Raw genomic sequence first — 54,828 nt, 5'->3', positions numbered from 1 at the left:
CGGCTCGAAGATGGCGCGCTGGCGGTACAGCGTGCCGCCGTCCGGATCGGGGTCGGCGGACAACTCCAGCCACGCGCCGCCGGGTACCCGCATCTCCGCGCGCAGGCGCAGCAGGCGGGGGCGTTCGATGTATTCCACGCGCCACCAGTCCAGGGCCTCGCCGGTGCGCAGGCGGTGCGGGTCGCGGCGGCCGCGGCGCAGGCCGACCCCGCCCGCGAGCTTGTCGATCCAGCCGCGGACCGACCAGGCGAGCGGGAACGAGTACCAGCCGTGTTCGCCGCCGATGGACTCGATGACCTGCCAGACCGCTTCGGGTGAGGCGTCGGTGTGGCGTTCGCGGTAGTCGAGGTAGACCGAGCCGCCGGACCATTCGGGGTCGGTGGGCAGGGGATCGGACGGGGCGTCGGGGTATTCGGCGTCGGACCAGCGGGTGGTGACGTCGAAACTGCGGATGCGGGTCAGGGCGAGTTCCACCGCGCGTTCGAAGACGATGAGGCCCCCGGGCGGGTCGGGGATGTACTCGGCGATGTCGTGCTCGTGGCAGACGACCTCGTGGATCAGCGATTCCACCAGCGGCACCGCGATCGCGCGCGGCACCGGGGTGACCAGGTTGACCCACTGCGCCGAGAGCCAGGGGGTCAGGATCGGCACGGGGACGATGCGGCGGTGGGGCAGGTCGGCGATCTCGGCGTAGCGGTGCAGCATGTCGAGGTAGGTCAGGACGTCGGGGCCGCCGATGTCGAAGGAGCGGTTCACCTCCGGCGGCAGGGTCGCGGCGTGGGTCAGGTAGTACAGGACGTCGCGGATGGCGATCGGCTGAATGCGATTGCGCACCCAGCGCGGGGTGATCATCGCGGGCAGGCGTTCGGACAGGTAGCGCAGCATTTCGAAACTGGCGGAACCGGATCCGATGATGACCGCGGCCCGGAACTCGACCGTGGGGACGCCGGAGGCGAGCAGGATCTCGCCGACTTCCACCCGTGAGGACAGGTGGGGTGAGAGATGGTCGCTGTCGGGTTTGATGCCGCCCAAATACACCAGTCGGGTCACGCCGGTCGCGGCGGCGGCCGTGGCGACGGTGGTCGCGGCCTGCCGGTCTATCTCGACGAAGTCGCGCCGGACCAGCGAGTGCACCAGGTAGTAGACGACGTCGGTGTCTTCGAGGGCCCGGGTCACCGCGGCCGCGTCGGTGACGTCGCCGGTCATGATCTCCACGCGGTCCTGCCACGGGGCCTCGGCTAGTTTGCCCGGGTTACGGGCCAGGACGCGCACCGTATGGCCCTGATCGAGGAGTTCGGGGACCAATCGGCCGCCGATGTATCCGGTCGCACCGAGCACCACACACCGCACAGGTAGCCTCCTAGCCGCGTTCAATATCGACGATTCGGTCTCGAACAGCGATTTCCCTGGCCCGCAGGACCCAAACTACGCCTACCTGTGGCTAGGGTCGGTGTGCAGATGTGGCGTGAACGGGTAGGTCTCGGAGAGTTCCGTAAAACACTCACCCTGGAGGACGTTGATGCGATCCCGAACCCATCGTGCGGTCACCGGCGCGGCGCTGGCGGGCCTGCTGGCGACAGCGCTGCTCACCACCGGCTGTGACAAGGCCGAGGAAGTGGTGAACAAGGGCGGCGACACCCCGTGTAGCGAGTTCCTGTCCCAGGACAGCGAGAAGCAGCGGGTGACCGTCAAGAAGTATCTGGACAAGGACACCGAGGTCGCCACGTCCTCGCCCAACGGCGATGTGGTCGGCCCGGCGATCACCGCGATCGACCTGATGTGCCGGGCGCAGGCCAATCCCGACACCCCGATTCGCAACGCGGATCTGAGCGGGATCGTCATCCCCAAGAAGTAGCGGCAAAATATCTGGGGCATAGACCGTTTGACTTCCACCGCCTCGGCTATTGCGTGGTCAGGCACCCGGATCTACGGGGTGCGGAGAACACGGAGGTAGTGGTTATGGTCATTCTCGGTTTGATCCTGCTCCTGGCCGGCATTCTGCTGGGGATCCCGATTCTGACGACGATCGGCATCGTGCTGGTGGTTGTCGGGGCGGTACTGGTGCTGTTGGGTTCGACGGGCCGTCGGGTCGGTGGACGCAGCCACTACTTCTAACCCGTAGCAGCTCTGAATCGGGGCCGCTCAGCTTTGGCTGAGCGGCCCCGATTCGTGTCCGGCGGAGGTGTTTTCGGTGCGTTCGGGGCGGTCGCGCCCGAGTAGGCTGCGTGCGGGCGCGGGCTGCGGCGCCGGGGTCTCACGGTGGTGCTTCGACGGACGAGGAGCGGTATGGCTGTGCGCGAATCGACATTTCGCCGGCGACTGCTGTGGGCGGTGGCCGTGGTGGTGCTGGTGTTCGCGGCGCTGGGTATCTACGTGAAGGTCGTGGCGGCGGTGGAGCGGGCGCGCCCGGCCGCGGCGGCGCCACCCGACCTGTGTGCGGCGGTGGGGACTTCGCTGTTCGAAAAGCTTGTGCCCGAAGCTGTTCCGCTGGCGGACGCGAACTATTCGTCAGGGCCCGGGGCGGCCTGCGATTACGTCTCGGCACGTGGCGGCAGCGGTTCGGAGATGTACGGTTCGCTACACGTGCGGCTGCTACGGCACGGCCAGGTGAACTGGGATACGGGGTCCGAACGCGCCGCAGCCTATTTGGCGGATCTGTGCCGTGCGACCGCGATGGGCGGGAAGTTCAGCGCCACTACGGCGTTCGGCGACGAAGCATGCGCGGTGTCCACCGTCGACGGCGGCGGGACCGCGTACGCGTCGGCGGTGGTGCGCCTCGGCGCGGACCTGTTATCGGTGAACTACTACGTGCATCCGGGCGGCGCGGCGCAGGCGCAACGGGCGGTGGAGGAAACGGTGGCCGCGGCACTGGAGGGTGTTCGGTAGCGGAATTCGCCCGCAGTCCAAGATGATGCGGGCCGGTCTTGCTAGCTTGGGCCGGTGCGTGCGCTCGATGTGTTCAACGATTACGTGGCCTGGCTGCGAGATAACGTTCCCCTGGCGTACGAGAATCTCGCGGGCCCCGCGCGCCCCCGCCAATTGGCGATGCTGGAGCGGGCGATCGGCCGCCCGCTTCCCGCAGAGGTCGCGGCGGTGCTGAGTGTGCACAACGGTCAGATCGATTCTGCGGTAGGTGATTACGATCACGGCGTCCCGTGCATTCCGACGCTGGTGTTCATGTCCACCCGTGAGATTCGCCGCACCTGGCAGCTCTGGGACAGCGTCAAGGACGACCCGGCCACCCAATCTCTCCAGTCGTCCGGCATGGTCTATCCCGCTGCCCAAGGCAAGATCAAACCCCTGTACTCCTCCCCGGGCTGGATCCCCCTCTGGTCGGACCCCACCCGCCCCGACTACATCGGCTTGGACTTCGACCCCGGCCCGGCCGGAACCCCGGGTCAGATAATCAATTTCGGCCGCAACGAGGAGTGCCACCACCTCTGCGCTCCGACCTACACGGACCTCCTGGAGTTCCTCCTCGCCGAGGTGGCCAGCGGCGCCTGGCCGGCGACCGAGATCGTCGAGGACGACGACGACCGGGATCCGCTCCCGTGGTTCGGCGAGCCGAGAAGCTCGTTTTTCAACGCCCTGCACGACAGGTTCGAGCCGCAGCGCCGTGATTGACGACTTCGTCTGCTCGCGATGTGCGCTTCGCCTAGTCGCAGTCGCTGAAGTCCTCGACGCGGACGGGCGTGGTGTCAGCGAAGGTGACCCCCACGCCGTAGGGGTCGCAGATCGGGAACGTGCCTTCGGCGAAGCGGATCAGCCACTCGGAGTCGGCGTAGAAGGTCAGTTGGGGGTGGTCCACCGGGAACGAGGTGGGATCGAAGCGGTGGTAGCGGGTTGCCTCGTTGTCCGTGAGGCCGAATGTCGAGGGGTTCGACAGCAGGGCGCGGTGCAGGAACCGTAAGGCGGCCGAGAGGTGATCGTCGATGTCGGCGAGGATCTCGGTGATGAGGGGCGTGTTCGGGGATTCGCCGGGGGAGAGGATGACGTTCACCTCGATCGGCGCGCGGAACAGGGTGCTGGTCACCTCGCTCCGGGGCGACCACATGGCCTGGCCGTCCGGGGCGGGGACGGGCACGAACGCGCCGATGCCGGGGATGAACACATCAGAATGCTAGGTCACGGATGCGGGTGGCGGATCGTGCATTCAATCGGTGCCCGTTGCGTTCGGCGGGATCTGGGAGTATTAATAAATGAACGATCATTTATAAACGAGGATTGGTTCGTTCGAAGGGAGGGTGCTGTGCCACGACCACGATCTACCAGCGACGTCGATATTCTCGCCGCCGCCGGGCGGGCGATCGGGATGCACGGTCCCGGGAAGTTGACGCTCGCGCAGGTGGGGGCGGAGGCGGGGGTGTCGCCGGCCACCCTGGTGCAGCGGTTCGGGTCCAAGCGGGGGTTGTTGCTGGCGTTCGCCGCGGATGCGGCGTCGGGCGCGGGGGAGCCGTATCGGCGGGCGCGGGCGGAGTTCGCGTCGCCGCTGGCGGCGTTGTACGCGGTGGCCGAGGGGGTGGCTCGGATGATGGCCACCCCGGACGTGCTGGCCAACCACCTCGGGATGTTGCAGCTCGATCTGTCCGATCCGGAGTTCCGGGTGCACGCGGTCGCGCATACCCGTGCCGTCGATGCGGAGCTTCGGGAGTTGCTCGCCGAAGCGATTGCGCAAGAAGAGCTTCCGGCCGATGTGGACGTCGCCCAGCTCGCCCGGGCCGTGAAGATCACCACCGACGGATCCCTGCTGCGATGGGCGTTGACCGGCGACGGCGACCCGGCCGAACTGCTTCGTTCTGATCTGGATCATCTGTTCAGGAGAGTTGAATGAGTTTCACCGCAACCGTTTTCATCGGCACCAGCCTCGACGGGTACATCGCCCGGATGGACGACGACATCGAGTGGCTGACCTCGCGGGGCGAGAAAGCCGGCGATCTGGGCTATCAGGAGTTCTTCGCGACGGTCGATGCCGTGGCGATGGGCCGCAAGACCTACGAAACAATGCTCGGCTTCGGCACGGAGAACTGGCATTTCGGCGATCGCTACGTCGCGGTGCTGAGCACGACCCTGCCCCTGGACGCCGATCCCCGCATCACCGTCCACCGCGATCTGGACACCCTCGTGGCGGACCTCGACGCCCGCGGAATCGACCACGTCTACCCCGACGGCGGCCGCCTGATCCAGAGCTTCCTCCGCGCGGGCCGCGTGGATCGCCTGGTGATCAGCCTCGCCCCGGTCCTGATCGGCGGCGGCCACCGCCTGTTCGGTGACCTGCCCGAAGATGTTGCGCTGCACCTGGAGTCGACCACCGACCTCGGCCACGGGTTCGCTCAGTTGAAGTACACGGTGGAGAAGTAGAGCAACCACGGTGACCGGCCCGGATCAGCGAAGGGCCGCGTTAGTGCGGCATGGCGGGGACATCGAGACGCAATGCCGCCGCGAGGGCGATCGTTCTGCGCGGGGTGGTGCATTGGCGGCCGAGGCTCGCGAGATCGAGTTTGCCGCCGCGGGTTTGGAACAGGAACATGGCGGCGGGGTGATGTCGTATGTGGGCGGGGTCGAGTTCGGCGGCGGTCGCGTAGGCGGACTCGACCAGTGCGGGCATGCACGACCGGAGGTCCGCGGCCCAGTGCTCGATCGACGTCAGCCAGACGCGAGCGGCCGGGTCGGGGGTTCTGGAGTACCGGGTGATCGCTTCGTCGAGTTCCTGCCAGGAGTAGTCGGTCCAAGGCTTGGTCCTCAGGACCGGTAGCTGCCAGTGTCCTTTCACGTGCGACCAGTGATCCGTGTGGGCCCGCACCGCGTGGAAGGTGAAGTCCGGCAGGGAAAGCGCGGTCAGGTAGCCGCCGTGGCAGGCTCCGGTGTCCAGGCTCACGACCCGGCCGTCGCGGACCAGGGGCGCGTCGCCGGTGACGTGGTGACCGAACACGACCGGTTTGGAATCGGTGTAGTGCTCGTGCCAATAGCTCCCGGGGAAATGGTCCCTGAGTTCGCGCTCGCCCCGCGTCGACCCGCACAGGATCTCTTCCCTCTGCTCGCCCAGCGGTATGCCCGGAACCATGGCCGCGTGCACGACCCGAACGTGCTCGTTCTCGAAGAAATACGGCAGCCCGGTCATCCACGCGACCATCTCGTCGTAACCCGCACCGGCCTGCAACCGCGTGATCTCCTGCGCATACGAGAAGATCCCACGCACATGCTTGCGCTCGTGATTACCCATCAGCGCAACAGAATTCGGCCGCCCCCGAAAGAAGTCCACGACCTCTAGCGGCTGCGGCCCACGATCGACCAGATCCCCCACACCGACAAGCAGGTCGTCCACGCCCAACTCGACTTTCGCGACCAGCTCGCCCAACTCGTCGAAACAGCCGTGAATGTCGCCGATGATGACGGTCCGCATCGGGCAGACGCTAGAGCGGCGCACGCCGCCGGGCAATCGAGTTTCGCGCCGCCGAGGAGGCTGATCGCCTTGATGATCCGGGTATTGGTTCGTGCCTTTTCTGCGAATTGGTTAGGGTCGACATCGTTCTCGGGGGAGAGGACGTCGTTGAGGGGGAGCGTATGAACCAGCCGATGTTTTCGCATGTGCCGCAGCCGGACGATCCGCGGCGGCTCGTGTACGCCATCGGCGCTGTCTCCGCGGTGGGAACGCTCAACGCCGTCCACAACCTGGTGGAGGGGTACGACGCGCTTCGGACCGGAGTTCATCTTCGGTCCCATGGCATCGACTGGGTTGCCATCGGGGCCAAGGTGGCGATTCCGTTGTCGCTGGCGCTGATCGTGCTGCTCTGCTGGGCGATGACGGCGCTGTGCCGGCATCGCAGCACCGTGCGGGTGCTCGTGTTGATCGCGGCACCGATCGCCGTGGTGGCCAACATTTGCGAAGAGCTGTTCGAGTGGCTGGACTACAACCAGGTGATCAATCCCGGTGTGGAGAGCAGGGTCATCGGGGCGGCGGTCGGATCGATCCTGCCGGTGGCCGTCGTGGTAATGGTCACCAGGCCGCTGCTGCGCGAATGGTTCGTCCCACCGGGCGTGACGTGGTTTCCACCTCGCGTCTATTCCAATAGTTCTGTCCCGCAAGCGGATCCGGTGGCACCCGCGATCCTGGCCGGCGTCGCCGCCTTCTTCGGTGTGTTCTGGGCCGGCGTGGGCATCCTCGGCGGGATCGCCTCGCGCTCCAACTCATACCCGGTCGATCTGGCCCAATCGATATTGGGCGTCGTACAGGTCGCACTGCTCAGCGGCGGAGCGCTCGCGGTGCTCGCACACCATCGTGTTGCCCGGCCCCTCCTGGCCGCGGCAGCCGTGGCGGCCGTGAGCTGCGTACTGACGGTCGAAATCGCGGAATTGGATGGGTGGAGCGACTATCGAACACCCCCCAAGCAGGTCCTCGATTTCTTCTTCGAGGTCGCGATCCAGGTCGGCCCGGCCGTGGCGGCCGCCGTCCTGATCCTGCTCCCGCAGACGCTGCGGTGGTTCACACCGCGCGGCGCTCAATCGCCGGAATCCATCCCGCGATAGATCCCGTCCGCATCCGCCGCCTCGGAGATCTCGTCCCAGCCCATGTTTCCGAGGTTGATGTTGTTCTCCACGCTCCAGAGCGCGCCGGGGACGACGCGGAACGGGCGGGTGTCCGTTCCCTCTTCCTCGTCGTATTCGTCCGCGCCCACGTAGACGGCGAGGATGGGGAATTCGGGATGGGTCAGGGTGACTTCGTCGGCCAGGAACGAGACCAGCGGCTCGTCGGGCTGCAGGGCCGTGAGAGCCTCCGGGGACAGGTCCTGAAAAGCCTTGTCATCGACGCACATCACCGTCGCTACGAAATCTTCGACGCTCGGAGTTCTGACCTGTTCGACCAGCCGCTTCCAGGCGTTGTCGTCGCCGAACCAGGTGCGGACCAGAACCGATTCGTTCGGTAGGACTGTCATGCCTGAAATCTAGCGGCATCGGCCGGCAATCCGGCCGCCCAGCGGGCGGCGCGGATGCCGTCGATTTCATTGCCACCACTATTGGTGGCGGGGGTCAGGCGATCGTGTCGGCCAGGCGATCGATCTGGGTGGGATCGGTTCCGTAGCAGTAGAAGACGACCTCGTCCGCGCCGAGAGCGTCGAACTGCGTTATCGCGGTGCGGATTTCGGCGGGGGTGGTGAGCATCCCGTTCACCATGAAGTCGGCTCGGTCGGTGAAGCTGTAGTAGGCGCGCATCGTGGTGCGGGCCTCCTCGATCACCGACGGAGCGCCGAGGGCGACATTGACCTGGGCCACGATGCGCGGGGAACCGCTGCGGCCGTGTGCTTTCCAGGAGGCGCGGGCCGTATCGAACAAGCCGCCCGCCCAGGACGGCGGGGCGGCGGCGAGGAGGCCGCCGCCCCAGCGGCCGACGCGATCGATCGCGGCGGGCTGGAAGCCGCCGAACAGGAGCTGAGGACCTTCGGGCTGGAGCGGGGCGGGGCCGACGGGACCGCAGTCGTCGCCGTACGGCTTGCCCGACCAGAGGCGGCGCATGACTTCCAGGTTCTGATCCAGGCGCTTGCCGCGGGTGCGCAGGTCGGTGCCGGAGGCGATGTGGTCGTCCGCGCGGCCGCCGACGCCGAGCCCGAGGGTCAGGCGACCGCCCGACATGACATCGAGGGTGGCGATCTGTTTCGCCAGTAGCACCGGATCCCGCAGTGGGGCCAGCAGCACCTCGGTTTGGACGCGGATGCGGTCGGTTGCGCCCGCGATCACGGCGAGTGCGGTGAGCGGCTCGGGGTTGTCGTAGACCAGCCGGTCGAGCAGGCCGAGCGTGGCGAAGGGACCGGCTTCGGCGCGTCGAGCCCAGTCGAGCAGGGCGTGGGGAGCGGAAATGGGCAGACCGATACCGAACTGCATGTGAGATACCTCCAGGAGGGGTCAGCAAATACACTGCCGCCCCTTCATCACCGCGAAGACCCGAGGTGCGTGGCTCCCATCTGCGACGTACTTCCGGGGAGCTCCGAACTGAAGTGATTGCGACTAAACCACGCCACCCCGCGCCGGCGCAAGCCGGTATCGCGCGGAAGCCGGCGATTCACTTGCCGTTCGCCGGGTATCCGATCCCCGAGAAAGGAGGCTCTCCAATGCCTTTCACGTTCCGCAAGAGCTTCAAGATCTTCCCCGGCGTCCGCCTCAACATCAACAAGGGATCCCTGTCCCTCACCACCGGCGGCCGCAGCGGCCCCCGCTACACCACCAGCACCACCGGCCGCGAAACCACCTCCATGGACCTGCCCGGCCCCTTCGGCTGGCGCCGCACCCGCCGCCGCAAGGGCTGACCGCTCGGCAATTCGTTGTACGGCAACCCGGCGCCGTCCGGGTGATCCACGCCGGAGCGGTGGCGCAAATGCGCCGTTCACACCGAATTGTGCAGCGGTGGAATGATTCTCGGACCCGGTAGAACCTGGCGACCCGGTGCGCCCGTCTTCGAGTGGCCTCGATGTGGGTACGTTCGGTGGGCAGATTTGCCGAGCGCTCGAAGAGGATCATGTCGAGAACGTCCAGAATTGCCGGGTTGTTCACCGCCGTCGCCGTCGCGTTGCTGTCGCCGGGGGTGGTGCCGCCGGCCGGGTTCGCGAACCCCGGCGGGGCGGGGTACGCGCCGACCATGATCGTGCTGGACGCGTCGGGGTCGATGCAGCGGCCCGACCGTGGCGGGACGATGATGGACTCGGCCAAGCGGGCCGTGCGGGGGTTCGTCGAATCCGCTCCGGCCGAATCCACGGTGGGCCTGGCTGTTTACGGGGCCGGGACCGGCAACGACGAGGCCGAGCGCGCGGCCGGGTGCCGGGACGTGCGGGTGTTGCAGCAGCCGGGGAAGCTGGACCGGGGTGCCCTGACCGGAGCCGTGGACGGGGTGCAGGCGCGCGGGTGGACGCCGATGGGCGTGTCGTTGCGGGAGGCGGCCGCGGCCCTGCCGGATTCGGGACCGCGGTCGATCGTGCTCGTGTCGGACGGCGACGACACCTGTGCCCCGCCCGAACCCTGTGACGTGGCACGGGAATTGAAGCAGCAGGGCGTGGACCTGGTCGTGCATTCGATCGGGTTCGCGGTGGACGAGAAGGCCCGGGCGCAGCTGAGCTGCATGGCCCAGGTGACCGGCGGAACCTACGCCGACGCCGCGGACGGGGCCGCGCTGGAGCGGATCCTGCCCCGGGTCACCGGTGCGGCGCTGCGCAATTACGCGGCCTCGGGCACCCCGATCGTCGGCACCGACGCCTACCGCACCGCACCCGTCGCGGCGGCCGGTCACTACCTGGACACCATCGGCCAGCGCGAGAAGCGGTATTACGGCGTGGACGCGCCGGCCGGTGGGACGGTCTATTTCACGGGGCTGATGTCGTTCCCGCGGTTGCCGGACATCAACGTTCTCGACGATTTCAACACCGTGCAGATCCGGGTCTACGACGCGAACGGCAAGGACTGCAACGTCTTCGAGACCGATCAGGCCTCCCGCTCGAGCGACGGCGTCACGCTGTCGGTGAGCTCGACCTTCCGGGGCGCGCAGGAGAAGGGCAGCGGCGGCTGCCGGGGCGCGGGACGCTACTACTTCGAAATCACCTGGGACAGAACCTCCGACGGCCTGCCGCAGCGGCTGCCCCTGGAATTGCTGATCGGCGTCGAGCACGGCGTGACCGATCCCGGCCCGGCCCCGAGTTCGGAGCCGACCGCGCTCACCGATTCCGGCGGCCCGGATCAGCCGGTCACCGGCGGCGCATCCCTGGCAGCGGCCGCCACCCTGGACGGGAGCGGGCACTACACCGACACTCTGCAACCCGGCGAGTTCGTGTTCTACCGGGTGCGCGCCGACTGGGGACAGGGCCTGGCGTACCGGGTCGATTTCACCGGCAACGGCGGTTCGGGCACCGAAGCCACTTCCAATATCGCGACCGCGCTGTACTCCCCGGTCGGCGCGGAGGTCGACTTCGACACCCACGTCTACACGGGAAAGGATGTGTCGCTACCGCTTTCGGGCAAGGTGATGGCCACGGTGCCGATCCGATATGCCAATCGCACCGCCTCGACCGCGCGACTGCGGCAGGAAGCCCTCGCCGGCTGGTACTACATCGCGATCAAGGTGGGCCCGCCCGCGACGGCGGGGGATGAGCGGCCGGTCCCGGTCCGCTTGACGCTGACCCTGGCCGGGAATCCCGAGCCGGGCCCGGTCTACGAGGCGGGAGCCGCCGACGCCATGCCGGCCGACAGGACCGGCGCGCCTGCGGCAGCGGACGCCGCCGGTCCGAGCGACACCGCCGCGCCCGGAAGCTCGAACACGGTGATCCTGCTCGGCGTTGGCGCGGCGATTCTCGTGTCGGTCGCGGCGATCGGCGTGGCAATCCTCCGGCGGCGCGGCTGATCGAGCGTCACACCGTGATCGGCTGTCTCGCAGCGGTTCGCGGGACGGCCGGTCGCGCGCCGACACCCGACCATCGAGCGCCGAAACCGAGCGCCTACGCCGGACCGCCGAGCCTATGCGCGCTCGACGTGACCATCCCGCGCGACGAAGTCGTAGTGGCCCTCGAGCTCCTCGCCGAACGGCAGATCGCCCTCGGCCGCGGAGCCCGCGTCCCCGGCTCCCGCCGTCAATCCGATACGGAACGCGCGACCTTCGGCGCTGTGGTGCAACCGCGTGGCCTTGAGCGCGGCGGGGATGACGATCCGATTGTCGCCGGCCCGGGCGGCGGACTGCGCCAGTTCGAGCACGACCCCGTCGAACCCGAAGTCATCGGTCAGCTCGATGAGCCGTTCGAACAGCGCCTCTTCCTGACCGTCGCGCAGGTCGACGCGGGCGTCCGGTCCGCCGATCGCGAGCAGGACGGTGCGGCCCTGCTCGTGGAGGGCGTCGACCTGTGCGCGAAACTCCTGGCGGGAGAACCGCGCCGGGCGGAAATCGGGAATGGCGTCGTGCCCGCGCTCGCCGGAGACGATCACGACGTTGTACTGCTCGGGTACCTCGGTCAGCAGTGCCGGATCGCCGGAACCCGGCTCGGCGGTCTCCCGCCAGCGCCCGATGTGCAACGTCTCGTTCTCGAATCGCGAGTCCGTGTCGGTCTCACTCACTGCCACCACCACTTCCATGCCGTGTCTCCGATGCGCGACGGGCCGGATAAATCTGCCGCACACCACGTTCGGCGCTGCGATACCCGAGGCTTCCCCGCGGCAAACGTGTCGATCGGCGGCGACCGGCCGGTCCGGGCCCCGCCGTGCCGAGCACCCCGATTCGGCGCGAATCACGAATCGCGGTGGTCACCATGCGAGAAATCCGGGGCGGCAGGCGCTTCGGAGCTTCACGATCGGCGCGCCCTTCGCTACCCTCCCTGTGATGCGACACATAGTGGCCGTCCTGTGCGGTGTTCTCGTCGGCTTCGCGGCCCCGCACGCGGCGTGGGCGCAGGGCCCGGTGGCAACCCCCGCCAACTCGGTCCCCGCCGCCGGAGCCCTGTTCTACCCCAGCGCTTTCGGCGTGGTCCCGCGCCTGGGCGGCCCGCACTTCTGCTCGGGGGCCGTGGTGGCCTCGCCGTCGCGCGATCTGGTCGTGACCGCCGCGCACTGTGTGTTCGGCCCCGGCGCACTCATCGAGTTCGCGCCGCTGCTGCGCGACGCCGAACTCCCGGCGGGCGTGTGGACGGTGACCGACATGTACATCGACCCCGCCTGGTCGCGCTCGTTCGATCCCGCCCGCGACATCGCGGTCCTGCGGGTCGCCCCGCGTGCGGGCAAGAAGATCGAGGACGTGGTGCCCGGCCTGCCGGTCGCCGCGCCGCGCGCCGGTGTGCCCGTCACCGTCAGCGGGTACCCGCTGGGTCCGGGCAGCCGCCCGATCACCTGCACCGCGCCCCTGGCCGCCGGGGCGGACGGAATAGCCCTGGACTGCGCCGGTTTCGGCGACGGCACCAGCGGCGGCCCCTGGGTTCAGGACGGTCACCTGGTCGGCGTGACCGGCGGGCACGAGCAGGGCGGCTGCGCCGAGGTGGAGTACGGGACCCCGTACGGTCCCGCGATCCAGGCGCTGCTCGATCGGGCGGCGGCCGGCGGGCGCGGCGATGTACTGCCCATAGGTTTCACCGCGAACGGCTGCTGAACGGTTCAGCTGTCGCCGGTGGTCTTGCCCCACACCAGGCAGAACGTGTGGCCCGCCGGATCCCGGAACACGCGAAAGCGGTCCTCGCCCACCGCGTCCGATACGCGGGTCGCGCCGAGTCGCAACACGTCCGGCTGCGCGATGTCGATGTCGCCCACTTCGATGTCGAGATGGAATTGCTGGGAGCCCTGCGGATCGGGGAACAGCGGCGGCTTGTGGTCGGGCGCGAGCTGGAATGCGAACCGCCTGCCAGCGGGGTCGGTCAGCACCGACCACGTCTCATCGGCGTCCTCCACCGTGCCGCCGAGCAGTTTGCGGTAGAAGCGTGCGAGCTCTGCGGGATGTTTGCAGTCCAGGACAATCGAACGAAGCGTTCCGATCATGATCAGAGGGTTGCCGATCTGAAGTCGGCTAAACCGGACGCTGATCGATGCTGTCCTCCGATCGGGCTTCGGGGGAGCGCTACTCGGTTGCGGACGGCTCGGCCGCCGCGTCGTTGACGGCGTTGGCGTGGTCGATGGCGGCCATATGATTCTCGGCCCAGGTGCGCAGGGCGGCCAGCGGAATCTCCAGGGACAGGCCCAGTTCGGTGAGTCGATAGTGCACGCGGGGCGGCACGGTCGGCTCGACCCGGCGCACGACCAGACCGTCCCGGACCATACTCTGCAGGGTCACCGACAGCATCTTCTGCGATACCCCGGGCATCCGCCGCCGCAGTTCGGCGAACCGAATCTCATCCGGCGCGGCCTGCGCGAGGACCTTGACCGCCATCGAGGTCCATTTCGTGCCGATCCGGTCCAGCAACTGCCGGGTCGGACACTGCGCGTCGAACAGATCACCGCGCGCGGGCGTGTGGGCGTGCGCCGATCGAGTGGTCACCTGGACCTCACCACCTGTCGTGAAAGTGCCTTCTTCACGGCCCGGCAGACGTTACCTACCGTTTCCTGGTAACCGATGGTAACCGACAGGGAGGTCCCATGCCGCACACGTCAGCACCCACCGTCACCCCGATCGAGCTGCGCGGGATCGAGACGAACGGCATCACCGCCAATGTCGCTCTCGCCGGCTCCGGCCCCGCGATCGTTCTGCTGCACGGCTTTCCGCACACGTGGCGACTGTGGACCGAGATCATCGGCCCGCTGGCCGAGCACTACCGGGTCATCGCCCCCGACCTGCGCGGCTTCGGCGCGAGCACCCGCGCCCCGGACGGCTACGACGCCGGCGCACTGGCCGAGGACATCGCCGGAATCCTCGATGCGCTCGGCGAACCCACCGCGGCCGTGGTCGCGATCGACGCCGGCACGCCGGTCGCGGTCCTGCTCGCCCTGCGCCGTCCCGGCCGGGTCCGACGGCTGGTGGTCATGGAGGCACTGCTGGGCAGGCTTCCCGGCGCCGAAGATTTCCTGGCCGCGGGCCCGCCGTGGTGGTTCGGATTCCACGCCGTCCCCGGACTCGCCGAAACGGTCCTGCGCGGCAACGAAGCCCGGTACATCGACTGGTTCCTCGCCACCGGCACCCGCGGCCGTGGCGTCCGGCCGGACATCCACGCCGCGTTCGTCGCGGCCTACACCGAAGACGACGCCCTGCGCTGCGCCTTCTCCTACTACCGGGACCTGCCGGCCAGCGCCCGCCAGCTCGAGCTCGCCGCGGCCGGCCGGCTCACCGTGCCCACCCTCGCGATCGGTGCGCACCCGGTCGGTGACGCCCTGGAGCGACAGCTGCGCCCGATCACCGATGACCTTGCGGGACATGTCATTCCGGACTGCGGTCACATCATCCCGCTGGACCGGCCGCGCGAACTGCTCGGCCTCCTGCTGCCCTTCCTGGCCGGGCTACCCGCCTGATCGCGTCGCGGGATCGCCGCTGCTCACGCACCACTCTTGACGGTTACACCTCGTATACTTATAGTTACGCGCTGTATAGTTAGAGTGACGCCAGTCACGCGGCAGCTCGAAGGACCCCATGCCGATCAGTAGGACCGATCCATCGCACGACCCGGCCGGCGACGCACCGGCCGGCGGGAACGCGCCACCCGGCATCCCGCCCTATGCCTGGCGACTCGTGGGGTTGCTCGCGGTGGCCAACGTGTTGAACTTCTACGACCGTGCCCTGCCGACGATCGTCGCCGAGGACATCAAGGCCGAATTCGCGCTCAGCGACACCCAACTCGGTGTGCTGATGAGCGGTTTCACCGTGGTCTACGCCCTCGCGGGCATAGTGCTCGGGCGAATGGCGGACCGCCGCTCGCGCCGGGTGATCATGGCCGGTGGCCTCGTGCTGTGGAGCGTTCTCACCGCGGCCAGCGGCGGGGCCTGGAGTTTCGCGTCGCTGCTGATCTTCCGGCTCGGCGTCGGCGTCGGCGAGGCGTCGTACGCCCCCGCCGCCAATGCCACCGTCTTCGACATGTTCCCGGTCGACAAGCGTTCGCGGGCAACGGCGGTGCTGCAGCTCGGGCTGCCGGTGGGCCTGCTGCTCGCGTTCTTCACCACGGGCCCGCTGGTCGAGGCGTTCGACTCCTGGCGAATACCGTTCTACGTGGCCGCGATTCCGGGCCTCGTGGTCGCCGCGCTGCTGCTGATCGTGCCGATGCCCGAGCGGCCGCGGCCGACCGCGGAGCAGCTCGAGCAGGACCGCGGCGGCGGGGCGATCCGATCGCTGCTGCGCATACCGACGATGTGGTGGCTGATCCTGGCCGGAATCGGCCTGCAGATCAGCAGCTACTCGGTCGCGACGTTCCTGGTTCCGTTGTTGCAGCGCTACTTCGGATTGAGCCTGTCCGCGGCCGGGGTGGGCGCGGGCCTGGTGATGGGCGTCGCGGGCCTGGTCGGCCTGCTGATCGCGGGACCGATCGCCGATCGAGCGCGCCGCCGCTCGTCGGTCGCCCGCCTCGCGGTGGCCGCCATCGGTATGGCCGTCGCGGCCCCCCTGGCCTGGGCGGCGTTCGGCCTGTCACCGTCCGGCGCGGTCGCGTTCATCGTCTTGCTCTCGCTCGCTTCGATGTTCATCAACATGGTGCAGCCCGTCGCGCTGCCCGCCGTCTCGGAGATCGTCGAGGAGCGTCGGCGCGCCTCCGCCGTGGCGATCTACTTCGGCGCGTTCTATCTACTCGGCGGCGCGTTCGGCCCCGTCCTGACCGGCGCGCTGTCGGAGTACTTCGCCGACCGTGCCACCGCCACCGCCGACATCACCGCGTCGGCACTCGGCCTGCATACGAGCATGGCCTGGCTGCTTCCCCTGTCCTGCCTGCTGTGCGCGCTCGGCATCGCCGGCGCAATGACCACTATCGAGCGCGACCGCCGTAGGGCGGCGCAACCGGAGGTATCGCGATGAAGAACCCGCACTCCCTGCGAATCACCCTGGCCCGCACGGGCTTCGCGGCCGCACTCGCCGTCGCGCTCGCGGGCGCGACCACCGCCAACGCCGCGCCCGAGGCCGTCGGCTACGACCGCGTCGCGGTCTTCACCGGGGCGGCGGGCGCGGTGAGCTACCAGGTTCACGTCCCGCCCGGCCACGAGCCCGGGCGCGCACTGCCCGTGGTCGTCGCGGTGCACGGGTGCGGGATGACGGGCTACGGCCCGAACTCGATGCGGGACATGACCAATCTCAACGCGCTCGCCGACCGGGAGGGCTTCCTGGTGGTCTACCCCTCGCAGGATCTGCTCCGCGGCGTGCGCCTGAACTGCTGGAACGGCGACAACGCCGCCCATCAGCGGCGCGGCGAAGGCGAGCCCGCGCTGATCGCAGGTCTCACCGAACAGGTGATCACCGAGTTCGGCGCCGACCGCTCGCGGGTGCACGTTCTCGGCGCCTCGTCCGGTGCGGGCGTCGCGGTGATCATGGCGGTCACCTACCCCGACGTCTACGCCACCGCGATGTCGATGGCGGGCGCGGAGTACAAAATCAACGAGGCGGGCGTGGACGCGGCCGGCAAGCTGAACCCGGTCGATCTCGGCCCCGTCGACACCGCCCAGCGGGCGATCGCCGAAATGGGACCGCGCGCCCGCCCGGTGCCGATGATGGTGGTCCAGGGCGACCGCGACACCACCGTGACCCCGAATTTCGCCACGCGCCTGATCACCCACTGGGCGGCGATCGATGACCTCGCGATCAGCGGCGGACTCGACGGCCCGGTCGATGACGTGCCGGAATCGGTTGTGCAGGTGAATGATCCGGACCGGCACCCGTACACGTACTCGAAGTACTACGCCGCCGGTGGCGACACCTCGCTGATCGACTACATCATGGTGTCCGGCATGGGCCACCGCTGGCCCGGCACCGGCTCGGGACCGCTCGTCGACAACCAGGGCCCCGATCTCGCCACCCTGTGGTGGGACTGGGCGAAAACCCGGAGCATGCCGTGATCACCCGCCTCGACTGCGCACCGCCGTCGGGCAGACTGACCGGCGTGGAGACTCCGGCACCCCAGCGACGCACCCGCATGTCCCGCGAAGCCCGCGCGGCCCAGCTGCTCGATATCGCCGAGCACCTGTTCGCCACCCGCGGCTTCGAGGGCACCTCGATCGAGGACATCGCCCGCGAGGCGGGGGTGACCCGCCCGGTCGTCTATTCGCACTACCAGAGCAAGGACGCGATCTTCCTCGAATGCGCACGCCGCGCGCGGGCCGAAATGGAGTACCGCGTCCGTGAACCCGAGGTGCTCATCGAGGCAGGCGCGGGGCTCGACATCGTGATGCAGCGCGCGGGCGAGATCTTCTTCGACCTGCTCGAGCGCGACCCGCGCCGCTGGATGGTGCTGTTCAACCCGAGCGCCGCCCTCGCGCCCGAGTTCACCGAGCAGCTCGCCGAGCTGCGCAGGCACACGATCGGGCGCATCGCCGAGATGGTCGCGCACTTCTCCGGCGGCGACGCGATCGACACCCCGTTCGCCTACGCCATCAGCGGCGTCGGCGAACAGCTCGGCCGCTGGTGGCTCGCCAACCCCGATGTTCCCAAGCGGGAGGTCGTCGCGCTCTACCGCGACTTCATCACCGGTGGGCTGGCCACGCGACTCGGGACCGAAAGAAGTAGGAAATGACGACCGCCGCAACGACATTCGGTGATGTGCTCGCCGCCCACGCGGCGGAGCGCCCGGATGCCCCCGCCGTGACCTGCGGTGCGGACACCAGCACCTGGTCCGAACTGGATCGTGACAGTAATCGACTGGCCCGCGCGTGGACCCGGCTGGGCGTGACCCCCGGCGCGTACGTCTCGATCATGCTCGACAACTCCCCGGCGTTCCTGACCGCGGCGTTCGCGGCCTGGAAGCTCGGCGCGGTGCCGCAGCCCCTGTCGTCGCGCCTGACGCCGTCGGAGCTGGACGCGATCGTCGAGGTGGTGGATCCGGCCGGCGTGGTCGGGCTGCCCGGCGACGCGGGACCGGTCGCCGCGAACCGGGTGCGCCTTCCCTCGACGGCGGACGCGACCGAGTCCGCGGATCCGTTGCCGCCGTGCGTCTCTCCCGCGTGGAAGGCTCCCGCCTCGGGTGGCAGCACCGGCCGGCCGAAGGTGGTCGTGGCCGGTAACGCCGCGGTGCTCGATGAGGTCGTCGGGTTCGCCGACGTGCTCGGCATACCCGCCGCGGGCGTCGTGGCCGTGCCCGGTCCGCTCCATCACAACGCGCCCTTCATGTTCGCGGCCCTGGCGCTGCTGCGCGGTTCGCACGTCGTGCTGCAGGGTCGCTTCGACGCTCGGAAGCTGTTGGACGACTTGGCATCCCACCGGGTGCAATGGCTCTACGCCGTGCCGACGATGATGCAGCGCATCTGGCGGCTGGACCCCGAAGTCCGTGACTCGTACGATCTCTCGGCCCTGGACCTGGTGGTGCACATGGCCGCGCCGTGCCCGGCCTGGCTCAAGCGCGCGTGGATCGACTGGCTCGGCGGTGAGCGGATTCTGGAGGTCTACGCCGGCACCGAGGCGCAGGCCGCCACCGCCATCATCGGCGACGACTGGCTCGAGCATCCCGGCTCGGTCGGGCGCGCGGTGGTCGGCGAGGTCACCGTGCTCGGCCCGGACGGCGTCGCCCTGCGGCCCGGCGAGGTGGGTGAGGTGTGGGTGCGCCGCGGCGCGGACGCTCCGCCCGCCTACAGCTATCTCGGCGGCGAAGCCCGCACCCGCGTGGGCGGCTGGGAGTCGCTGGGCGACCTCGGCAGCCTCGACGAGCACGGCTACCTGTACCTCACCGATCGCAACACCGACGTCGTGCTCGTGGGCGGGTCCAACGTCTATCCCGCCGAGGTCGAAGCCGCCCTCGCCGAACACCCCGACATCGCCGACGCGTGTGTCATCGGGCTGCCGCACGAGGATCTCGGGGCGGCGCCGCACGCCATCGTGCAGTCGACGGTGCGGCTCGAACTCGACACGGTCGTGGCGTTTCTCCGCGAGCGGCTCTCGCCGTACAAGCTGCCGCGCAGCCTCGAAGTCGTCGACCATCCGCTGCGCGACGACGCGGGCAAAGTGCGCCGCTCGGCGTTGCGCGCCCAGCGGCTCGAGGGGGTGAACAATGCCGTTCGCGATCAGTGACACCCCCACCGGGCGTGTCCGACTGCACTGGGAGGAACGGGGTTCGGGGGAACCGGTGGTGCTGGTCATGGGTCACCTGTTCTCCGGTGACATGTGGTACCCGGCGATTCCGGCGCTGGCCGAGCACTATCGCGTGATCTGGTTCGACAACCGCGGCACCGGCGCCAGCGGGGCCACGAGCACCGCGACCGTCACCGATCTGGCCGCCGACGTCCGCGCGGTGATGGACGCGGCCGGTGTCTCCGACGCGCACCTCTACGGCGTGAGCATGGGCGGCGGGATCGTCCTGCAACTGGCTCACGACGCGCCCGAACGGGTGCGCTCGATGGTGCTGGGCTGCACCGCTATGCGCAGCCCCGAGTATCCGCTGCCGTCGCCCCCGGGATTCCTGGCCAGGCAGTTGAAGTACCGCGTGCCCGTCCGCCTCCTGAAACCCTTGCTGCGCAAGCGATTCTATGGTCCGCTGGCCACCCCCGAGGCAATCGAGCGCGATCTGGACGTGCTCGGCCGGATGCGTTTCTCCGCGCGCGGGGTCTACGCCCAGGACCTCGCCATCGCCGGGTACGACATGACCCCCGGCAAGGTCGCGGCCCTGACACCGCCCGCGCTCGTGCTGCACGGCACCGCCGACGAGGCGGTGCCGTACGCCGCCGGGGTGCGGCTGGCGCAGACGCTGCCCAACGCTCGACTCGTCACTTACGAAGGCGCAGGCCACAACTACCCCGTCGACGTCGGTGCGCGCGCCAACGTCGATGTGCTGGCGTTCCTGGCTGATCTGACACAGAAAGACAGAACGTGAAGTTGCAGAACCGGACGGCCGTCGTCACCGGCTCCGGCCGCGGCATCGGCCGCGAGATCGCGCTCAAACTCGCCGCCGAGGGCGCGCGGGTCGTGGTGAACGATCTCGACCCGATCCCGGCCCGCGAGACCGTCGAAACCATTTGTGCCGCAGGGGGTGCGGCGGTGGCCCATCCGGGCAGCGTCACCGAGCCCGGTTTCGCCGAACAGTTCGTCGCCGCCGCGGTCGAGAACTTCGGCGGACTCGACATCATCGTCAACAACGCCGGGTACACCTGGGACAGCGTGGTGCAGAAGACCACCGACGAGCAGTTCGCCGCCATGCTCGACGTGCACCTCGCGGCGCCGTTCCGGATCCTGCGCGCCGCGCAGCCGGTGATCTCGGCGGCGGCGAAGGCGGAGATCGCGGCCGGCGGTGTCGCGCGCTGTCGCAAGGTCGTCAACATCTCCTCGGTCGCGGGTCTGGCCGGCAACCCGGGCCAGGCGGGCTACGCCTCGGCCAAGGCCGGGGTGACGGGCCTGTCCCGCACGCTGGCGCGGGAATGGGGGCGCTACAACGTCACCGTGAATTCCGTTGCCTTCGGCCTGGTTTCGACCCGACTGACCGACGCTGCGGCCGGGGGATCGGCCTCGATCGAGGTCGAGGGTCGCACGATCGCGGTCGGTGTGAATCCCGAGGTGCTCGACGCGGCGGCGGCGCTCATCCCGCTGGGCCGCCCGGGTACGCCCGCCGAGGCGGCGGGCGCGGTGTATCTGCTGTGCGCGCCGGAGTCCGATTACATCACCGGCCAGACCCTGGTCTGCGGTGGCGGCTGGGAGGGCTGACAACACCTACGGTGGTCGTGGGGCGACCAACCCGTCCAGCGGTGGTGGCGCGCCATGAACGCCTCGGGCGCGGTATGGGTTGGGTCTGTACATCGAATACCGACTCACGGGAGTGTGACGCTGTGCGAAAACTGACCTTCGGCATGAACCTCAGTCTGGACGGCTACGTCGCCGCGCCCGGAGACGATCTGAGCTGGGGCACCTCGGGTGACGAGCTGTTCGGGTTCTGGTCCGACCGGGTCGGGTCGACGGGGCTGGCGCTGTACGGCCGCCGACTGTGGGAGGGCATGAACGCGCACTGGCCGACCGCCGATCAGCAGCCCGGCGCGACACCGGCGCACATCGAGTACTCCCGCCGCTGGCGGGACATGCCGAAGGTCGTGTTCTCCTCGACGATCGAGGCGGTCGACGGGAACGCCCGCCTGGTCACCGGCGACGCGGTCGCCGAGATCACGCGCCTCAAGGCCGAGGACGGCCCGCCCATGGACATCGCCGGGGCCACCCTCGCCGGTGCGGCCATGCGCGCGGGGCTGATCGACGAGTACACGGTTGTCACCCACCCCGTGCTGATCGGTTCGGGCACACCGTTTTTCGCCCCCGTGGACAACTGGGTGAACCTGAACTTGGTGGAGACCCGGACGTTCCCCGGCGGCGTCCTGCTGGCCAGGTACGAAACCAGGCGCTGACCGGAGATTTCTCCCGGCCGAGTCCAAGGCCGGGTGCTGACCCCGCCTGACCGGTCGCCTGTTTCCGGTCCCGGGTCGTGCACGCTCCCAACGGAATCGGATTCCGATTGTCGGGGAGTGGTCACCACCGAACCGGCACGGTGCCCGCGCAGTCGTCACTTCGTAGTCGACTCCCGATGAGTCGCGCCAGTGTGGCCGTGCCGGTCAGGTCCCCTGCGACGGTGTCAGCCGAGTCGGTCGAGCACTCCGGCCAGGCCCTCCGCCGCCACCTCCGGGTCGCCGACGTCCGCGCCGTGCAACACCTCGTACCAGGGGCCGAGGCGATGCCAGGCCAGCGCGCGGGTGCGCAGGGCATCGGTCACCCCGTAGGTCCGGGACAGTTCGCCGGCGAACTCGGCCGGGGTGCCGAACAGTGCCCAGGCCAGGTCGATCGCGGGGTCGCCGACATGCGCGTCGCCGAAATCGATTACGCCCTTGAGGTGTTCACCGGCGGACAGCACGTGTTCAGGGCCGAGATCGCCGTGAACCAGGGTGTCGGCGGGGGAGCGGAGGATCGCGTCGAGCAGGTCCAGCGCCCGCTTCCGGTGTGAGTCGGGCAGCAGCGGAAGGACTTCGGCGCGGAACCGCCGGTCGGCCGAGTCCCGTTCGGCGCGGGTCCGCTCCGCGCCGGGGAACCCGCGGTCCGTGGCATCCGCAGCCGGGGTGCGATGCAGGGCGAGCAGGAATTCGCCCAGCGCGTGGCCGTGCTCGGCAACCGGCGACTCGAGCGGTTCACCGGGCACGAGCGGGTGGCGCACCACCAGGGGCGTGCGGGTCACGATCTCGGGGATCGGAACCGGCAGCGGCAGCCGCCCCGCCAGCCACGGCATCGCCTCGGTCTCCCGCAGCAGTTGCGCCTCGACCTCGGGGCGGCGCGGAGTGCGCTCCACCCAGCGCCCGTCGACCAGGGTCGCCCGACTGTCCCATCCTCCGGGGAATTCCACACTACGAAAGGTAGTCGGCCGGCAGATCCGAGCGCGCTGCCCCGTCGGGGAACCGGCCGCCCCGTCAGGAGGGCCTGCGCCCCAGCAGCTCCCGGGTGAACTTCGCGACCTCCTCGGGCCGTTCCTCCGCCATGAAGTGGCCGGCGTCGATCGGCTGGTAGGTGGCCTCGTCCGCCCATTGACGCCACAGGGCGAGGGCGTCGAAGCCGAGGTGGGAGCCCCAGTCCTGGGAGATCACGGCCACCGGCATCGTCAGTGTCCGGCCGACGGCGCGGTCGGCGCGGTCCATGTCCAGGTCGATGCCCGCGGTCGCGCGGAAGTCCGCGACGATGGAAGGGACCGTGCGCGTGGAGCTTTCGATGTAGTGGGCGCGGATCTCGGGCGGGAAGGTGGCGCCGGCCGGATCCCAGGCGTCGAGGAAGGAGCCGAAGAAATCGGGGGCCACCGCGGCGATCATCCGCTCGGGCAGGTCGTTCGGCTGGGCCATCAGGTAGAGATGCCAGGCGACTTTCGCGTCCACACCGTGCAGCACGCCCCAGGTGTCCAGGGTCGGCAGCACGTCCAGAATGCCGAGGTGGGTGACGTTCTCGGGATGATCGAGCGCCGCGCGGACGCCGACCAGCGCGCCGCGGTCGTGGCCGATCACCGCGAAGCGCTCGTGGCCCAGGGCCTTCATGACCGCCACGATGTCGGCGCCCATCGTGCGCTTGGAATAGGTGCCGGGTCCGCTCTCGGGCGGGGCGTCGCTCTCCCCGTAGCCGCGCAGGTCCGGCACGACCACCGTGTGATCGGCGGCCAGCAGGTGGGCGACGTGCCGCCACATGAGGTGGGTCTGCGGGAAGCCGTGCAACAGCACGACCGGCTCGCCGCTGCCGCCCACGGCGGCGTTCAACTCGATGCCCTCGACGCCGGGGAGGCGCCGGTACTCGAAGCCCTCGATCACGGGATTCGTCATGGCTGCACAACCTTTCACCGGGCGGACCCGGGGTTCACGAGAAGAGCGCGCGCGGTACGGGCCCGGTGTGATCCGCGCTCGCCCGCAACGCGGGAATGAGGATGGTGTCGACCAGGGTGGCCAGGTAGTCGGGGCCGGACGGCAGGCCGTTGAGCCTGCGCAGCAGGAGCACGGATCCGGCGACTTCCTCGAACGGGAAGGGCTGTGCACCCGCGGGCAATTCGCCGCGCTCGACAGCCGCCGCGAGGACGGCCGCCGGCAGCTTCGCGCCGGTGGGGCCCGTCGCTTCCTCGAGGTGACGGCACAGATCGGGGTCTTCGAGGCCCGCCTGCAAGAGCATCAGGCTCATCGCGCCGTCGGCGGCGCGCAGGGTGCCGTCGAGGCGCTCGCACAGCGCGAGCAGGTCGCCCCGGAGCGAGCCGGTGTCCACCGCCACCGCATCGCCCCCGGCCGCCGGACCGGCCTTGATCGCGGCGACCACCATGTCGCGCTTGGTTTCCCAGCGCCGGTACAGCGTGGCCTTGGAGGCCCCGGCGCGGCGCGCGACGGCCTCGTAGGAGACGGCGTCGTACCCGGACTCGCCGAGGAGTTCGAGAACGCAGGTGAGGATCTCCGCCTCGCGCGCGGGGTCGCGGGGGCGGCCGGTGGTGGACTCGCCGGTGGCGACTTCCCTATTACGAAACGGCACGGTCCGTATCGTAACACCTCGAGTCGGCGGGGATGCCGGGCGGTATGTTGCACCGAGGGCCGCTCGGCGCTGTGACCACGGTCGCACCGCGCCGAGAGCGACGGAAAGTTCACCCGTGCAACACAAGTGGGAGTGGGTATGGCGCAGTAGTGTCGAGTGTTCACCCGCGGGGACGGGTGGCGGATGATGGAGCTGATTGCAGATGGATGACGAGCAGCGGATTCTCAGTCCGGGCGAGACGTGCTGGCAGGTCGCGCGGGCGGACAAACTGACGGTCATCGTCGACGCGGCGGACTACTTCAAGCACGCCAAGTCGGCGATGTTGCAGGCCCGCAAGCGGATCGTGCTGATCGGCTGGGACTTCGACACCCGCATCAAGTTCGAACCGGTGGAGCAGACCCTCGAGGGGCCCAACCGCCTGGGTAAATTCCTGTCCTGGCTGCCCAAACAACGCCCGGATCTCGAGATCTACCTGCTGAAATGGAACGTGGGCGCGTTCGCGGCCATCACGCGCGGGATGACCCCGATCTTCGTCATGAACTGGATGACCGATCGGCGCCTGCACTTCGAGATCGACGGCGCGCACCCGCTGGGATCGGCGCACCACCAGAAGATCGTGGTCATCGACGACGCGCTCGCGTTCTGCGGCGGCATCGACATGACGGTCGACCGCTGGGACACCAGCGATCACCGCGACGACAACCACTTCCGCACCGAGCCCAACGGCAATCGCTACGGGCCCTGGCACGACGCGACCACGGCCGTCGACGGGGAAGCGGCGCAGGCGATCGGGGAGCTGGCGCGGGCGCGCTGGCAGGCGGCCACGGGTGAGCGGCTCGATCCGGTCGGGGAGCTCGAGGGTGACTCGCCGTGGCCCGAAGGGCTCGAGCCCACCATGGAATCGGTGGACCTCGGCATCGCGCGCACCTTCCCCGAACTGGCCGAACGCGCCGAGGTCCGGGAGATCGAACAGCTGTATCTGGCTGCGATCGCCGGTGCGCGAAAGTCCCTGTACATCGAGAGTCAGTACCTGGCCTCGCGCAAGCTCGCCGAGGCGATCGCCGCCCGGCTGCGCGAGCCGAACGGTCCGGAGATCGTGCTGGTGCTGCCGCGCAACGCCGACGGCTGGCTCGAGCAGCTCGCGATGGACGGCGCGCGCCGCCGCCTGCTGCATCTGCTGTGGCAGGCCGATATTCATCGGCGGCTGGGCGTCTACTACCCGGTCACCGCCGCCGACGAGCCGATCTACGTGCACGCCAAGATCCTGGTCATGGACGACCGGCTGCTGCGGGTGGGCTCGTCCAATCTCAACAACCGGTCCATGGGTTTCGACACCGAATGCGATCTGGCCGTGGAGGTCACCCCCGACACCGAGAACGGTGATCAGCTGCGCGACACGATCCTCGGCATCCGCCGCCAGCTGCTGTGCGAGCACCTCGAGGCCGATCCCGCGAAGTTCGATGCCACCCTCGCCGAAACCGGTTCTCTCCTGCGCACGGTCGAGGCCCTGCGCGCCCCCGGTCGCACCCTGGTGCGCTTCGAACCCGAGACCGTCGCCGACGAGGACAGCGCCCTGGCCGAGAACGAGCTCATGGATCCCGAGCGCACCCCGCCCAGCCTGTGGGACCGCCCGCTGCTGAACCGCGGCCTGCGCCGGATGAAGGCCACGGGCTGAATTACTCGTCGGCGAGTTCGACCAGTTCGCGACGTGGTCAGTGGCCTATTTTGTCGAGCCAGGACAGGAGGGTGGGGATCGCCAGGTAGGCGACCGTCGCGTGGGTCGCGCCGGGGATCTGTTCGTAGGTCACGGTGATGCCGAGTTGGCGTTCCCTGGCCACGAAAGCGTCGGTGTCGGCGGGGACCACCAGTTCGTCGTCGCGGCCCTGGGCTATGTAGAGGGGTGCGGCGAAGGGGCGTGAGCCGGCGGAATTCTGGGCCAGGAGATCGCTCCACGGCGGTGTGACCGTGGGGTCGTGGCTGGTGAAGTCGCCGACCAGGGGCTCGCCCATGCGGTGGAGTTCGGACATGTTCTTGATGAGGCAGAGCTGGTTCATCTCGGGGACGATCGATTGCGCCTTGGGCGTGAGGATGTCATCGAGGCGGGCGCCGGCGGTGTCCGAGTAGACCGTGGCGTAGGCGGTGAAGGCATAGGAGCCGATGGTCACGCCGGAGATGTCGTTCAGGTGGGTGCGCATCAGGGCGGTGAGGTCGGCGGCCGGTGCGGCCGCCGCGACGGCGACTATGTCGAGTTCGGGGGCGTACGCGGGAGCGTTCTCGGCGGAGAACAGCACCGCCTGACCGCCCTGGGAATGGCCCCACAGGATGACCGAGGAACCCGCGTGCGCGTCCTCGATCGTGCGCGCGGCCCGCACCGAATCCAGGACGGCGTGCGCGGCGGTCAGGCCGACCAGGTAGGAGTCGGGGCCGGGGGTGCCCATGCCGACGTAGTCCGTGGCGACCACGGTGTAGCCGCGATCGAGCAGGAAGCGCAGGCCCTCGATGTCGAGGAACGGGTCGAAACCGCGTGAGGGCGCGCAGTTCTCGGCCGCGCCGGTCGTGGGATGCCCCCAGGCCAGGACGGTCCGCCCGCGCTCGGGCGCGGGGTCGGCCGGGCTGATGACCACACCGGTCGCCACGGCGGGAGAGCCGTGCACGTCGGTGGTGCGGTACATGATTCGCCAGGCGTTCGCGGCGGCCGGTGTGCCGATCAGGGATTCGCTCTTTATCACCGAGCCGGGCGGGCCGTCGAGGGCATCCGCGGGTTGTTCGTAGAACGCCGCGAGGCCCGAACGCTCCTCCTCGTCGCCATGCAGGCGGGTGAATTCCACGACCGCCAGGGCGACGAGGAGTGAAACCACGACCACGGCGATCGTTGCGAGCCTGCCGAGTTTGGGCATGACGCCCCACCTTCGCGGATAGCTAGAGGTTGTCTCGAAGGTGATTCTGCCAAACCGGCCGGTCGTTCATCGGTGAAACACGGGCATTTCCCGAGCCGGAATCGACTGCCCGGTTCGCGGGTCAGCCGGGGTGGTCCGTGGCCCGGCGACGCTCGGCGCGCTCGGCCTCGAGCTTGCGGAGGTGGCGGAGCATGGCGCAGTCGTCCCGTTCGCACTCCTCACCGTGGTCGCGGAGGCGGCGTTCGATGTCGCGATCGGAGAAGCGGGTGTAGGGGGCGGGCGGGCCGTGATAGACCGCCGGCCGGTCGGTCTTGGGGATGTAGGCGAAGGGGTTGGTCATGCTCGGCTCCTGTGCTGTCCGCGGTGGTGTGGGTGGTCGGTGCGGGGGATGGTGAGGAATCCGCCGTGGGCGAGTGCGATTCGGAGAAAGCGGGCGTCGCGCGCCTCCCGATGGAAACCCCAAGCCGCCCAAGCGATCACGGATAAACACATGACGGTGATGGACAAGAGTGCCCATGCGTCCCATGACATTTCGAATCCCTTCGGTCGAAGCTCAATATTTCTGCTTCAGTAGACACCGGGAAATTTCCTGCGAGGTGGGTTCATCATGAAGTGGTATCGAATTCGATGGAAGCCTGCGGCGGACATGTCCGTGGCGGCGAATCCCCAGATAGCGAGGCTAACGAAATGGCCGGATCGACTGTCTCACGAATGGATTTCGGCAACTACATCCAACGGGTGCGCATGGACTCGGGCAAGAGTCTGCTGGCCACCGGCGTGTATCTCGAGGTGTCCCGCCAGACGATCATGCGGCTGGAAGACGGGCTGCCGACGAAGCTCACGACGCCGCAGATCAAAGTCATGCTCGACTTCTACGGTGCGAGCCAGGAAGTCGGCGCTGAGACGCTGATGCTGTGGCGGGAATGCAAGGCGCAGGAGAAAACGGCTAAGGCGCAGGGGAATTCGAAGGGATTCTGGGAGTCATACAGTGATCAGGTAGCTTCCCATTACCCTCGCTATCTGCGTCTGGAAGATGCTTCGAACCGTATTCTCACTCACCAACTGGTCCTCGTGCCGGGTCTTTTGCAGACTGCCGAGTATCGTCGTGCTGTCGCCAAGATCGACAAGCCGAGCATCTCCGCGGTCGACATCGAACGGCGTATCGAGCTGAATCGCAAACGGCAATCCGTCCTGGACAATCGTGAAGTCCGTTTCACCGCACTGATTTCCGAAGCCGTGCTGCGGCATCGGCCGGGCGGGGCGAGGGTTATGGCTGGGCAGCTTCGCGCGATAGCCGAATCGAGCGAGCGCGACAACATCAACGTTCATGTCATCCCATTCGAAGCAGGATCTCATCCGGGCCTGGCCATTCAGTCGTTCACCTTGTTGGAGTTCCCGCCCGGCCTGAGCGGGTTGACTTCGCCGCCGGTGGTCTACCTGAACGGGGCAATGGGTGCTCTCTATCACGAGCAGCAGGAGGCGATCGCCACGTATGGCGATGCGATCACGGGTCTCCGAGCGGTAGCGTTGAACGAAGACGACACTCGAAATCTGTTGTCGCACGTTGCAAAGGAGTACCAGGCATGAGTACCTATCCTCCGATTCGCCAGTGGTTCAAGTCTTCCCGTTCGTCGGATCAGAGTGAGTGCGTCGAAGTGCGCTTCGAATCGGCGAAGTTGAGTGCTCCCCAGCGGTGGTTCAAGTCCAGCAGGTCGTCGAAGGCGAGCGAGTGCGTCGAGATCTACCTCGGTGACGAAGTCGGCGTGCGGGACTCCAAGAACCCCGGCGGCCCCGAGCTGTGGTTCACCGGTCAGCAGTGGGACAGCTTCCTCGAAAGTCGCGTCTGGGAGCGTTGAGTCCCGGATCGCAAACGCCGCTCCCGCCGAGAGTTGTTCGGTGGGGGCGACTTTCGTTTCACAGCACCAGGGTCGGATCGCGGTGGGTGGCGGCGATCAGGCTGTCGAGCAGGCCGGGGAAACGGGCGTCGAGGTCCTCTCGGCGCAGTGACTGGAGGGTTTCGCGGCCGTTGGGGCGCTGCCAGATGAGGCCGGCTTCGCGCAGCACCCGGTAGTGGTGGGTGAGGTTGGACTTGGGCACGCCGGGGGCGATGGTGCCGCAGGGCTGTTCGCCGTCACTCGCGAGCTTGCGCACGATGCACAGGCGCAGGGGATTGCCCACGGCGGCAAGGACGTTCGCCAACTGGATCTGGTCCCGCTCGGGATGCGCCGTCATCACCCGTCCAGGATAGCGCGACTGTTGACAGACAGTCGAACTGTACGTAAGTCTATGAACAATCAAACTCACTCGAGAGGTCAGGACATGGGCTCCAGCGCTTCACGTTTCGACGGCAAGATCGCACTCGTCACCGGCGGCAGTAGCGGAATGGGCCTGGCGACCGCGCGCCGCCTGCTCGACGAGGGCGCGAGCGTGATCATCACCGGCCGCGACAAGGCCCGGCTCGAGACCGCCGCCGCCGAACTGGGCGCGGGGGACCGGGTGCTCGCCGTGCCGGGCGACGCCGCGGATCTCGGTGACCTCGACACCCTCACCGCCGCGATCGCCGACCGCTTCGGCCGCCTGGACGTGGTGTTCGCGAACGCGGGCACCGGCGCGTTCCAGCCGATCGACGCCGTGACCGAGGCGGAGTTCTACCGGGTGATCGATCTCAACTTCAAATCGGTGTTCTTCACGATCCAGCGGACCATCCCGCTGCTGGCCGACCACGGCGCGATCGTCATCAACGCCTCGTTCGCCGTGCACCGCGGCTCCCCGGGCTCGGCCCTGTATTCCGCGACGAAGGCGGCCATCCACAATCTGGCCCGCACGGTCGCCGCCGAACTCGCCCCCCGCGGCATCCGGGTGAACTCCGTGAGCCCCGGCTACACCGCGACCCCCGCCTTCTATGCCGAAGCATCTCCCGAAATGCAAACCGGCGCGGCCGCTTCGGTCCCCGCCGCTCGGATAGGAACGTCCGAGGATGTGGCCGCCGCCGTAGCCTTCCTCGCGTCCCCCGAGGCGTCCTATATCAACGGCCACGATCTCCAGGTGGACGGCGGCCTGATCAACGTCACCCCGGCGGCCATGATCTGACCCGCGAACGCCGATGTCCCGGCCGAGAATTCGGCCGGGACATCGCTACCGGCTCCCGCGCGGGCGGAGTCGGGGTTCTACGGCCGCGGGCTCGCCTGGAACAGCGACCACATCCGGTTGAGCATCTCGGTCTTGCGCGCCCCGGTCGGCCACCCGTGACTGCCGTTGTTGTAGACCCGCCACAGCACCTTGGTGCCGTCCGCGCAGTCCCAGATCTTGGAGTCCTTCACATCGGTGCCGCCGTCACCGCGCTCGTTCGAGCACGGCCGGTTCTCCCAACTCCAGTACATGACATGGCTGTACGCGACCGGTTCGAACACGACCGGGTCACTGGCGGAGGCGAATACGCCCCAGGAGATGGCGCGCGAGGGGTTGCACCCGGTCGGCGGCGGCGCGGGCGCGTAGACCGCGCCGGAAGCGAACAGCTCCGGGGCGACGCAGCCGGCGCGCGAGGCCATCTGGCCGCCGTTGGAGTGCCCGCTCAGATGAATGCGCTTGGGATTGACGCAGTACGTCGCCCGCACATTGGCGACCACGGCCTTGATGTAGTTGACGTCGGCGTCGTTCGCGTCCCAGCCCCACTGGTCGGTGCCCTCGGACTTGCCGCCGCGCGGGTACACCACGATGAACTTCTTCTGGTCCGCGAGCGCGTTCCAGCCCGAAGCGTCCTGGTGCGTCTGCGGATTGGACTGGCCGCCGTGGATCGCGACCACCATCGGCGCGCCGCTCGCGGAGATCCCGGACGGGACGTGGATGCGGTAGCCGCCGCGCTGGCTGAAGGGAACGTAGCCCGACTTCGCGGTCGTCGAGCAGGCCGCCGCCATCGCGCTCGGATCCTCGAAGCTCCCCTCGTCGGCGGCCGCGGGTCCGGCCGCCACCGAGACCGCGAGGGTCATTGCTGCACAGGTCGCGCCCACCAGCGCGGCCATTCGTTTGAGAAGTGAGGACGCCACGGAATCTCCTTGCGTACGAACGTAATCGGACACAGGAAAGCCGACGCTCCAACGCCGCGGCGAGCCCCCATTATTGGGGGTGCGCCAAAGGGCATGTGCCACTTCGATTATGCGATAGCATAGGCGCAGTCATGCGTTGGTAAACCTGTGGCCCGGCGTACGTGCGGGTCCATTCACTCTGTTGCGGGCGGTGATCGGAGCTGATCGGTACGCGCGCCGACGGAAGCGGCTTGCATCCAGCGAATAGTCAGCTCTCACCCTTGAGCTGCTTCAGCACAAGATCGACGAAGGCGTCGACCTCGGGCCGGTGATACGACGGCGCGCCGTGCGCCGCGATGTGAAACGTGGTGGCGCGCACCTCTTCCGCGGTCAATCCATTGGGCCCGTCATGGGCGAGGGTGGCCGCGAGCCGGTCCAGGAAGGCCCCGACCTCCTCGGTCGAGTACCCCGGTAAGCCGAACGGGGGAGCGGAGAAGTGCACGCGCAGCACGTCGTCGTGGGTGAGGGTGTCCTCCACCCGGCCGGCCGGTGTGCGGCCCCCGCCCAGGCGCAGCAGTTCCAGCTCCTTGCAGACCTGGTCGAGGAAGTCGTCGACCTGCTCGCAGTCGTAGCCGCGGCGGCCGAAGGGCGGGCCGTCGAACACGGCAAGGCGGATGTCGGCGGCGCTGAGATGATCACGGCCGCCCATGGTTTCGGCTATCCGCGCGCAGAAGGCATCCACCTGTTCCGGGTGGTAGCCGTGATGCCCGAAAGGGGCAGATCCGAACTGCCTGCGGCGTACATCCTCGGGGGTCACGAGCGTCATTGTGCCAATGCCCTCATGTCCGAATCGTCGCCGCCCCTTGCCGATCCGATTCGTCCGGTCAATCCTTTCGCACGCCGTCGATGATCAGTCGGCGAATCGCCTGCGTGAGGTCGGCCGAGAGCCCGTGATCGGGATTGCGCAGCCCGTGCAGGATCGCGCTCAAGATCATGCCGGTCACGGCGCGCGAGGTGTTGACGGTATCGAGGTCGGCGCGCAGATAACCCTGTTCCACCCCGTGCTCGAGGTAGGCCGTGGTGAGCGCGTCGGCGGTGTCGAGCAGACCGTACAGCCGGGTGGTCAGCTCGATGTCGATGCCGGTGGCCTGGAACAGCAGCAGCTGTGCCACCCGGCGGTCCTCGAGGAAGATGTCGTTCAACGCGCCGCCGATGCGCTCCAGCTGCACCCGGTACTCCGCCAGGCTCTCGGCCGCGTCGGGGGCGTTCTCGAGACCCAGCGACGCCACGATGCGCGCGGCCAGATCGTCGATGACGTGATCGATGATGTCGCGCTTGTTCGCGAAGTACCGATAGAACGTGCCGTGCCCGATGCCCAGCTCACCGGCGATATCGGCGATGCCGGTGGCGTGATAGCCCTTCTCGGCGAAGCAGGCGAACGCGGTATCGATGATCTCCTGGCGGAGCTCGGCCTTGCGCCGTTCGATGCGGGAGGATGGCTTCGTCACCCCGCCGATGATACGGTGTTCACAAACGGAATGAGATGTCATTCCGTGACAAGTGAGTCACAGCGGCCGGGTTGGGACGCTGATTTACAGGGAGGTTCGGCGTGGCACCTCAGTACGACGCCATCGTGGTCGGTGCGGGTTTCGGCGGTATGGGCGCCGGCATCCAATTGGATCGGCTCGGTCTGAGCAACTTCGTGATCCTGGAGCGCGAGAACGATCTCGGCGGCACCTGGCACGTCAATCGCTACCCGGGACTGGCCGTGGACATCGCCTCGGTCACCTACTCCTATTCCTTCGAGCCCAACCCGAACTGGTCCCGCCTGTTCGCCCCGGGCTCCGAGCTCAAGAAGTACGCCGAGCATGTGGCCGACAAGTACGACCTGCGCCGGCGCATGCGCTTCGACACCGTCGTCGGGGGAGCGCGCTGGGACGAGGAGCAGCAGCAGTGGGTCGTGGCCGTCGAAGGCGGTGAATCCCTCACCGCGCGTTACCTGCTCGCGGCGACCGGCTTCCTGTCCCAGCCGTACACCCCGCCGTTCCCGGGCATCGACACCTTCGCGGGCAAGATCATCCACACCACCGCGTGGCAGGACGACTACGACCTGACCGATACCAAGACCGCCATCATCGGCACCGGCGCGACCGCCGTGCAGCTGATCCCGGAGATCGCGGAGAAGGCCAAGGCGCTCACCGTCTTCCAGCGCACCCCGATCTGGGTGGTGCCCAAGGTCGACACCGCGATCCCCAAGCCGGTGCAGTCGCTGTTCGCGCGGGTCCCGGTGACGCAGAAGGCTGCTCGCCTGGCCAACACCGCCATGCTCGAGGCCCTCATGGTCGTGGGCGTGCTGCACTTCAAGCAGGCCAAGCCGCTGAACAAGGCCGCCGCCGCGCTCGCCAAGGCCCACCTGCGGACTTCGGTGCACGATCCGGAGACGCGCAAGAAGCTCACGCCCGATTACGATTTCGGCTGCAAGCGCCCCACGTTCTCGAACCTGTACTTCAAGACCTTCAACGAACCGCACGTGCGCCTGGAGACCAACTCCATCGATCACATCGAGCCCGACGGCATCGTCACCGCCGACGGCCACAAGACCGAGATCGACACCCTGGTGCTGGCCACCGGCTTCAACCTGTGGGACGTGAACTTCCCGGCCATCGAGATCATCGGCCGCGACGGGCTCAACCTCGGAAAGTTCTGGCGCGACAACCGCTTCCAGGCCTACGAGGGCATCACGGTGCCGAAGTTCCCCAACTTCATCAGCCTCAACAGCCCGTACTCCTACAGCGGCCTGTCGTACTTCACCACCATCGAAGCCCAGATGAAGCACATGGCCCGGCTCTTCGGTGAGATGTTCCGGCGCGGCGCGAAGACCTTCGAGGTCACCGAGTCGGCCAACGCCGAGTTCCTGGACCGGGTCACCGACAAGCTCGACTCCTCGGTGTTCTACGGCGGTCAGTGCTCGACCGCGCGCAGCTACTACTACAACCAGCACGGCGAAGCCGCGCTGCTGCGCCCGACCAGCACCATGAACGCCCACCGCGAGGCCGTGAGCTTCCCGCTCGACGATTACGCCTACGGCGAACAATCCGCCTGATTCGCATCCCCGGTCCGGCCGGTCCGGCCGGTCCGGCGCTACCCACGCCCGTGGCCGATGTCAGCTCGACATCGGCCACGGGCGTGTTCGCCATATCCGGGGCGCACGCTGGCGAATGCCCGCCCGGGACCGCACGCGGTCCGGACCGCCGCGAGCCCGGCGCGGCGGGGCGATACGGCCCCGCGGCAAAGTCCGCGAAGATTCCGACCGCCCGGGTGGTGAATCCGCCGCGCGCGACGCGGACGGCGATCAGATACAGCAGGTCGGCGCGCCCTACCGAGCGGATAGCTGGCAGACTGTCTTGGCAACGACCCATTCGACCACCTTGACTAGGGGCTGACTTCGACGATGGACCTCCTGCTGCCACTGCTTCTGGTTGCTCTGCTCATCCCGATGTTCCTGGGCGTCCGCCGCCAGAAGCGGGAGATGGCCAAGGTCACCGAGATGCAGGACAACCTGAAGGTCGGCGACGCGGTGATCACCACCTCCGGGCTCTACGGCACCGTGGTCGACGTCGATGACACCTCCGTCGACCTGGAGATCGCCGAGGACGTCGTGACCACCTGGTCGCGCGCCGCGATCCGCGAGGTCCGCGCCGAGGAGACCACCGCCGGCGAGTCGGTCGATACGGATTCGGCCGTCGCGGCCACCCCGGCCGAGGCCGACGCCGTGGAGGCCGCTGCCGTCGACACCACCGGGGAACCCGGTTCCGTGCTCGGCGATCGGCCCGAGACCTCCGACGAGAACCCGAAGCTGTCCAAGGACTGACACGTCCCCGCGCCGTCGGCCGCCGCATTCGGCGACCGGCGGCGCTGCGGTGTGCCCGCTCGTTCCACCACCCATCCGCCTAGGAGATAACTGCTGTGCCACCTTCCCAGGGAACGGCGCATCCCATGCGCCTGCTCGGCGTGTACGCCGCACTGGTGGCCGTGATGTTTGGCCTGGTGTTCTTCACCGGTGACAAGTCCGCGACCCCCAAGCTCGGCATCGACCTGCAGGGCGGTACCCGCGTCACGCTGACGCCGCGCACCCCCGACGGCGGCAAGCCGAGCACGGACAGCCTGCAGAAGGCGCAGGACATCATCGAGCAGCGCGTCAACGGCCTGGGCGTCTCGGGATCCGAGGTCGTCATCGAAGGCGACAACCTCGTGATCACGGTCCCGGGTGAGGACGGCGCGCAGGCTCGTACGCTGGCCACCACAGCCAAGCTCTACATCCGCCCGGTGATCGGCCAGCCGATTCCGCCGCAGGTGAAGAACGGCAAGCCGGTCAATCCGCAGCAGCCGCAGCAGCCCCAGCCCGGCGCGCCGGAAGCGGTCGCGCCGACCACCTCGGGCGCACCGACCACCGCGGAGAACCCGCCGGCCACCGGTGAGGCTCCCGCGCAACAGAATCGGGTGTTCCCGGCCCAGGCGCCGACCACCGACGCGCCCGCGCCGACGACCGACGCTCCGGCTCCCGTCCCGGCCTCCCCGGAGCAGGCGCAGAAGGAAATCGCCGAGGCCAAGGCGCTGCGTCAGAGCACCGATCAGACGATTCAGCAGACCGCCATGCTGACCATGGACTGCACCAAGCCGGATCCGTTGCAGGGCAACGACGATCCCAACCTGCCGCTGGTCGCCTGCAGCGCCGACGGCACCGAGGTCTACCTCCTGGACAAGAGCCGGCTCGACGGCCAGGAGATCAAGGACGCGCGGGGCCAGTTCAACGCGCAGGAATCCAAGTGGACCGTGGACGTGGAGTTCAAGTCCGGCGGCGCGGACACCTGGGGCAAGCTGACCACGGAGTTCTACCAGAAGCAGCTGGCCTTCGTGCTCGACACCAAGGTCGTGAGCGCACCGCAGGTGCAGGCCGCCGGTCAGTACACCGGCAGCACCTCGATCTCGGGCACCGGCATCAACAAGACCACCGCGACCGAACTCGGCAACACCCTCAAGTACGGCTCGCTGCCGCTGTCGTTCTCGACCTCCGAGGCCGAAACCGTCTCGGCGACACTGGGTCTGTCCTCGCTGCGCGCGGGTCTGATCGCGGGTGCGATCGGCCTGATCGCGGTGCTGCTGTACTGCCTGCTCTACTACCGCATGCTCGGCTTCCTGGCCGGTTTCTCGCTGCTCGCGGCGGGCGTGGCGGTGTACCTGATCATCGTGCTGCTGGGCCGGTCCATCGGGTTCACCCTCGATTTGGCCGGTATCGCCGGTCTGATCATCGGCATCGGTATGACGGCCGACTCGTTCGTCGTGTTCTTCGAGCGAATAAAGGACGAGATGCGCGAGGGCCGCAGTTTCCGGTCCGCCGTGCCCAAGGGCTGGGCACGCGCCCAGCGCACCAACCTCTCCGGTAAGACGGTCAGCCTCATCGCCTCGGCGGTGCTGTACCTGCTCGCCGCCGGACAGGTGAAGGGCTTCGCGTTCACCCTCGGCGTCACCACCGTGCTCGACGTCATCGTGCTGTACCTGGTCACCGCGCCGCTCATGATGATGGCCTCGAAGTCGCCGTTCTGGGCCAAGCCCTCGGTAAACGGGCTCGGCGCCGTCGCTCAGATTGCCCGGGAACGCAAGGCGGCCGCCGGCGTCCTGGTGAAGGAGGCGTGATCATGGCCAAGACCAGTCCCGTCCTGGACGTCGACTCCGAACTCGATTACGAGGCGGCGTCACCACAGCACGGTTTCCTCGAACGGCTCTACACCGGCACCGGCGGTTTCGAGATCGTCGGCCGGCGCAAGTTCTTCTACGGCCTGGCCGCGGTGTTCCTGGTGATCGCCCTGGCGAGCATCGGCATCAAGGGCTTCACCCTCGGCATCGACTTCGCGGGCGGCTCGCGCATCCAGATGCCGGCCGCCGAATCGGTGACCACCGAACGCGTCGAGCAGGTCTACACCGACACGCTCGGCCACGCGCCGGTCACCGTGCAGAAGGTGGGCTCGGGCTCGACCGCCGCAGTCCAGGTCCGCTCGGAGACCCTGGACATGGCGCAGACCGACAAGCTGCAGAACGCGCTGTTCCAGGCGTTCCAGCCGAAGGACTCCAACGGCCAGCCCAACATCAACGCCATCTCGATCGCGGAGATCAGTGAGACCTGGGGTGGTCAGGTCACCCAGAAGGCCCTGCTGGCCCTGCTGGTGTTCGTGTTGCTGACCATGATCTACATCGCCTTCCGCTTCGAACGAGACATGTCGTTCGCGGCGATCGGCTCGCTGTTCTTCAACCTGATCGTCACCGCGGGCATCTACTCGCTCGTCGGTTTCGAGGTGACGCCGGCCGCGGTCATCGGCCTGCTCACCATCCTCGGCTTCGTGCTCTACGACAACGTCGTGGTGTTCGACAAGGTCGAGGAGAACACCCGCGGCGTGCTGCATCTGACGAAGCACACGTACGCGGAGAAGGCGAACCTGGCCGCCAACCAGACGCTCATGCGCTCGATCAACACCACGATCATCGGCATTCTGCCGATCATCGGCATGCTGGTCGTGGCGGTGTGGCTGCTGGGCGTCGGCACCCTGAAGGATCTGGCCCTGGTGCAGCTGGTCGGCATGATCGTCGGCGCCTACTCCTCGATCTTCTTCGCGGTGCCGCTGCTGGTCAGCATCAAGGAACGCTGGGGCCCGGTGGCCGCGCACACCAAGAAGGTGGCGGCCCGGCGCGCCGGCGGCAACGCGGCGGACGTGCACTCCGCCGCGGCACAGCGGGCGGGCGCGGCCAGTCGCGCCGGCGGGCGGGACACCTCCGCACCGCGCGCCCGGGGCGCCGAGGCGCCGCGCCCGGGAACTCGACCGAGCGGGAAACGACACAAGAGAAGGCCATAGGCAGCAGGGGGTTGCGGACGGTGCGACAGAACAGGATTCGACGTGGCGCCGCCGTGGCCGTCGCGGGTGTGCTCGCCGTCGGTGTGCTGACGGCGTGCGGTGGCAAGAACCAGGTCCCCTCGATCGGGTACGGCGTGGACACCGTGGTGGCCAGCTACAACGGCGGCAGCACGGTGGGCGCGAACGGTGGCGCGGCCGCGGTGTTCGGACGTGTGATCACCGGGTTCTTCTACACCGGCCCCGACGGGCAGCCGGTGGCCGATACCGACACCGGCACCGCCAAGGAGGTGCCGGGCGAGGCGCAGACCATCCAGTACCGGCTCAATCCGGACGGGGTGTACTCCGACGGCGCGCCGACCTCCTGTGACGATCTCGTCATGGCGTGGGCCGCGCGCAGCGGGCGCTTCACCAAAGCCGGTCCCGGCGGCCCGGTTCCGGCGTTCGACGCCGCGAGCACCGCCGGATACAGCGACATCGAGCGGGTGGACTGCCAGCCCGGGTCCAAGGACGCCACCGTGGTGTTCCGGCCCGGACGGCACTACACCGCGTGGAAGACGCTGTTCGGCGCCGGCGAACTGATGCCCGCGCACGTGGTGGCGCAGGCGGTGCAGGCGCCCAACGTGGTCGCCGCGATCCAGAGCGGCGACCAGGGCACCGTCGAGCGCATCGCGGAGTTCTGGAACAACGGCTGGCGGCTGACGCCGGGCAAGGTGGATCTCACCGTGCTGCCCTCCTCGGGCCCCTACCGGATCGAATCCTTCAGCGCGAAGGACGGTCTGGTGCTGGTGCAGAACGAGCGCTGGTGGGGCAACGCCGCCCGGACGCCGCGCATCGTGGTGTGGGACAAGAACACCGATCTGAAGGGCAAGGTCGAGGCCAAATCCATCGGCGTGCTCGACATCGGCGCGGGCTCGCTCGGCGAGGTGAGCCTGGACGGCTTGGCCGCGGAGACCGTGCCCGGTCGCGGTGCGGAGCAACTGGTGCTGAGCACCGGCGGGGTGCTGAGCAACGTCAACGCCCGGCGGGCGCTGGCGCTCTGCACGCCCCGGCAGGAGCTGTTCGATCAGCTCGGGCACCCGGGCTTCGAGACGCCCAAGACCGGACTCGGTGCGGGCCCGCTGAATTCGCGGACCGTGCAGCAGGACACGCTGTACTACGGCGCGGTGACCGGTGCGGCCGACAAGTACAAGAGCGTCGACGTCGCGGGGGCCACCGCGGCGCTGAAGAACGCCGGGGTGCAGAACCCGACCGTGCGCATCGGCTACGTCCAGCCGGACGAACGGCGCGCGGCCACGGTCGCCAAGATCGCCGAATCGTGCCGTGCGGCGGGCATTTCGGTGGTCGACGCGGGTGCGGCCGACTTCTCGGCGACCCAGCTCGCCGAGGGCAAGGTCGATGCCGTGCTCGGCGGGACCGCGTCCTTCCCCGGTCCTTCGGGCGCGAGCGTGGCGACCGAGGCGGCGGCCTCGCTGCGCACCGGTCAGGGTTTGAATTTCGGCCGGTTCGGTAACGGCCGGTATGATGCGATCGCGGATCAGCTTGCGGCGGAGGACAACTCGACAACCGTGTTGAATCTGATGACCGAGCAGGAGAATCTGCTCTGGAGTGAGATGCCCTCGATTCCCCTGTTCGCCAACCCGCGCACCATCGCGTTCGGCGACGGCATGAAGAATGGGATCGCGAGCCCTACCCGGGCGGGAGCGGGCTGGAATATGGATCGCTGGGTGCTCGAGCGGTAGGGGCCCGAGGGAGATGAGCGCGTGTGAGGAGCGGGTGTAGATGAGCAAGCACGAAATGGTCGACACGGCCGAGGTCGCCGGCGAGCGCACGGTGCGTGCCAACGCGGCGGTGGAACGGCTGACCCGCTGGCACGACGACTTCCCCACCCCGGGAGTTCGTTTCGCCGATCTGACGCCGGTGTTCGCCGATGCCGAGGGCTTCCGCGCGGTGCTGGACTGCTTCGCGGCGTGCGCGCCGGACGCGGATCTGGTGGCCGGGGTGGACGCGCGCGGCTTCCTGCTGGGCGCGGGCGTGGCCGCGGTGCTGGGCACCGGCGTGGTGGCGGTGCGCAAGGCGGGCAAGCTGCCGCCGCCGGTGCACTCCCGGTCCTACACGCTCGAATACGGTTCGGCCGCACTGGAGATCCCCGCGGACGGTATCGAGCTGCAGGGCCGCAAGATCCTGCTGCTCGACGACGTGCTCGCCACCGGCGGCACGCTGTCCGCGGCGGCGGAGCTGTTCCGCACCGCGGGGGCCGAGGTGGTCGCCGCCGCCGTCGTGCTCGAGCTGGAATTCCTGGGCGGGCGCGCCAAGCAGGGGGACTACCCGCTGACGTCGATCGTCCAGCGCTGATCAGGAGCTGATCGCACGCTCATGAAGCGGTGCGGCCGCGGCGGTGACGTCGTGGCCCACCGCTTTTCGGCGTTACCGGGCCACCAGCCGGGCGACGAATCCACTGACGACCAGCCAGAAGATCGCTGCCAGGCCGTAGTTCAGGACCACGTCCAGGTCGGCGTTTCCAGTCTTGAACAGGCCCGGGAAGAACAGGGCCAGGGGCTCGGCCAAGGACTTGATGAATTGGAAGTACCGATTGGTCTGATCGGCGTCCAACACCAGCAGCAAGATATACATGCCCTCGATAAGGGCGAACAGTGCACCAACCGTCCCGATGATGCGGGCGGCGGTGGCCTCATTGCGGGCGACGTACGGCATTACGGAGGGATGCCCGTTGTGTGCGGGTTGAAACCGTGTCGCGGGTCCGTGAAAAGGCGTGTCCGCCATGACATGATGTCCCGGTGATGACCACGTCGTCGGGGAGCGTTGGGGCGTGAAGGCCAAGTTCGTCGTCGGAAGTGTGGTCGGCATAGCGCTTTCGCTGGTCACGCTGGTATTGGTGATCATTCTGCCGGCCACCGAGGAAACCTGCGCTCCGGGTTCGCCGCTCATTCCGTCGGCCACGACCGCACGTACCGAACCCAATTGCCCGAGTACGGGTTCCCCCGCGGAAGTGGGTTTGCAGGAGGGCGCGCTTCGCGTGTTGCGCTGCACGGTGGCGCGTTTCGGCAGTCTCGAGATGCGCGGGGTGATCGCGGACGACGCCTATCCCGATCATCGCGCGGGCCGCGCCGTGGAGTTCATCGTCGGAACCGACCAGGCCAAGGGCGATTCCATCGTCGCGTTCCTGCAGGAGAACGCCGCCAGCTTCCGGGTCGACTACGTCATCTGGAAGCAGCGCAGCTGGACCCCCACCGCGGCGTCGGGCACACAGTGGACGGCCATGCCCGATCGCGGGGACGCGGTGCGCAATCACCTGGACCGCGTGCAGGTGAGCATCAAGGCGGCGGCCGCGACCTCCACCGTGGTGCAGACCCCGGACGTGTCGCTGGCCGCCATGCCCGGCACCGTCAACGAGGCCGGACGGCTCTCCGGCGCGGGGCGTCGTCAATACCCCTTGGCGGCAGGGACTTTCACGGTGTCCGACACCTTCGGCTCGCGCGGGGGCGATCACCTCGGCGTCGACATGGCCGCCGCCAACGGCACGCCGATCTACGCCGCGGCCGACGGACTGGTCGTCGCCTCGGGCCCGGCGTCGGGTTTCGGCGACTGGATCGTCATCGACTCCCTGGACGAGAGCGGGCGGCGGTACTCCACGGTCTACGGGCACATGTACGACTCGGGCCTGTTCGTGCGCACCGGCGACATCGTGACCATGGGCCAGCACATCGGCGCGGTCGGCTCCAACGGCCAATCCTCGGGCCCGCACCTGCATTTCGAGGTCGTGCCCGGCGGGCGGCTCACCGGCGGCAGCCAGGTCGACCCCATGCCGTGGCTGTCCGGATCCAGTCTGCCCAGCGCGTCCGCGCCCAACAACTGCGAGAACGGATTCGGCAGCGCCGGAGGCAATCTCGCCGGCGGTAAGGTGCCCGCCGAGCTGGAGATCTGGTACCGGCGCGCGGGCTCGCTGTGCCCGGAGATCAGCTCCTCGCTGCTGGCCGCGCAGGGGCAGGCCGAGTCCGGGTTCCGGCGCGGGCTCACCTCGCCCGCCGGCGCGGTCGGCCTGGCACAGTTCCTGCCCAGCACCGCGACCTCCCTCGCACCCGACGGGCAGCCGTACGTGATCGACGCCGACGGCAACGGCCAGGCAAGTCCGTGGGACGACGGGGACGCCATCATCGGCCAGGGCCGGTACATGTGCACCATCGCGTCCAAGGTGCGGGGCTGGCTCGAACAGGGCAAGGTTACCGGCGATCTCACCGCCCTGACCGTCGCGGCCTACAACGCCGGTGAGGGCGCGGTGCTCGCCTCGGGCGGCATGCCCAACCAGGTGCCCGGTCACTTCAGCGAGACCCGCCCCTACGTGGCGCGCATCCTCGCCGCGGAGGCCGGCTTCCGCAGCATGGGCAGCACCGGCCGCTTCGTGCCGGACGCGGCCGCGGACCTGGGCCCGCAGATCGCCTCGGCCGGTCACGAATGGATCGGCACCCCTTACGTTTTCGGTGGCGGCGGCACCCAGGGGCCGACCGAGGGCGGGTTCGACGAAGCCGGTCTCACCGCGGCGGCCGTCTTCGCCGCCAGCGGTGGCACCATCCAGTTGCCGAACACCGCCGAGCAGCAGTGGGAGATCGGCGTCGAGGTGCAGTTGATCAAGGCGCAGCCCGGCGACCTGGTCTTCGGCAACTGGGGGACACGCGGACCGTCGAGCGTCGGAATCTACCTGGGCAGCGGCAAGATGCTGCACGCCGAACCCGGCGGCAAGGTGGCCGAGGTGCCCCTGCTCAACGGCATGAAAGCGCGTCGCATCGGCCAGTGAGTCCGGACGCCGGATCTCGCCCTGAGATCCGGCTCACGGAATTTGCCACTTGCACACCGGCATCGGGACTGGTTACCTTTGTAAACGTTCCATTCCCTCCCGATCGGAGACATTACGTTGATCTTCTGAGGTAACGCAGCCCTTGGCCCGCGCTCTCGCAGCGCCGCCTTCACTCGCGCTTACCTTTCGAGGAGTCCGTATGTCACTTCCTGTTGTTTCTGTTTCCGATCTGAGCTTCTCCTGGCCCGACGGAACCCCCGTATTCGATGGCCTGAACGCACTGCTCGGTCCCGGTCACGTCGGTGTCGTCGGCAGCAACGGCGCAGGTAAATCCACACTTTTCCGGTTGCTCACCGGTGCACTGCGGCCCGCTCGCGGGTCGGTTACGGTGCCCGGGCGGCTGGGCTATCTGCGTCAGGATCTCGGCCTGTCGGCCGGGCAGCGGGTGGACGAGGTGCTCGGGATCGCGGAGACGCGAAAGGCGTTGCACCGCATCGAATCCGGAGACGGAACCGATGACGATTTCGAGGCCGTGGGTGCGTCCTGGGACATCGAGGAGCATGCCATCGCACTGCTCGGCCGACTCGGATTGCACTACGTCGCAAGCGATGTCGGTCAGCTCGATCGCCGGCTGGACACCCTGTCCGGCGGGGAGACCGTGTTGCTGGGCCTGGTAGCCGAACTGTTGCGGGAGCCCGATGTGCTGCTGCTGGACGAACCGACCAACAATCTCGATCGGGTGGCGCGCGACCGCCTGTACGAGGTCGTGGGTCAGTTCCAGGGCACCGTGCTCACCATCAGTCACGACCGCGAGCTGCTCGACCGGGTGGCCACCGTGGCCGAGCTGCGCCAGGGCGAAATCCGTTTGTTCGGCGGCAATTTCAGCGAGTACGAGCGGATCGTCGAGCACGAGCAGGACCTCGCCAGGGCGGCCATCCGCGATGCCAAGGGCGATGTGCGCAAGCAGGCCCGTGAGCTGGTGGACACGCGGATCAAGCTCGACCGGCGACTGCGCTACGGCAAGAAGATGGAGGCGCAGAAGCGGGAGCCGAAGATCATCATGGCCGAACGCAAACGTCAGGCGCAGGTCTCGGCGGGCAAGCTCCGCAACGAACACATCGGGAAACTCGCGGACGCGAAGGACGTGCTGACCGAGGCGGAGGAGCGGTTGCGCGACGACCGCGAGATCCGCGTCGATCTGCCCGGCACCCGGCTGTATCCGGGGCAGGGCGTGATCGAGCTGGAAGACGTGCGGCTGGCGAACGGCCCGGTAGTGACGCTGAAGGTCAGCGGGCCCGAGCGGATCGCGCTCACCGGGCGCAACGGCGCGGGCAAAACCACGCTGCTGCACCGGATCTGCGCGGAGCCGCCCACGGTGCCGTGGCGCATGCTGCCCCAGCGTCTGGACGTGTTCGACGAGACGCTCTCGGTGTTCGACAACGTCGCCGCCGCCGCGCCGCACGCGCTGCCGGAACAGATTCGAGCCCAATTGGCCCGCTTCCTGTTTCGCGGTGCGGACGCCGACGTGCTCGCCGCCGCGCTCTCGGGCGGGGAGCGGCTGCGGGCCGCGCTAGCCATGCTGCTGCTGGCCGAGCCCGCCCCGAAGCTGCTGCTGCTCGACGAGCCGACCAACAATCTGGATCTGCCGAGCCTGCGGCATCTGACCGAGGCGCTCGCCGGATTCGAGGGCGCGCTCATCGTGGTGAGCCACGACGAGCGGTTCCTGGGTGAGATCGGCGTCACACGCCGGGTCGAGCTCGATGCCGCCGGACTGGCCGATTCCACGGTCGGATAGTGGCCCTGAACGCGGGTCGCGCGCATTCCGCGCGACCCGCCGGCGGGTCCGGCTCGCGCCCGCGGGAAAGGCCGCGCCGAGCGGGGGATCGACCCGAAATGGAGATCGGAGCAATCCGGACGCAATGCCGCGCCGAACACGCTGCGGATGCGAGTAAGGTTCAACGCTCCGGACGGGTCCGGGAGGGCGGAATTCGCCGTTCCGGTCTCGGAACGTTTCCAGGACTAAAGTGGGTGGTCTACGTGGTTGGACGGTCCGGTAGGTTGAGCCGATCGAGGCCGGGAGAGGTGGTGGCATGACACAGAATCTGGAGAAGGCGAACGCCGGGCAATCGGAGAACGGCGAGCCCGCCACCCCGGCGCCGGGCGCTCCCGCGCGCTCCGCCTCCGCCGCCGTTCCCACGTCCGCCTCGCGCCGGGTGCGGGCGCGCCTGGCCCGCCGCATGACCGGCCAGCGCGGCATCGCCGCGGTCAAGCCGGTGCTCGAGCCACTCGCGACGGTGCACCGCGAGCTGTACCCGAAGGCGAATCTCGCTCTGCTGCAAAGAGCTTTCGACGTCGCGGACGAGAAGCACCAGCACCAGTTCCGTAAGTCGGGCGACCCGTACATCACCCATCCGCTCGCGGTCGCGAACATTCTGGCCGAGCTCGGCATGGACACCACCACGCTGGTCGCCGCGCTGCTGCACGACACCGTCGAGGACACCGGCTACGCCCTCGAGGACCTGACCAACGAGTTCGGCACCGAGATCGCTCACCTGGTGGACGGCGTCACCAAGCTGGACAAGGTCAACCTGGGCGCGGCGGCCGAGGCCGAGACCATCCGCAAGATGATCATCGCCATGGCCCGCGACCCGCGGGTGCTGGTCATCAAGGTCGCCGACCGGCTGCACAACATGCGGACCATGCGGTTCCTGCCGCCGGAGAAGCAGGCCAAGAAGGCGCGCGAGACCCTCGAGGTCATCGCCCCGCTGGCCCATCGACTCGGTATGGCCACCGTCAAATGGGAGCTCGAGGACCTCGCCTTCGCGATCCTGCACCCCAAGAAATACGACGAGATCGTGCGCCTGGTCGCGGACCGCGCACCCTCACGTGACACCTACCTGGCCAAGGTGCGGGACGAGATCGTCAATACGCTCGCCGCCAGCCGCATCAGCGCGATCGTGGAGGGGCGGCCCAAGCACTACTGGTCGATCTACCAGAAGATGATCGTCAAGGGTAAGGACTTCGACGACATCCACGACCTGGTCGGCATCCGCATCCTGTGCGACGAGGTTCGCGACTGCTATGCCGCTGTGGGCGTGGTGCATTCGCTGTGGCAGCCCATGGCCGGGCGGTTCAAGGACTACATCGCCCAGCCGCGGTACGGGGTGTACCAGTCCCTGCACACCACGGTCGTCGGCCCCGACGGCAAGCCCCTGGAAGTGCAGATCCGCACCCAGGACATGCACCGCACCGCCGAGTTCGGCATCGCCGCGCACTGGCGGTACAAGGAGACCAAGGGCAAGCACTCCAATGATTCGACCGAGGTCGATGACATGGCGTGGATGCGGCAGCTGCTGGACTGGCAGCGCGAGGCCGCGGATCCGGCCGAGTTCCTGGAGTCGCTGCGCTTCGACCTGAAGTCGCCGGAGATCTTCGTGTTCACGCCCAAGGGCGATGTGATCACGCTGCCGCAGAAGTCGACCCCGGTGGACTTCGCGTACGCCGTGCACACCGAGGTCGGGCACCGCTGCATCGGCGCGCGCGTCAACGGGCGGCTCGTCGCGCTGGAACGGCAGCTGGAGAACGGTGAGGTCGTCGAGATCTTCACCTCCAAGGCGCAGAACGCCGGGCCCTCGCGGGACTGGTCGAACTTCGTGGTGTCCCCGCGCGCCAAGGCCAAGATCCGGCAGTGGTTCGCCAAGGAACGCCGTGAAGAGGCGCTCGAGGCCGGTAAGGACCAGATCTCCAAGGAGGTCCGGCGCTCGGGTCTGCCGCTGCAGCGCCTGATGAGCGCGGACGCCATGTCCTCGCTCGCGCACGAGCTGCACTACACCGACATCTCGGCCCTGTATGCGGCCGTCGGTGAGAACCAGGTGTCGGCCCATCACGTCGTGCAGCGGCTCATGGCCCAGCTCGGCGGGGTCAGCGACGTCGAGAACGAGCTCGCCGAACGGTCCACCCCGTCCACGGTGCCCGCGCGCCAGCGGCTCACCGGGGACGCGGGCGTGGAGATCCCGGGTGCGCCCGGAACCGTCTCCAAGCTCGCCAAGTGCTGCACCCCGGTGCCCGGCGACGAGATCATGGGCTTCGTGACCCGCGGCGGGGCGGTCAGCGTGCACCGCACCGACTGCACCAACGCCGATTCGCTGCGGTCCGAGCCGGAGCGGATCATCGAGGTCAAGTGGGCGCCGTCGCCGTCCTCGGTCTTCCTGGTCGCGATTCAGATCGAGGCCCTGGATCGCACGCGCCTGCTGTCGGACGTGACGAAGGTGCTGGCCGACGAGAAGGTGAACATCCTGTCCGCGGCGGTCACCACTTCCGGTGACCGCGTGGCGATTTCGAAGTTCACCTTCGAGATGGGCGATCCCAAGCACCTGGGCCACCTGCTGAACGTGGTGCGCAACGTGGAGGGCGTCTACGACGTCTATCGCGTGACGTCCGCGGCCTGACAAACCGAAAGTCCCAGCGCGGCATCCGCTCTCCGGAGCGGGTGCCGCGCTGTCGTCTGTGCCGTGGTCGCGGTGATGTCGGCCGGACCGCTCGAGGATCTCTCGGCCGGTCGGGAATTACTCAGGACATATAACTGTTCAAAGCAATATGACTGGTTATATTGCCGTATCGGTGTCTCGATCATGACCGGGCACTACGCGCAGGTGGCGTTCACCCCCGCGGTCCGGGAGCATCAGCGCAGACACGGCAGCCTGCGCGGCTACGAACGGATGGCGGCGGTGCCCGAGGTCGCCGACGCGATCGGGCAGGACGAGGCCTGGTTCATCGGCGAGCGCGACAGCTTCTACATGTCCACCGTGAGCGAGACCGGTTGGCCCTACATCCAGCACCGCGGCGGCCCGCGCGGGTTCCTGAAGGTCCTGGACCCCCACACCCTGGCCTTCGCCGACTTCCGCGGCAACAAGCAGTACATCAGCCGCGGCAACCTCGATCACGACGACCGCGTGGCCCTGTTCCTGATGGACTACGCCGCCAAGGCCCGCATGAAGATCTTCGGTCACGCCAGAGTGGTTGAGGCCGAACAGGATCCGGCCCTGATGTCCGCGCTGACCCTGCCCGGCACCACGGTCCCGGTGGAACGCGCGATCGTCATCACCGTCGAGGCTTTCGACTGGAACTGCCGCCAGCACATCCCCGAGCTCTATCCGCGCGAAGAGGTCCTGGAAGCCGTCGGTTCCCTGCGTGACCGGGTTGCCGAACTCGAACGCGAGAACGCGCGCCTGCGTGCGCGGATCTCGGACACCGGCGCACAGGCCCCGGGTGCGTCCCCGGTAGGCTGACCGACCGTTGTCCGAGTTCACGACCAGGAGAGTTCATGACCGCGTTCGAGAATGTCAGTGTCACGAAGAAGGCGAACGTCTACTTCGACGGCAAGTGCGTCAGCCACAACATCGAGTTGGCCGACGGCACCAGCAAGTCGGTCGGGGTCATCCTGCCGGCCACCCTGACGTTCAACACCGGCGCGCCGGAAATCATGGAACTCATCGAGGGCGAGGCCAAGGTGACCCTGGCGGGGGAGACCGAGGCCGTGGTCTACAAGGGCGGCGAGTCGTTCTCGGTGCCGGGCAACAGCTCGTTCCAGATCGAGGTCGCCGAGCCCGTGCACTACGTGTGCCACTTCGGCTGAGCCGTACCCCGATTCGCCGAAACCGGCCGAGAGCCCTTGGCTCCCGGCCGGTTTCGTGTTCAGCGCGGCGTGATCCCTAGCGCGGGGCCATGCGGATCGCGCCGTCCAGGCGGATGGTCTCGCCGTTCAGCATCGGGTTCTCCACGATGTGGCGCACCAGCGAGCCGTACTCGGACGGGTCGCCCAGGCGCGCGGGGTGCGGCACCTGCGCGCCCAGCGCCGCGATGGCCGAATCGGGCAGGGTGGCGAAAAGGGGCGTGTGGAACAGGCCGGGGGCGATGGTCACCACGCGAATCTTGAGCGGGGCCAGGTCGCGGGCGACCGGGAGGGTCAGACCCACGATGCCGCCCTTGGACGCCGAATAGGCCGCTTGACCGATCTGACCGTCGAACGCCGCGACGGAAGCGGTGTTGACGATGACGCCGCGCTCGCCGTCGGCCTCCTCGGTGGCCGCGATGCGCTCGGCCGCCAGGCGGATCACGTTGAACGTGCCGATCAGGTTCACGTTGATGATCTTCTTGAACGAGTCGAGCGGGAACGCGCCCTGCTTGCCGACCGTCTTGATCGCGTTGCCGATTCCGGCGCAGTTCACGGCGATACGCAGCGTGCCCAGCTGCTCGGCGGCGTCGAGCGCGGCGGTCACATCCTCTTCGCTCGTCACGTCGCCGGGCGAGAACACCACGCGCTCACCGAGTTCGTCGGCCACAGCTTTGCCATCGGACGAAGGAAGGTCGAGGATAACGACCTTCGCGCCCGCCGAGTGCAGTTCGCGCACAGTGGCCAGGCCGAGTCCCGAGGCGCCGCCGGTCACGACCGCGGCGATGTCTGCTGTCTTCACAAAACCTCCAAATTGCTTGTCTTGTGAATGTAGATTCTCCTGTGTCGGGGGTACCGAGCGGGTCCCCGGCGTGGTGTGCACACGACGCCGACGATCCTGCTATCGCGTACGCGCGCGGATTACAAGGAGTGCCCTCGGCGCGTCGAGTCGTTGGAATTCTGTACATACGAGAGAATTTCCGATTGGGACCGTACTGCCGCAGTACATCGATCGAACGTGGCAACAACGGGCCGTAGCTCGACACCGACGACGCCCGACGTCCGTCACGACCGATCGCCGAGAGGGTCCGACGATGCAGCACGACGCGCCCGACGCAACGGGTACGCGCGCAATGTTGAAGTCGTACAAAAAAGTTTCGCGCTGGTATCCCAGCCTCGAGCCCGGCGCCGACGGCGCGGTGCTCACCGACGCCCAGGGCGACACCGTATTCGGCGAGGACGACAGCCCGGCCCGGTTCCCGCACTACATCAGCGACGACGAGGCAGAGCTGGTGATCCCGCCGGTGCCGGACGCGATCCTGCGCCGCAGCCACTTCGCGGGCGCGTGGTCGGACTGGATGACCGATCGTGAAACCGCTTCGTACACACCGAAACTGCGCTACCGGGCATCCACCGTGGTGGAATTCCCGTCCGAGAGTGACGAATACGACCGAACTCCGCCGGTCGATACCGCGTCCGCGCTGCTGGACGCCGTCGCCGACCCGCCGCCCGCGCAACCCGCGCCGCAGCCGCACTACATGCGCCGCAGAATCATCGCGGTCGCGATCCTGGTCGTTGCCATTCTGTTGCTGGCAGTAGCCGGGGGATTAGCTCTACATACGCTCAAATCTTCGCGTGACACTTCGCAATCCGTCGGCACACTCGAAGAGGATGACCGTTCCGGTCCGGGCGCCCGCACGGCGGCGTACAACGAGATGACGGACACCTTGGTCATCGGCGACCATATCCCCGCGGGCATCCCGGCCGGATAAGAGGAGAGCTGAGACAGATGGATCAGGACTGGAGCCGTTGGCTCGACGAGGTCCCCGACGAGGGGGAGTCGTCGAGTGGTGTCGCGCGTTCCAAGGCTCCGGTGGTTCGATTGCGAAAGCGCCGTGGTGATTCCGGTGAGCCGGGACCCGCGCAACGCTCGATTCTGGTGGTCGGCGGCTGCGGCGGCGCGGGCACCACGACCACCGCACTCGGCATCGCCGGCGAGGTGGGTGCGGCGGGCGCACAGGTGGTCGCGGTGGACGCCACCCACGCCGGCAGCGATCTGGCGCTGCGGGGCGCGGACGAGCACCTCAGCCCCATCAGCCTGCAGTCGTGGCTCTACGGCCGCGGCGACGACGAGCCCGCCCCGCTCAAGGAGTGCCTGTCCCGGGCCACCTCCGGGATCGGATTGCTGTGGCGCGATCCCGAACCGCTGCGCCGGCGCGCCACCTACCTCACGGTCGCGCGTGCCATCGGTGACTCCGGATACACCCCCGTATACGACGGCGGCAATCCGATCGCCGGGCGGCACCTGCGCCCGCTGCTCGAGGACGGCGATATCGCGCTGGTCCTTGCCATTCCGGCCCGCGTGGACGCCGCCAACCGGCTGCGCGTCACCCTGGAGTGGCTCGACGACCAGTTCAGCGGTCAGGGCGAGGGTCAGGGCGGTGGAATTGTGGGCGATACCACGATCGTTGTGTCACATCAGTTGCCGGGCGTCGACTCTCGGATCGCTGACCATTTGCGGGAGCATCTGGACGGCTGGGTCCGTGACATTCGTGAGATACCCTATGACCCGCACCTCGCGCGCGGAGAGCTTGTGCGGCACAGCAACCTGGCCGCCGAGACACGCCGGGCGTATCGCCGCCTGCTTGCTGGAGTGGCATCATGACCGCAGCCATGAAGGAACGTCGATCCTCCTCCGAGACCGCTATGGCGGCCGGAGTGGTGCCGCCGCCGGAGACCCGCCGCGCACCCATCTGGGACCGTCCCGTACCCGGAGCAGGTCGAGCGCCACTGGTGTGGCTGCTGGGCGTGCACGGCGGTGCGGGCGCCAGCACCCTCGCGCATGTGCTTGCGCCCGCTGCGGATTCGTACCGCCGCTGGCCGGGCGGCTTCGATCGCGAATCACCGTTCGTCGTCCTGGTCGCCCGGGAGACCATCTCCGGGCTGACCCGCGCGCACGACCTGTTGCGCCAGCACCACGCGGGCCTGGCCGGCTCGTGCGAGGTGCTGGGTCTGGTCACCGTCGCGGCCCGGCCGGGCCGGATCCCGGCGGAGATCCGGCGCTATCGCGACGTGGTCGGCTCGCTGGCCGGTGAGGTGTGGCAGGTGCCGTGGCACGAGGAGTGGACGCTGGTCGAACCCGATCAGCTGCCGATCTGGTCGCCCGGCGACGCACCGCCGCCGCAGCAGCGCAGACGCAAAACCGATGCGCTCGAAGAGGTCATGCCCGATGTCCGCGAGCTCGGTGCGGGGATCGTCGCGGCCGTGCAGGACGCACTGGACGCCCCATCCGCCCCCCGGTCCGATCAGCCGGAACCCGGGGAGTGATCATGGTGGCAAGTGGAAAGCTTTGCGCACCAACGTTTTTATCCCCGCCCGCCGGGGTGTGGGAAGGCTCATCCGAAGGAGTTGCCGGGGCCGGCCGTGCGAAATGGCCGATCATCGGCGAGATTGTAACTAGCAGTTCGCTTTTGGAGAAGGACAGACAATGAGCATGCTCCTCGTCGTGCACGACGCCTACGGTTCCATCCTCGCCCAGGTCGGCAATCCGACCCCCGAGGCGCCACCCGCGTCGGACAAATTGTTGAAGCTGGTTCGGTACTTCACCTGGTTCGTACTGTTGTCGGGAGTCTTGGGGATCACCTACGCGGGTGGTCGCTTCGCCTGGGAGAAGTGGACAGGAGGCGGTTTGGAGTCGCCGAAGATGGTGGCGGGCGCGATGATCGGCGGAATCATCGCCACCAGTGCGGGAACCATCATGAACGCTGTGATCACCTAATGTCCGCCACAGTGGCCCTGCTGGCCTACAAACAGATGCCCGCCGACGTACTGCGGCCCATGATGCAGTTGATCGATTGGCTGCTGTGGTGCGTACTGCTGTTGTGCCTGGCCTGGATGATCCTGTCCGCGGGCAAGCTGTGGTACGCGTTCCGCGACGATCTCGCGGCGAACGACGCGACGCACGGTGTGGTGGTGAGCCTGATGGGCGCGATCATGGCCAGTTCGGCCAGTGGGATCGCGCTCGCCCTGCTGCCGACCTAAAGTTTTCTTGGTAAGCGCAATTGTCCAGTGACATACAGACTTTGGAGGCGCCGCAATGAGCGAGAAGGAGTCGCCCGAGCGCGACCGGATCTCGTTCGGCGTCATCGTCTCGGCGGCCGTGGTGACGTTGATCGTCATCGTCGGCGTCGTGGTCTACATCGGCCGCGACGACACCCCGTCGAGTACGAAGGCCGAGGGAACGACACCCATAGCGGGTGAAGCGGGTGCGACGGGCTTCGCCGCGCCCGAGGTTGATCTGTTCGGCCGCCGGGTCGACATCCCCAACAATGCGGCGGGGCAGCCACTCTCGCAGGAACCGGGTAAGCAGCGCAAGCCCGCGGACCAGGACTGGCTGACCGGACTGCCGTCGGGGATCACCGAACCGCACGGCTGGCAGCGGGTTTTCGGCGCGTCGGTGCCGTTCTCGACCTCCGACGGCCCGGCACGGCTGGAAAACGGTCTGGCCGTCGGCTACTCGCACACGCCGCAGGGCGCCGTGCTGGCCGCCGCCCAGATCACCTACCGGCTCAACGCCCGCCCCGCCGACCGCGAGCTCTACGTGCGGCAGGTCCGGGTGTCGGCGCAGCAGGTGGCCGCCTACGACCAGGCGCTGGCCGATCAGCGGTTGCCGAAACAGCAGCCGGAGAAGGTGACCCGCTACCTGGTGGCCTCGGACGGCTTCCAGGTGGAGAACTATGCCGACGACATGGCCATCGTGCGCCTGGCGGCGCGCGGTCCGGTCGTGGACAACCGGCAATTGTGGGCGGCGGTACGACTGATCATGGTGTGGGACGCCGGTGACTGGCGACTCAAGCCGTCGACCTCGAAGGCCTCGCAAACCGAGTACGTGGATTCCCTTGCGGGGTGGACGCGGTGGTGATGAAAAAATGGTGAATGAAGTGGCAACTCGACCCATGAAGGGGCGGACCACATGCTGAGGCGCATCCTGACGATCTTCGCGGTCGTGTTCACCGTCATGATCGCTACACCGACGGTGGCGTACGGACAGAACTACGGTTTCGACGAGGCGTGCAACCAGTTACACGATTCGCTCGACGGTCTCGGCATCCCCGGTCTCACCCTCGGTGACGCGGCCTCCGCCGCGTGCAAGGCCGGCAACGTAGCCACCCATCCCACCGACGCCGCCGCCACCGTGCGGGACAAGGCGTGGGACTCCACCTTCGGCAAGGTGGTGGACTCGCTCATGAGCGGTCTGGGCGAAGCGCTGATACTCGCGCTGACTTTCTGGATGAAACTGCCCAATGAACGGGTCAGCGACGCCGGAACGCTCTTCAGCAAGATAAACGACTACACCTATCAGGCGCAGATATTGCTGCTGATGGTGTCGGTGATCCTATCCGGCGCGAAACTGGCAGAGGCCAGACGAGGGGCCGCGGTCAGTGAGGCGGCCGAATCCTTCCGCATGTACGCGCGGGTCATCTTCAGTTCCTGGATGCTCGGCGCGGTCATCGTGGCGGCCACCCAGGCCTCGGACAAGTTCTCCGAGTGGGTGATTCAGGATTCCACCGACGGGCAGGCGCGCAACATCGCCGAGCTCATGGTGAAAACGTCCAAGCTGCAGGCGTTCTCGCCGGGTCTGGTGCTGATCATCGCGATCGTCGGCCTGCTCGGGGCGCTCGCGCAGATCGTGCTGGCCATTGTGCGCCAAGGGTTGCTGATAGTCGCGGCGGGCGTGCTGCCGCTGGCGGCGGCGGCCTCGGGCACGGCGACCGGGCGCGGGTCCTATCCCAAGCTCATCAGCTGGATCATCGCGTTCATGCTCTACAAACCGGTGGCGGCGATCGTCTACATGATCGCGTTCACCACCGCGGGCAACACCGATGAACTGACCTCCACCGCGGGGCTGCCCGACGCCGATCAGGCCCAGCGCATGCTGGTCGCGATCGTGCTGCTGTGCAGCGCGGC

The 54,828-nt window shown here is 68.2% G+C and carries 59 protein-coding genes and 1 pseudogene (2 of these 60 running past the window's edge); 41 read left to right on the top strand and 19 right to left on the bottom strand.

Features of this window, described 5'->3' with window-relative positions; all coding sequences use genetic code 11:
• On the bottom strand, nt 1–1,350 hold the 5' portion of the coding sequence (locus ACFVBH_RS05300) for an SDR family oxidoreductase (protein WP_378999988.1). Its footprint begins 129 nt before the window's first position; the window shows 1,350 of its 1,479 coding nt (coding positions 1–1,350); the start codon lies at nt 1,348–1,350; the stop codon falls past the left edge of the window.
• Nucleotides 1,351–1,519: 169 nt separating this feature from the next.
• Between ACFVBH_RS05300 and ACFVBH_RS05295 the strand changes: the two genes are divergently transcribed.
• The 4 genes from ACFVBH_RS05295 to ACFVBH_RS05280 all read left to right on the top strand — a co-directional run bounded on the left by ACFVBH_RS05295 (nt 1,520) and on the right by ACFVBH_RS05280 (nt 3,624).
• A complete protein-coding gene (locus ACFVBH_RS05295) occupies nt 1,520–1,855 on the top strand; it encodes a hypothetical protein (protein WP_354988818.1) in 336 nt (111 codons plus the stop codon).
• Between the two features lie 104 nt (nt 1,856–1,959).
• A complete protein-coding gene (locus tag ACFVBH_RS05290; protein WP_354988817.1) occupies nt 1,960–2,115 on the top strand; it encodes a hypothetical protein in 156 nt (51 codons plus the stop codon).
• Between the two features lie 171 nt (nt 2,116–2,286).
• Nucleotides 2,287–2,886 (top strand): hypothetical protein, encoded by a 600-nt coding sequence (locus tag ACFVBH_RS05285; RefSeq protein WP_378999985.1) that lies wholly within the window; start codon nt 2,287–2,289, stop codon nt 2,884–2,886.
• 54 nt (nt 2,887–2,940) lie between these two features.
• Nucleotides 2,941–3,624: an SMI1/KNR4 family protein gene (locus ACFVBH_RS05280; RefSeq protein ID WP_378999982.1), complete on the top strand. Its 684-nt coding sequence runs from the start codon at nt 2,941–2,943 to the stop codon at nt 3,622–3,624.
• A 31-nt stretch (nt 3,625–3,655) separates the two neighbouring features.
• Here ACFVBH_RS05280 and ACFVBH_RS05275 read toward each other — a convergent pair whose 3' ends face one another.
• Nucleotides 3,656–4,111: a hypothetical protein gene (locus tag ACFVBH_RS05275; RefSeq protein ID WP_378999980.1), complete on the bottom strand. Its 456-nt coding sequence runs from the start codon at nt 4,109–4,111 to the stop codon at nt 3,656–3,658.
• Between the two features lie 138 nt (nt 4,112–4,249).
• Here ACFVBH_RS05275 and ACFVBH_RS05270 point away from each other — a divergent pair, with 138 nt between their 5' ends.
• Both ACFVBH_RS05270 and ACFVBH_RS05265 read left to right on the top strand, forming a co-directional pair.
• A complete protein-coding gene (locus ACFVBH_RS05270; RefSeq protein WP_378999978.1) occupies nt 4,250–4,831 on the top strand; it encodes a TetR/AcrR family transcriptional regulator in 582 nt (193 codons plus the stop codon).
• Nucleotides 4,828–5,358, top strand: a complete 531-nt coding sequence (locus ACFVBH_RS05265) for a dihydrofolate reductase family protein (protein WP_378999976.1) — start codon at nt 4,828–4,830, stop codon at nt 5,356–5,358. The genes ACFVBH_RS05270 and ACFVBH_RS05265 overlap by 4 nt, the downstream gene beginning before the upstream one ends.
• A 40-nt stretch (nt 5,359–5,398) precedes the next feature.
• Here the strand turns inward: ACFVBH_RS05265 and ACFVBH_RS05260 are convergent, their stop codons facing one another.
• Nucleotides 5,399–6,400: a metallophosphoesterase family protein gene (locus ACFVBH_RS05260; RefSeq protein WP_378999974.1), complete on the bottom strand. Its 1,002-nt coding sequence runs from the start codon at nt 6,398–6,400 to the stop codon at nt 5,399–5,401.
• A 173-nt stretch (nt 6,401–6,573) separates the two neighbouring features.
• Here ACFVBH_RS05260 and ACFVBH_RS05255 point away from each other — a divergent pair, with 173 nt between their 5' ends.
• Nucleotides 6,574–7,524, top strand: a complete 951-nt coding sequence (locus tag ACFVBH_RS05255; RefSeq protein WP_378999972.1) for a hypothetical protein — start codon at nt 6,574–6,576, stop codon at nt 7,522–7,524.
• On the opposite strand, the gene ACFVBH_RS05250 is transcribed toward ACFVBH_RS05255, so the two are convergent.
• Both ACFVBH_RS05250 and ACFVBH_RS05245 read right to left on the bottom strand, forming a co-directional pair.
• Complete coding sequence (locus ACFVBH_RS05250; protein WP_378999970.1) at nt 7,497–7,931, bottom strand: DUF6924 domain-containing protein; 435 nt, start codon at nt 7,929–7,931, stop codon at nt 7,497–7,499. The two genes, ACFVBH_RS05255 and ACFVBH_RS05250, sit on opposite strands and share 28 nt — an antisense overlap.
• A gap of 94 nt (nt 7,932–8,025) precedes the next feature.
• On the bottom strand, nt 8,026–8,874 hold the full coding sequence (locus ACFVBH_RS05245) for an LLM class flavin-dependent oxidoreductase (RefSeq protein ID WP_378999968.1): 849 nt from the start codon (nt 8,872–8,874) through the stop codon (nt 8,026–8,028).
• A 227-nt stretch (nt 8,875–9,101) separates the two neighbouring features.
• Here ACFVBH_RS05245 and ACFVBH_RS05240 point away from each other — a divergent pair, with 227 nt between their 5' ends.
• Both ACFVBH_RS05240 and ACFVBH_RS05235 read left to right on the top strand, forming a co-directional pair.
• Nucleotides 9,102–9,296 (top strand): DUF4236 domain-containing protein, encoded by a 195-nt coding sequence (locus ACFVBH_RS05240; protein WP_354988808.1) that lies wholly within the window; start codon nt 9,102–9,104, stop codon nt 9,294–9,296.
• Between the two features lie 236 nt (nt 9,297–9,532).
• On the top strand, nt 9,533–11,374 hold the full coding sequence (locus ACFVBH_RS05235; protein ID WP_378999966.1) for a VWA domain-containing protein: 1,842 nt from the start codon (nt 9,533–9,535) through the stop codon (nt 11,372–11,374).
• Between the two features lie 113 nt (nt 11,375–11,487).
• Here the strand turns inward: ACFVBH_RS05235 and ACFVBH_RS05230 are convergent, their stop codons facing one another.
• Nucleotides 11,488–12,078 (bottom strand): hypothetical protein, encoded by a 591-nt coding sequence (locus ACFVBH_RS05230; RefSeq protein WP_378999963.1) that lies wholly within the window; start codon nt 12,076–12,078, stop codon nt 11,488–11,490.
• Between the two features lie 262 nt (nt 12,079–12,340).
• Here ACFVBH_RS05230 and ACFVBH_RS05225 point away from each other — a divergent pair, with 262 nt between their 5' ends.
• Nucleotides 12,341–13,099: a trypsin-like serine peptidase gene (locus ACFVBH_RS05225; protein ID WP_378999961.1), complete on the top strand. Its 759-nt coding sequence runs from the start codon at nt 12,341–12,343 to the stop codon at nt 13,097–13,099.
• Between the two features lie 5 nt (nt 13,100–13,104).
• Here the strand turns inward: ACFVBH_RS05225 and ACFVBH_RS05220 are convergent, their stop codons facing one another.
• Nucleotides 13,105–13,482: a VOC family protein gene (locus ACFVBH_RS05220; protein WP_378999959.1), complete on the bottom strand. Its 378-nt coding sequence runs from the start codon at nt 13,480–13,482 to the stop codon at nt 13,105–13,107.
• Nucleotides 13,483–13,561: 79 nt separating this feature from the next.
• Nucleotides 13,562–13,978 carry a winged helix-turn-helix transcriptional regulator gene (locus ACFVBH_RS05215; protein WP_378999957.1) on the bottom strand — a complete coding sequence of 139 codons (417 nt, stop codon included), beginning with the start codon at nt 13,976–13,978 and terminating at the stop codon, nt 13,562–13,564.
• Nucleotides 13,979–14,076: 98 nt separating this feature from the next.
• On the opposite strand from ACFVBH_RS05215, the gene ACFVBH_RS05210 reads away from it, so the two are divergent.
• The 8 genes from ACFVBH_RS05210 to ACFVBH_RS05175 all read left to right on the top strand — a co-directional run bounded on the left by ACFVBH_RS05210 (nt 14,077) and on the right by ACFVBH_RS05175 (nt 21,930).
• The gene (locus ACFVBH_RS05210; RefSeq protein WP_378999955.1) at nt 14,077–14,943 is read left to right on the top strand and encodes an alpha/beta fold hydrolase; all 867 of its coding nucleotides are present in this window, start codon (nt 14,077–14,079) and stop codon (nt 14,941–14,943) included.
• Nucleotides 14,944–15,061: 118 nt separating this feature from the next.
• A complete protein-coding gene (locus ACFVBH_RS05205; protein ID WP_378999953.1) occupies nt 15,062–16,429 on the top strand; it encodes a spinster family MFS transporter in 1,368 nt (455 codons plus the stop codon).
• Nucleotides 16,426–17,460, top strand: coding sequence for an alpha/beta hydrolase family esterase (locus ACFVBH_RS05200; RefSeq protein ID WP_378999950.1), 1,035 nt, complete (start codon nt 16,426–16,428; stop codon nt 17,458–17,460). The genes ACFVBH_RS05205 and ACFVBH_RS05200 overlap by 4 nt, the downstream gene beginning before the upstream one ends.
• A gap of 44 nt (nt 17,461–17,504) precedes the next feature.
• A complete protein-coding gene (locus tag ACFVBH_RS05195) occupies nt 17,505–18,134 on the top strand; it encodes a TetR/AcrR family transcriptional regulator (protein ID WP_378999947.1) in 630 nt (209 codons plus the stop codon).
• Entirely contained in the window at nt 18,131–19,621 is a 1,491-nt protein-coding gene (locus ACFVBH_RS05190; RefSeq protein WP_378999945.1) for an AMP-binding protein, read from the top strand. The genes ACFVBH_RS05195 and ACFVBH_RS05190 overlap by 4 nt, the downstream gene beginning before the upstream one ends.
• Complete coding sequence (locus ACFVBH_RS05185; RefSeq protein ID WP_378999943.1) at nt 19,602–20,420, top strand: alpha/beta fold hydrolase; 819 nt, start codon at nt 19,602–19,604, stop codon at nt 20,418–20,420. The genes ACFVBH_RS05190 and ACFVBH_RS05185 overlap by 20 nt, the downstream gene beginning before the upstream one ends.
• On the top strand, nt 20,417–21,244 hold the full coding sequence (locus tag ACFVBH_RS05180; RefSeq protein ID WP_378999941.1) for an SDR family NAD(P)-dependent oxidoreductase: 828 nt from the start codon (nt 20,417–20,419) through the stop codon (nt 21,242–21,244). Before ACFVBH_RS05185 ends, ACFVBH_RS05180 begins: the two co-directional genes overlap by 4 nt.
• A 122-nt stretch (nt 21,245–21,366) precedes the next feature.
• Complete coding sequence (locus ACFVBH_RS05175; RefSeq protein ID WP_378999939.1) at nt 21,367–21,930, top strand: dihydrofolate reductase family protein; 564 nt, start codon at nt 21,367–21,369, stop codon at nt 21,928–21,930.
• Nucleotides 21,931–22,154: 224 nt separating this feature from the next.
• Here the strand turns inward: ACFVBH_RS05175 and ACFVBH_RS05170 are convergent, their stop codons facing one another.
• From ACFVBH_RS05170 to ACFVBH_RS05160, 3 genes are all read right to left on the bottom strand, one after another.
• On the bottom strand, nt 22,155–22,913 hold the full coding sequence (locus ACFVBH_RS05170; protein ID WP_378999937.1) for a phosphotransferase: 759 nt from the start codon (nt 22,911–22,913) through the stop codon (nt 22,155–22,157).
• Nucleotides 22,914–22,977: 64 nt separating this feature from the next.
• Entirely contained in the window at nt 22,978–23,868 is an 891-nt protein-coding gene (locus tag ACFVBH_RS05165) for an alpha/beta fold hydrolase (RefSeq protein WP_378999935.1), read from the bottom strand.
• A gap of 34 nt (nt 23,869–23,902) precedes the next feature.
• Nucleotides 23,903–24,556, bottom strand: coding sequence for a TetR/AcrR family transcriptional regulator (locus ACFVBH_RS05160; RefSeq protein WP_378999932.1), 654 nt, complete (start codon nt 24,554–24,556; stop codon nt 23,903–23,905).
• A 202-nt stretch (nt 24,557–24,758) separates the two neighbouring features.
• On the opposite strand from ACFVBH_RS05160, the gene ACFVBH_RS05155 reads away from it, so the two are divergent.
• On the top strand, nt 24,759–26,231 hold the full coding sequence (locus ACFVBH_RS05155; RefSeq protein ID WP_378999930.1) for a phospholipase D-like domain-containing protein: 1,473 nt from the start codon (nt 24,759–24,761) through the stop codon (nt 26,229–26,231).
• A gap of 37 nt (nt 26,232–26,268) precedes the next feature.
• Here ACFVBH_RS05155 and ACFVBH_RS05150 read toward each other — a convergent pair whose 3' ends face one another.
• Nucleotides 26,269–27,453, bottom strand: a complete 1,185-nt coding sequence (locus tag ACFVBH_RS05150; RefSeq protein WP_378999928.1) for an alpha/beta fold hydrolase — start codon at nt 27,451–27,453, stop codon at nt 26,269–26,271.
• Nucleotides 27,454–27,574: 121 nt separating this feature from the next.
• Nucleotides 27,575–27,793: a hypothetical protein gene (locus ACFVBH_RS05145; protein ID WP_354986922.1), complete on the bottom strand. Its 219-nt coding sequence runs from the start codon at nt 27,791–27,793 to the stop codon at nt 27,575–27,577.
• 371 nt (nt 27,794–28,164) lie between these two features.
• Here ACFVBH_RS05145 and ACFVBH_RS05140 point away from each other — a divergent pair, with 371 nt between their 5' ends.
• Both ACFVBH_RS05140 and ACFVBH_RS05135 read left to right on the top strand, forming a co-directional pair.
• On the top strand, nt 28,165–29,040 hold the full coding sequence (locus ACFVBH_RS05140; RefSeq protein ID WP_378999925.1) for a helix-turn-helix domain-containing protein: 876 nt from the start codon (nt 28,165–28,167) through the stop codon (nt 29,038–29,040).
• Nucleotides 29,037–29,309 carry a DUF397 domain-containing protein gene (locus ACFVBH_RS05135; RefSeq protein ID WP_378999923.1) on the top strand — a complete coding sequence of 91 codons (273 nt, stop codon included), beginning with the start codon at nt 29,037–29,039 and terminating at the stop codon, nt 29,307–29,309. Before ACFVBH_RS05140 ends, ACFVBH_RS05135 begins: the two co-directional genes overlap by 4 nt.
• A 58-nt stretch (nt 29,310–29,367) precedes the next feature.
• Here the strand turns inward: ACFVBH_RS05135 and ACFVBH_RS05130 are convergent, their stop codons facing one another.
• Complete coding sequence (locus tag ACFVBH_RS05130) at nt 29,368–29,685, bottom strand: helix-turn-helix domain-containing protein (RefSeq protein WP_354986919.1); 318 nt, start codon at nt 29,683–29,685, stop codon at nt 29,368–29,370.
• A gap of 87 nt (nt 29,686–29,772) precedes the next feature.
• Between ACFVBH_RS05130 and ACFVBH_RS05125 the strand changes: the two genes are divergently transcribed.
• Nucleotides 29,773–30,543, top strand: a complete 771-nt coding sequence (locus ACFVBH_RS05125) for a glucose 1-dehydrogenase (protein ID WP_378999920.1) — start codon at nt 29,773–29,775, stop codon at nt 30,541–30,543.
• Between the two features lie 77 nt (nt 30,544–30,620).
• On the opposite strand, the gene ACFVBH_RS05120 is transcribed toward ACFVBH_RS05125, so the two are convergent.
• The 3 genes from ACFVBH_RS05120 to ACFVBH_RS05110 all read right to left on the bottom strand — a co-directional run bounded on the left by ACFVBH_RS05120 (nt 30,621) and on the right by ACFVBH_RS05110 (nt 33,025).
• Complete coding sequence (locus tag ACFVBH_RS05120) at nt 30,621–31,496, bottom strand: PHB depolymerase family esterase (RefSeq protein ID WP_354986917.1); 876 nt, start codon at nt 31,494–31,496, stop codon at nt 30,621–30,623.
• A 247-nt stretch (nt 31,497–31,743) separates the two neighbouring features.
• The gene (locus tag ACFVBH_RS05115) at nt 31,744–32,301 is read right to left on the bottom strand and encodes a DivIVA domain-containing protein (protein ID WP_354986916.1); all 558 of its coding nucleotides are present in this window, start codon (nt 32,299–32,301) and stop codon (nt 31,744–31,746) included.
• A 58-nt stretch (nt 32,302–32,359) separates the two neighbouring features.
• Complete coding sequence (locus ACFVBH_RS05110; RefSeq protein WP_354986915.1) at nt 32,360–33,025, bottom strand: TetR/AcrR family transcriptional regulator; 666 nt, start codon at nt 33,023–33,025, stop codon at nt 32,360–32,362.
• Nucleotides 33,026–33,084: 59 nt separating this feature from the next.
• Here ACFVBH_RS05110 and ACFVBH_RS05105 point away from each other — a divergent pair, with 59 nt between their 5' ends.
• The 6 genes from ACFVBH_RS05105 to ACFVBH_RS05080 all read left to right on the top strand — a co-directional run bounded on the left by ACFVBH_RS05105 (nt 33,085) and on the right by ACFVBH_RS05080 (nt 40,732).
• A complete protein-coding gene (locus ACFVBH_RS05105; protein WP_378999916.1) occupies nt 33,085–34,578 on the top strand; it encodes a flavin-containing monooxygenase in 1,494 nt (497 codons plus the stop codon).
• A 348-nt stretch (nt 34,579–34,926) separates the two neighbouring features.
• Entirely contained in the window at nt 34,927–35,346 is a 420-nt protein-coding gene (gene yajC / locus ACFVBH_RS05100; protein WP_378999913.1) for a preprotein translocase subunit YajC, read from the top strand.
• A gap of 95 nt (nt 35,347–35,441) precedes the next feature.
• The gene (gene secD / locus ACFVBH_RS05095; RefSeq protein ID WP_378999911.1) at nt 35,442–37,169 is read left to right on the top strand and encodes a protein translocase subunit SecD; all 1,728 of its coding nucleotides are present in this window, start codon (nt 35,442–35,444) and stop codon (nt 37,167–37,169) included.
• A 2-nt stretch (nt 37,170–37,171) separates the two neighbouring features.
• On the top strand, nt 37,172–38,380 hold the full coding sequence (secF, locus tag ACFVBH_RS05090) for a protein translocase subunit SecF (RefSeq protein WP_354986911.1): 1,209 nt from the start codon (nt 37,172–37,174) through the stop codon (nt 38,378–38,380).
• Nucleotides 38,381–38,400: 20 nt separating this feature from the next.
• Nucleotides 38,401–40,119, top strand: a complete 1,719-nt coding sequence (locus tag ACFVBH_RS05085) for an ABC transporter substrate-binding protein (RefSeq protein WP_378999908.1) — start codon at nt 38,401–38,403, stop codon at nt 40,117–40,119.
• Nucleotides 40,120–40,159: 40 nt separating this feature from the next.
• Nucleotides 40,160–40,732: an adenine phosphoribosyltransferase gene (locus ACFVBH_RS05080; protein WP_378999906.1), complete on the top strand. Its 573-nt coding sequence runs from the start codon at nt 40,160–40,162 to the stop codon at nt 40,730–40,732.
• A gap of 72 nt (nt 40,733–40,804) precedes the next feature.
• On the opposite strand, the gene ACFVBH_RS05075 is transcribed toward ACFVBH_RS05080, so the two are convergent.
• Nucleotides 40,805–41,011, bottom strand: coding sequence for a hypothetical protein (locus ACFVBH_RS05075; protein WP_378999904.1), 207 nt, complete (start codon nt 41,009–41,011; stop codon nt 40,805–40,807).
• Nucleotides 41,012–41,453: 442 nt separating this feature from the next.
• Between ACFVBH_RS05075 and ACFVBH_RS05070 the strand changes: the two are divergent.
• The 6 genes and pseudogenes from ACFVBH_RS05070 to ACFVBH_RS05045 form a co-directional block, all read left to right on the top strand.
• Nucleotides 41,454–42,620: pseudogene (locus ACFVBH_RS05070) on the top strand (peptidoglycan DD-metalloendopeptidase family protein); the annotation flags it as partial.
• A 72-nt stretch (nt 42,621–42,692) separates the two neighbouring features.
• Entirely contained in the window at nt 42,693–43,190 is a 498-nt protein-coding gene (locus ACFVBH_RS05065; RefSeq protein WP_379001592.1) for a C40 family peptidase, read from the top strand.
• Nucleotides 43,191–43,389: 199 nt separating this feature from the next.
• Entirely contained in the window at nt 43,390–44,985 is a 1,596-nt protein-coding gene (locus ACFVBH_RS05060) for an ABC-F family ATP-binding cassette domain-containing protein (protein ID WP_378999902.1), read from the top strand.
• 295 nt (nt 44,986–45,280) lie between these two features.
• The gene (locus ACFVBH_RS05055; protein WP_378999899.1) at nt 45,281–47,638 is read left to right on the top strand and encodes a RelA/SpoT family protein; all 2,358 of its coding nucleotides are present in this window, start codon (nt 45,281–45,283) and stop codon (nt 47,636–47,638) included.
• A gap of 183 nt (nt 47,639–47,821) precedes the next feature.
• A complete protein-coding gene (locus tag ACFVBH_RS05050) occupies nt 47,822–48,478 on the top strand; it encodes a pyridoxamine 5'-phosphate oxidase family protein (RefSeq protein WP_378999897.1) in 657 nt (218 codons plus the stop codon).
• Between the two features lie 35 nt (nt 48,479–48,513).
• Nucleotides 48,514–48,825 carry a pyrimidine/purine nucleoside phosphorylase gene (locus tag ACFVBH_RS05045; RefSeq protein ID WP_354986904.1) on the top strand — a complete coding sequence of 104 codons (312 nt, stop codon included), beginning with the start codon at nt 48,514–48,516 and terminating at the stop codon, nt 48,823–48,825.
• 76 nt (nt 48,826–48,901) lie between these two features.
• Here the strand turns inward: ACFVBH_RS05045 and ACFVBH_RS05040 are convergent, their stop codons facing one another.
• Nucleotides 48,902–49,663 (bottom strand): 3-hydroxyacyl-CoA dehydrogenase, encoded by a 762-nt coding sequence (locus ACFVBH_RS05040; protein WP_354986903.1) that lies wholly within the window; start codon nt 49,661–49,663, stop codon nt 48,902–48,904.
• Between the two features lie 331 nt (nt 49,664–49,994).
• On the opposite strand from ACFVBH_RS05040, the gene ACFVBH_RS05035 reads away from it, so the two are divergent.
• The 7 genes from ACFVBH_RS05035 to ACFVBH_RS05005 all read left to right on the top strand — a co-directional run.
• The gene (locus ACFVBH_RS05035; protein ID WP_354986902.1) at nt 49,995–50,633 is read left to right on the top strand and encodes a hypothetical protein; all 639 of its coding nucleotides are present in this window, start codon (nt 49,995–49,997) and stop codon (nt 50,631–50,633) included.
• Between the two features lie 17 nt (nt 50,634–50,650).
• The gene (locus ACFVBH_RS05030; protein ID WP_354986901.1) at nt 50,651–51,526 is read left to right on the top strand and encodes a hypothetical protein; all 876 of its coding nucleotides are present in this window, start codon (nt 50,651–50,653) and stop codon (nt 51,524–51,526) included.
• On the top strand, nt 51,523–52,188 hold the full coding sequence (locus ACFVBH_RS05025) for a DUF6668 family protein (RefSeq protein ID WP_354986900.1): 666 nt from the start codon (nt 51,523–51,525) through the stop codon (nt 52,186–52,188). Before ACFVBH_RS05030 ends, ACFVBH_RS05025 begins: the two co-directional genes overlap by 4 nt.
• Nucleotides 52,189–52,348: 160 nt before the next feature.
• Complete coding sequence (locus ACFVBH_RS05020; protein WP_378999893.1) at nt 52,349–52,639, top strand: hypothetical protein; 291 nt, start codon at nt 52,349–52,351, stop codon at nt 52,637–52,639.
• Nucleotides 52,639–52,902, top strand: coding sequence for a hypothetical protein (locus ACFVBH_RS05015; protein WP_354986898.1), 264 nt, complete (start codon nt 52,639–52,641; stop codon nt 52,900–52,902). The genes ACFVBH_RS05020 and ACFVBH_RS05015 overlap by 1 nt, the downstream gene beginning before the upstream one ends.
• 55 nt (nt 52,903–52,957) lie before the next feature.
• A complete protein-coding gene (locus ACFVBH_RS05010; RefSeq protein WP_354986897.1) occupies nt 52,958–53,782 on the top strand; it encodes a hypothetical protein in 825 nt (274 codons plus the stop codon).
• Nucleotides 53,783–53,833: 51 nt separating this feature from the next.
• Nucleotides 53,834–54,828: the 5' portion of a hypothetical protein gene (locus ACFVBH_RS05005; protein ID WP_354986896.1), read on the top strand. It continues 481 nt past the right edge of the window; the window shows 995 of its 1,476 coding nt (coding positions 1–995); the start codon lies at nt 53,834–53,836; the stop codon falls past the right edge of the window.

It is taken from the genome of Nocardia sp. NPDC057668 (genome assembly GCF_042799795.1).
In the GTDB taxonomy this organism is placed as follows: Bacteria; Actinomycetota; Actinomycetes; order Mycobacteriales; family Mycobacteriaceae; genus Nocardia.
This window is presented reverse-complemented; position numbering and strand designations above follow the sequence as displayed.

What these genes read in the sequence shown, in the direction of transcription:
- ACFVBH_RS05295 (WP_354988818.1), top strand. Translation starts at nt 1,520, where the DNA reads ATGCGATCCCGAACCCATCGTGCGGTCACCGGCGCGGCGCTGGCGGGC.
- ACFVBH_RS05290 (WP_354988817.1), top strand. Translation starts at nt 1,960, where the DNA reads ATGGTCATTCTCGGTTTGATCCTGCTCCTGGCCGGCATTCTGCTGGGG.
- ACFVBH_RS05285 (WP_378999985.1), top strand. Translation starts at nt 2,287, where the DNA reads ATGGCTGTGCGCGAATCGACATTTCGCCGGCGACTGCTGTGGGCGGTG.
- ACFVBH_RS05265 (WP_378999976.1), top strand. Translation starts at nt 4,828, where the DNA reads ATGAGTTTCACCGCAACCGTTTTCATCGGCACCAGCCTCGACGGGTAC.
- ACFVBH_RS05260 (WP_378999974.1), bottom strand. Translation starts at nt 6,400, where the DNA reads ATGCGGACCGTCATCATCGGCGACATTCACGGCTGTTTCGACGAGTTG.
- ACFVBH_RS05255 (WP_378999972.1), top strand. Translation starts at nt 6,574, where the DNA reads ATGTTTTCGCATGTGCCGCAGCCGGACGATCCGCGGCGGCTCGTGTAC.
- ACFVBH_RS05250 (WP_378999970.1), bottom strand. Translation starts at nt 7,931, where the DNA reads ATGACAGTCCTACCGAACGAATCGGTTCTGGTCCGCACCTGGTTCGGC.
- ACFVBH_RS05245 (WP_378999968.1), bottom strand. Translation starts at nt 8,874, where the DNA reads ATGCAGTTCGGTATCGGTCTGCCCATTTCCGCTCCCCACGCCCTGCTC.
- ACFVBH_RS05240 (WP_354988808.1), top strand. Translation starts at nt 9,102, where the DNA reads ATGCCTTTCACGTTCCGCAAGAGCTTCAAGATCTTCCCCGGCGTCCGC.
- ACFVBH_RS05225 (WP_378999961.1), top strand. Translation starts at nt 12,341, where the DNA reads ATGCGACACATAGTGGCCGTCCTGTGCGGTGTTCTCGTCGGCTTCGCG.
- ACFVBH_RS05220 (WP_378999959.1), bottom strand. Translation starts at nt 13,482, where the DNA reads ATGATCGGAACGCTTCGTTCGATTGTCCTGGACTGCAAACATCCCGCA.
- ACFVBH_RS05210 (WP_378999955.1), top strand. Translation starts at nt 14,077, where the DNA reads ATGCCGCACACGTCAGCACCCACCGTCACCCCGATCGAGCTGCGCGGG.
- ACFVBH_RS05205 (WP_378999953.1), top strand. Translation starts at nt 15,062, where the DNA reads ATGCCGATCAGTAGGACCGATCCATCGCACGACCCGGCCGGCGACGCA.
- ACFVBH_RS05200 (WP_378999950.1), top strand. Translation starts at nt 16,426, where the DNA reads ATGAAGAACCCGCACTCCCTGCGAATCACCCTGGCCCGCACGGGCTTC.
- ACFVBH_RS05190 (WP_378999945.1), top strand. Translation starts at nt 18,131, where the DNA reads ATGACGACCGCCGCAACGACATTCGGTGATGTGCTCGCCGCCCACGCG.
- ACFVBH_RS05185 (WP_378999943.1), top strand. Translation starts at nt 19,602, where the DNA reads ATGCCGTTCGCGATCAGTGACACCCCCACCGGGCGTGTCCGACTGCAC.
- ACFVBH_RS05165 (WP_378999935.1), bottom strand. Translation starts at nt 23,868, where the DNA reads ATGACGAATCCCGTGATCGAGGGCTTCGAGTACCGGCGCCTCCCCGGC.
- ACFVBH_RS05155 (WP_378999930.1), top strand. Translation starts at nt 24,759, where the DNA reads ATGGATGACGAGCAGCGGATTCTCAGTCCGGGCGAGACGTGCTGGCAG.
- ACFVBH_RS05150 (WP_378999928.1), bottom strand. Translation starts at nt 27,453, where the DNA reads ATGCCCAAACTCGGCAGGCTCGCAACGATCGCCGTGGTCGTGGTTTCA.
- ACFVBH_RS05145 (WP_354986922.1), bottom strand. Translation starts at nt 27,793, where the DNA reads ATGACCAACCCCTTCGCCTACATCCCCAAGACCGACCGGCCGGCGGTC.
- ACFVBH_RS05140 (WP_378999925.1), top strand. Translation starts at nt 28,165, where the DNA reads ATGGATTTCGGCAACTACATCCAACGGGTGCGCATGGACTCGGGCAAG.
- ACFVBH_RS05135 (WP_378999923.1), top strand. Translation starts at nt 29,037, where the DNA reads ATGAGTACCTATCCTCCGATTCGCCAGTGGTTCAAGTCTTCCCGTTCG.
- ACFVBH_RS05130 (WP_354986919.1), bottom strand. Translation starts at nt 29,685, where the DNA reads ATGACGGCGCATCCCGAGCGGGACCAGATCCAGTTGGCGAACGTCCTT.
- ACFVBH_RS05125 (WP_378999920.1), top strand. Translation starts at nt 29,773, where the DNA reads ATGGGCTCCAGCGCTTCACGTTTCGACGGCAAGATCGCACTCGTCACC.
- ACFVBH_RS05115 (WP_354986916.1), bottom strand. Translation starts at nt 32,301, where the DNA reads ATGACGCTCGTGACCCCCGAGGATGTACGCCGCAGGCAGTTCGGATCT.
- ACFVBH_RS05110 (WP_354986915.1), bottom strand. Translation starts at nt 33,025, where the DNA reads ATGACATCTCATTCCGTTTGTGAACACCGTATCATCGGCGGGGTGACG.
- yajC (WP_378999913.1), top strand. Translation starts at nt 34,927, where the DNA reads ATGGACCTCCTGCTGCCACTGCTTCTGGTTGCTCTGCTCATCCCGATG.
- secF (WP_354986911.1), top strand. Translation starts at nt 37,172, where the DNA reads ATGGCCAAGACCAGTCCCGTCCTGGACGTCGACTCCGAACTCGATTAC.
- ACFVBH_RS05080 (WP_378999906.1), top strand. Translation starts at nt 40,160, where the DNA reads ATGAGCAAGCACGAAATGGTCGACACGGCCGAGGTCGCCGGCGAGCGC.
- ACFVBH_RS05075 (WP_378999904.1), bottom strand. Translation starts at nt 41,011, where the DNA reads ATGTATATCTTGCTGCTGGTGTTGGACGCCGATCAGACCAATCGGTAC.
- ACFVBH_RS05065 (WP_379001592.1), top strand. Translation starts at nt 42,693, where the DNA reads ATGCCCAACCAGGTGCCCGGTCACTTCAGCGAGACCCGCCCCTACGTG.
- ACFVBH_RS05060 (WP_378999902.1), top strand. Translation starts at nt 43,390, where the DNA reads ATGTCACTTCCTGTTGTTTCTGTTTCCGATCTGAGCTTCTCCTGGCCC.
- ACFVBH_RS05055 (WP_378999899.1), top strand. Translation starts at nt 45,281, where the DNA reads ATGACACAGAATCTGGAGAAGGCGAACGCCGGGCAATCGGAGAACGGC.
- ACFVBH_RS05050 (WP_378999897.1), top strand. Translation starts at nt 47,822, where the DNA reads ATGACCGGGCACTACGCGCAGGTGGCGTTCACCCCCGCGGTCCGGGAG.
- ACFVBH_RS05045 (WP_354986904.1), top strand. Translation starts at nt 48,514, where the DNA reads ATGACCGCGTTCGAGAATGTCAGTGTCACGAAGAAGGCGAACGTCTAC.
- ACFVBH_RS05035 (WP_354986902.1), top strand. Translation starts at nt 49,995, where the DNA reads ATGTTGAAGTCGTACAAAAAAGTTTCGCGCTGGTATCCCAGCCTCGAG.
- ACFVBH_RS05030 (WP_354986901.1), top strand. Translation starts at nt 50,651, where the DNA reads ATGGATCAGGACTGGAGCCGTTGGCTCGACGAGGTCCCCGACGAGGGG.
- ACFVBH_RS05025 (WP_354986900.1), top strand. Translation starts at nt 51,523, where the DNA reads ATGACCGCAGCCATGAAGGAACGTCGATCCTCCTCCGAGACCGCTATG.
- ACFVBH_RS05020 (WP_378999893.1), top strand. Translation starts at nt 52,349, where the DNA reads ATGAGCATGCTCCTCGTCGTGCACGACGCCTACGGTTCCATCCTCGCC.
- ACFVBH_RS05015 (WP_354986898.1), top strand. Translation starts at nt 52,639, where the DNA reads ATGTCCGCCACAGTGGCCCTGCTGGCCTACAAACAGATGCCCGCCGAC.
- ACFVBH_RS05010 (WP_354986897.1), top strand. Translation starts at nt 52,958, where the DNA reads ATGAGCGAGAAGGAGTCGCCCGAGCGCGACCGGATCTCGTTCGGCGTC.